This is a genomic window from Anaeromicrobium sediminis (genome assembly GCF_002270055.1).
In the GTDB taxonomy this organism is placed as follows: Bacteria; Bacillota; Clostridia; order Peptostreptococcales; family Thermotaleaceae; genus Anaeromicrobium; species Anaeromicrobium sediminis.
Map to the genome: position 1 here is coordinate 115,343 of NZ_NIBG01000004.1, position 57,671 is coordinate 173,013.

The 57,671-nt window shown below is 31.9% G+C and carries 49 protein-coding genes (2 of these 49 running past the window's edge); 11 read left to right on the forward strand and 38 right to left on the reverse strand.

All coding sequences use genetic code 11. The annotated features are described in order from the left end of the window. From glmL to CCE28_RS06815, 3 genes are all read right to left on the reverse strand, one after another. Positions 1–1,007 carry the 5' portion of a methylaspartate mutase accessory protein GlmL gene (gene glmL / locus CCE28_RS06805; protein ID WP_095132293.1) on the reverse strand. Its footprint begins 406 nt before the window's first position, so 1,007 of the gene's 1,413 nt are visible here — the first part of the coding sequence; it begins with the start codon at positions 1,005–1,007; its stop codon lies off the left edge, out of view. Beyond that, entirely contained in the window at positions 985–1,431 is a 447-nt protein-coding gene (glmS, locus tag CCE28_RS06810) for a methylaspartate mutase subunit S (RefSeq protein WP_095132295.1), read from the reverse strand. Before glmS ends, glmL begins: the two co-directional genes overlap by 23 nt. A 323-nt stretch (positions 1,432–1,754) precedes the next feature. Beyond that, positions 1,755–2,714: a GntR family transcriptional regulator gene (locus CCE28_RS06815; RefSeq protein ID WP_242972921.1), complete on the reverse strand. Its 960-nt coding sequence runs from the start codon at positions 2,712–2,714 to the stop codon at positions 1,755–1,757. A gap of 285 nt (positions 2,715–2,999) precedes the next feature. Between CCE28_RS06815 and CCE28_RS06820 the strand changes: the two genes are divergently transcribed. Continuing rightward, positions 3,000–3,401, forward strand: a complete 402-nt coding sequence (locus CCE28_RS06820) for a hypothetical protein (RefSeq protein ID WP_095132297.1) — start codon at positions 3,000–3,002, stop codon at positions 3,399–3,401. A gap of 52 nt (positions 3,402–3,453) precedes the next feature. On the opposite strand, the gene CCE28_RS22850 is transcribed toward CCE28_RS06820, so the two are convergent. The 13 genes from CCE28_RS22850 to CCE28_RS06885 all read right to left on the reverse strand — a co-directional run bounded on the left by CCE28_RS22850 (position 3,454) and on the right by CCE28_RS06885 (position 20,685). Further along, complete coding sequence (locus CCE28_RS22850; RefSeq protein ID WP_330396824.1) at positions 3,454–4,719, reverse strand: hypothetical protein; 1,266 nt, start codon at positions 4,717–4,719, stop codon at positions 3,454–3,456. A 141-nt stretch (positions 4,720–4,860) separates the two neighbouring features. Beyond that, positions 4,861–5,958 carry an efflux RND transporter periplasmic adaptor subunit gene (locus tag CCE28_RS06830; protein WP_095132299.1) on the reverse strand — a complete coding sequence of 366 codons (1,098 nt, stop codon included), beginning with the start codon at positions 5,956–5,958 and terminating at the stop codon, positions 4,861–4,863. Positions 5,959–6,001: 43 nt separating this feature from the next. Then, entirely contained in the window at positions 6,002–9,313 is a 3,312-nt protein-coding gene (locus CCE28_RS06835) for an efflux RND transporter permease subunit (protein ID WP_095132300.1), read from the reverse strand. A gap of 360 nt (positions 9,314–9,673) precedes the next feature. Next, a complete protein-coding gene (locus tag CCE28_RS06840; RefSeq protein ID WP_095132302.1) occupies positions 9,674–10,099 on the reverse strand; it encodes a DUF2935 domain-containing protein in 426 nt (141 codons plus the stop codon). A gap of 142 nt (positions 10,100–10,241) precedes the next feature. Further along, positions 10,242–11,237 carry an electron transfer flavoprotein subunit alpha/FixB family protein gene (locus CCE28_RS06845; protein ID WP_095132304.1) on the reverse strand — a complete coding sequence of 332 codons (996 nt, stop codon included), beginning with the start codon at positions 11,235–11,237 and terminating at the stop codon, positions 10,242–10,244. A gap of 17 nt (positions 11,238–11,254) precedes the next feature. After that, the gene (locus CCE28_RS06850; RefSeq protein ID WP_095132306.1) at positions 11,255–12,040 is read right to left on the reverse strand and encodes an electron transfer flavoprotein subunit beta/FixA family protein; all 786 of its coding nucleotides are present in this window, start codon (positions 12,038–12,040) and stop codon (positions 11,255–11,257) included. Between the two features lie 18 nt (positions 12,041–12,058). Next, on the reverse strand, positions 12,059–13,492 hold the full coding sequence (locus tag CCE28_RS06855; RefSeq protein WP_095132308.1) for an FAD-binding oxidoreductase: 1,434 nt from the start codon (positions 13,490–13,492) through the stop codon (positions 12,059–12,061). A 55-nt stretch (positions 13,493–13,547) separates the two neighbouring features. Beyond that, complete coding sequence (locus tag CCE28_RS06860; protein ID WP_095132310.1) at positions 13,548–14,507, reverse strand: electron transfer flavoprotein subunit alpha/FixB family protein; 960 nt, start codon at positions 14,505–14,507, stop codon at positions 13,548–13,550. Beyond that, positions 14,504–15,322: an electron transfer flavoprotein subunit beta/FixA family protein gene (locus tag CCE28_RS06865; RefSeq protein ID WP_095132312.1), complete on the reverse strand. Its 819-nt coding sequence runs from the start codon at positions 15,320–15,322 to the stop codon at positions 14,504–14,506. The genes CCE28_RS06860 and CCE28_RS06865 overlap by 4 nt, the downstream gene beginning before the upstream one ends. Further along, positions 15,323–16,768 (reverse strand): FAD-binding oxidoreductase, encoded by a 1,446-nt coding sequence (locus CCE28_RS06870; protein WP_095132314.1) that lies wholly within the window; start codon positions 16,766–16,768, stop codon positions 15,323–15,325. A 27-nt stretch (positions 16,769–16,795) separates the two neighbouring features. After that, positions 16,796–18,229: an FGGY-family carbohydrate kinase gene (locus tag CCE28_RS06875; RefSeq protein ID WP_095132513.1), complete on the reverse strand. Its 1,434-nt coding sequence runs from the start codon at positions 18,227–18,229 to the stop codon at positions 16,796–16,798. 54 nt (positions 18,230–18,283) lie between these two features. Next, on the reverse strand, positions 18,284–19,063 hold the full coding sequence (locus CCE28_RS06880) for an SDR family NAD(P)-dependent oxidoreductase (protein ID WP_242972922.1): 780 nt from the start codon (positions 19,061–19,063) through the stop codon (positions 18,284–18,286). Between the two features lie 65 nt (positions 19,064–19,128). Continuing rightward, entirely contained in the window at positions 19,129–20,685 is a 1,557-nt protein-coding gene (locus tag CCE28_RS06885; RefSeq protein ID WP_095132316.1) for a BCCT family transporter, read from the reverse strand. Positions 20,686–21,271: 586 nt separating this feature from the next. On the opposite strand from CCE28_RS06885, the gene CCE28_RS06890 reads away from it, so the two are divergent. Next, the gene (locus CCE28_RS06890) at positions 21,272–22,876 is read left to right on the forward strand and encodes a BCCT family transporter (protein ID WP_095132318.1); all 1,605 of its coding nucleotides are present in this window, start codon (positions 21,272–21,274) and stop codon (positions 22,874–22,876) included. A gap of 150 nt (positions 22,877–23,026) precedes the next feature. On the opposite strand, the gene CCE28_RS06895 is transcribed toward CCE28_RS06890, so the two are convergent. Then, positions 23,027–23,590, reverse strand: a complete 564-nt coding sequence (locus tag CCE28_RS06895) for a glycerol-3-phosphate responsive antiterminator (RefSeq protein ID WP_095132320.1) — start codon at positions 23,588–23,590, stop codon at positions 23,027–23,029. 493 nt (positions 23,591–24,083) lie between these two features. On the opposite strand from CCE28_RS06895, the gene CCE28_RS06900 reads away from it, so the two are divergent. The 5 genes from CCE28_RS06900 to CCE28_RS06920 all read left to right on the forward strand — a co-directional run bounded on the left by CCE28_RS06900 (position 24,084) and on the right by CCE28_RS06920 (position 30,847). Next, positions 24,084–25,466, forward strand: coding sequence for a sensor histidine kinase (locus CCE28_RS06900; protein WP_176461702.1), 1,383 nt, complete (start codon positions 24,084–24,086; stop codon positions 25,464–25,466). Next, entirely contained in the window at positions 25,441–26,835 is a 1,395-nt protein-coding gene (locus tag CCE28_RS06905) for a sigma-54-dependent transcriptional regulator (RefSeq protein WP_095132324.1), read from the forward strand. The genes CCE28_RS06900 and CCE28_RS06905 overlap by 26 nt, the downstream gene beginning before the upstream one ends. Beyond that, on the forward strand, positions 26,832–28,346 hold the full coding sequence (locus CCE28_RS06910; RefSeq protein WP_095132326.1) for a sodium:solute symporter family transporter: 1,515 nt from the start codon (positions 26,832–26,834) through the stop codon (positions 28,344–28,346). Before CCE28_RS06905 ends, CCE28_RS06910 begins: the two co-directional genes overlap by 4 nt. Before the next feature lie 264 nt (positions 28,347–28,610). Next, the gene (locus tag CCE28_RS06915; protein WP_095132328.1) at positions 28,611–29,423 is read left to right on the forward strand and encodes a nitrilase-related carbon-nitrogen hydrolase; all 813 of its coding nucleotides are present in this window, start codon (positions 28,611–28,613) and stop codon (positions 29,421–29,423) included. Between the two features lie 56 nt (positions 29,424–29,479). Beyond that, the gene (locus CCE28_RS06920; protein ID WP_095132330.1) at positions 29,480–30,847 is read left to right on the forward strand and encodes an alanine/glycine:cation symporter family protein; all 1,368 of its coding nucleotides are present in this window, start codon (positions 29,480–29,482) and stop codon (positions 30,845–30,847) included. A gap of 46 nt (positions 30,848–30,893) precedes the next feature. Here CCE28_RS06920 and CCE28_RS06925 read toward each other — a convergent pair whose 3' ends face one another. The 3 genes from CCE28_RS06925 to CCE28_RS06935 all read right to left on the reverse strand — a co-directional run bounded on the left by CCE28_RS06925 (position 30,894) and on the right by CCE28_RS06935 (position 34,100). Beyond that, the gene (locus CCE28_RS06925) at positions 30,894–31,787 is read right to left on the reverse strand and encodes a DMT family transporter (RefSeq protein ID WP_095132332.1); all 894 of its coding nucleotides are present in this window, start codon (positions 31,785–31,787) and stop codon (positions 30,894–30,896) included. Positions 31,788–31,915: 128 nt separating this feature from the next. After that, complete coding sequence (locus tag CCE28_RS06930) at positions 31,916–32,626, reverse strand: AraC family transcriptional regulator (RefSeq protein ID WP_095132334.1); 711 nt, start codon at positions 32,624–32,626, stop codon at positions 31,916–31,918. Between the two features lie 121 nt (positions 32,627–32,747). Continuing rightward, a complete protein-coding gene (locus tag CCE28_RS06935; protein ID WP_095132336.1) occupies positions 32,748–34,100 on the reverse strand; it encodes an MATE family efflux transporter in 1,353 nt (450 codons plus the stop codon). Between the two features lie 134 nt (positions 34,101–34,234). Here CCE28_RS06935 and CCE28_RS06940 point away from each other — a divergent pair, with 134 nt between their 5' ends. Continuing rightward, positions 34,235–35,020, forward strand: a complete 786-nt coding sequence (locus tag CCE28_RS06940; protein ID WP_176461703.1) for a helix-turn-helix domain-containing protein — start codon at positions 34,235–34,237, stop codon at positions 35,018–35,020. Between the two features lie 51 nt (positions 35,021–35,071). Here CCE28_RS06940 and CCE28_RS06945 read toward each other — a convergent pair whose 3' ends face one another. The 9 genes from CCE28_RS06945 to CCE28_RS06985 form a co-directional block, all read right to left on the reverse strand. Further along, entirely contained in the window at positions 35,072–36,577 is a 1,506-nt protein-coding gene (locus CCE28_RS06945) for a PAS domain-containing sensor histidine kinase (RefSeq protein ID WP_095132339.1), read from the reverse strand. Between the two features lie 305 nt (positions 36,578–36,882). Next, positions 36,883–38,277, reverse strand: a complete 1,395-nt coding sequence (locus CCE28_RS06950; protein ID WP_176461704.1) for a Na+/H+ antiporter NhaC family protein — start codon at positions 38,275–38,277, stop codon at positions 36,883–36,885. Positions 38,278–38,418: 141 nt separating this feature from the next. Next, entirely contained in the window at positions 38,419–39,291 is an 873-nt protein-coding gene (locus CCE28_RS06955; protein ID WP_095132345.1) for a helix-turn-helix domain-containing protein, read from the reverse strand. 176 nt (positions 39,292–39,467) lie between these two features. After that, positions 39,468–40,454, reverse strand: coding sequence for a LysM peptidoglycan-binding domain-containing protein (locus CCE28_RS06960; protein WP_207652864.1), 987 nt, complete (start codon positions 40,452–40,454; stop codon positions 39,468–39,470). Positions 40,455–40,658: 204 nt separating this feature from the next. Beyond that, positions 40,659–40,898, reverse strand: a complete 240-nt coding sequence (locus CCE28_RS06965) for a DUF2798 domain-containing protein (RefSeq protein ID WP_095132346.1) — start codon at positions 40,896–40,898, stop codon at positions 40,659–40,661. A gap of 53 nt (positions 40,899–40,951) precedes the next feature. Continuing rightward, entirely contained in the window at positions 40,952–41,398 is a 447-nt protein-coding gene (locus tag CCE28_RS06970) for a MarR family winged helix-turn-helix transcriptional regulator (RefSeq protein WP_095132348.1), read from the reverse strand. A 203-nt stretch (positions 41,399–41,601) separates the two neighbouring features. Further along, positions 41,602–42,882 (reverse strand): YeeE/YedE family protein, encoded by a 1,281-nt coding sequence (locus tag CCE28_RS06975; protein ID WP_095132349.1) that lies wholly within the window; start codon positions 42,880–42,882, stop codon positions 41,602–41,604. A 69-nt stretch (positions 42,883–42,951) separates the two neighbouring features. After that, positions 42,952–44,652, reverse strand: coding sequence for an FAD-dependent oxidoreductase (locus CCE28_RS06980; RefSeq protein ID WP_095132351.1), 1,701 nt, complete (start codon positions 44,650–44,652; stop codon positions 42,952–42,954). Continuing rightward, the gene (locus tag CCE28_RS06985; RefSeq protein WP_242972923.1) at positions 44,645–46,003 is read right to left on the reverse strand and encodes an alanine:cation symporter family protein; all 1,359 of its coding nucleotides are present in this window, start codon (positions 46,001–46,003) and stop codon (positions 44,645–44,647) included. Before CCE28_RS06985 ends, CCE28_RS06980 begins: the two co-directional genes overlap by 8 nt. A 235-nt stretch (positions 46,004–46,238) precedes the next feature. On the opposite strand from CCE28_RS06985, the gene CCE28_RS06990 reads away from it, so the two are divergent. Next, entirely contained in the window at positions 46,239–47,129 is an 891-nt protein-coding gene (locus CCE28_RS06990) for a LysR family transcriptional regulator (RefSeq protein ID WP_095132353.1), read from the forward strand. Between the two features lie 28 nt (positions 47,130–47,157). Here the strand turns inward: CCE28_RS06990 and CCE28_RS06995 are convergent, their stop codons facing one another. From CCE28_RS06995 to sigZ, 5 genes are all read right to left on the reverse strand, one after another. After that, the gene (locus CCE28_RS06995; RefSeq protein ID WP_330396825.1) at positions 47,158–47,931 is read right to left on the reverse strand and encodes a YeeE/YedE thiosulfate transporter family protein; all 774 of its coding nucleotides are present in this window, start codon (positions 47,929–47,931) and stop codon (positions 47,158–47,160) included. A gap of 13 nt (positions 47,932–47,944) precedes the next feature. Next, entirely contained in the window at positions 47,945–48,619 is a 675-nt protein-coding gene (locus CCE28_RS07005) for a YeeE/YedE thiosulfate transporter family protein (protein ID WP_242972924.1), read from the reverse strand. 421 nt (positions 48,620–49,040) lie between these two features. Beyond that, a complete protein-coding gene (locus CCE28_RS07010) occupies positions 49,041–49,520 on the reverse strand; it encodes a hypothetical protein (protein ID WP_176461705.1) in 480 nt (159 codons plus the stop codon). Then, positions 49,489–50,055, reverse strand: a complete 567-nt coding sequence (locus CCE28_RS07015) for a hypothetical protein (RefSeq protein ID WP_095132360.1) — start codon at positions 50,053–50,055, stop codon at positions 49,489–49,491. The genes CCE28_RS07010 and CCE28_RS07015 overlap by 32 nt, the downstream gene beginning before the upstream one ends. A 182-nt stretch (positions 50,056–50,237) precedes the next feature. Then, positions 50,238–50,810, reverse strand: coding sequence for an RNA polymerase sigma factor SigZ (gene sigZ, locus CCE28_RS07020; RefSeq protein ID WP_095132362.1), 573 nt, complete (start codon positions 50,808–50,810; stop codon positions 50,238–50,240). Positions 50,811–51,077: 267 nt separating this feature from the next. Between sigZ and CCE28_RS07025 the strand changes: the two genes are divergently transcribed. Beyond that, entirely contained in the window at positions 51,078–51,758 is a 681-nt protein-coding gene (locus CCE28_RS07025) for a response regulator transcription factor (protein ID WP_095132364.1), read from the forward strand. A 130-nt stretch (positions 51,759–51,888) separates the two neighbouring features. Continuing rightward, positions 51,889–53,196 carry a sensor histidine kinase gene (locus CCE28_RS07030; RefSeq protein WP_176461706.1) on the forward strand — a complete coding sequence of 436 codons (1,308 nt, stop codon included), beginning with the start codon at positions 51,889–51,891 and terminating at the stop codon, positions 53,194–53,196. A 36-nt stretch (positions 53,197–53,232) separates the two neighbouring features. Here the strand turns inward: CCE28_RS07030 and CCE28_RS07035 are convergent, their stop codons facing one another. From CCE28_RS07035 to CCE28_RS07050, 4 genes are all read right to left on the reverse strand, one after another. Further along, positions 53,233–54,606 (reverse strand): flagellin N-terminal helical domain-containing protein, encoded by a 1,374-nt coding sequence (locus tag CCE28_RS07035; protein ID WP_095132368.1) that lies wholly within the window; start codon positions 54,604–54,606, stop codon positions 53,233–53,235. Between the two features lie 273 nt (positions 54,607–54,879). After that, a complete protein-coding gene (locus CCE28_RS07040; protein WP_095132370.1) occupies positions 54,880–55,239 on the reverse strand; it encodes a hypothetical protein in 360 nt (119 codons plus the stop codon). A 9-nt stretch (positions 55,240–55,248) separates the two neighbouring features. Further along, positions 55,249–57,138, reverse strand: a complete 1,890-nt coding sequence (fliD, locus tag CCE28_RS07045; RefSeq protein WP_095132372.1) for a flagellar filament capping protein FliD — start codon at positions 57,136–57,138, stop codon at positions 55,249–55,251. 25 nt (positions 57,139–57,163) lie between these two features. Then, positions 57,164–57,671, reverse strand: the 3' portion of a protein-coding gene (locus CCE28_RS07050; RefSeq protein WP_095132374.1) for a response regulator transcription factor. 167 nt of this gene lie beyond the right edge of the window; the window shows 508 of its 675 coding nt (coding positions 168–675); its start codon lies beyond the right edge, outside the window; the stop codon is at positions 57,164–57,166.

Below are 57,671 nucleotides of genomic sequence, written 5' to 3' on the forward strand. Positions count from 1 at the left end.
TCTGGATTTATTGTTAGTTCTCTACACTTTTCTTTTATGTAATTTTCATCCTTTGATCCTTCTTCAATTAATGCTCCTAAAGCACTAGGACCTACCGTTTCTAATAAGGATAAGGCACTAACTCGCATACCTAAATCACCCTCAACAGTACGCTTTAAATATGGCTCCTTTAAACCTGTTAGGGTAGCACCAACCTTAGTTGGCCCACCATCACAAGCAGAATGAATATCCGTTGTTGCTCCACCAATATCCACAACTGCCACATCTGCTTTATTATTTGCTTTTGCATATAATTCAACAGCCCTTTGAACTGCTAAAGGTGTAGGAATAACTTCCTCATTAAGGTTTTCTTGAATATTTTTAAGACCCTTAGCTTCAACTATTTTTTCCATAAAGATTTCTCTAATGGCTTCTCTAGCCGAATCAATATGAATAGTATTAAGCTCAGGCATTATATTATCTGTTAACTTATAATGTATTCCTTCTCTTTCTAAAATTTCTTCAATTTCATAATGAGAATCTTCGTTTCCTGCGATAACTAGTGGTATATCTTTCATATGGGTACTTATGATTTTTGCATTATGGACAATACAGGATACATTTCCTCCATTAGTCCCACCTGCCAAAAGAATCATATCTGGATTTTGTTCAATGATCTTTTGTATCTTTCTCTTTGAAAGTTTTTGATCATATACATCTAGTACTTTTGCTCCTGCTCCTAGTACTGTCATCTTAGCTGCCTTGGTAGTTAAATCCTTTACTAGTCCTGATGCTACCATATTAAGTCCACCAGCCGCACTACTACAAACTAAAATATCTATAATTTCTGGGTTATTTAAATCTACACTATCATCTAATATAGATTTAGCCTCATAATAACCCTCCATAATATTTGTTTTTACAGTTGTTGGCGCCTTTGACGTTCCAATGATTACATTATTATGAATATCTACTAATGTTAATTTTGTAAAGGTGCTGCCAAAATCAACTAATTGAACGCATTTCATATTGTTCTCCTAAATCTTCAATGCCTAAATCTTCTCTTATATGTCTAATAGTTACCTCTGGTTTTGTTCCTGGAGGATAAACTCTGTCAAATCCCATTTCTTTAAATCTTTGTTCTACAGGTTCCCACTCTTGTTTACCAACTACTAAATTCCCACCAACATATAACTTTACATCTTCTAATCCTGCTTCAATACATTTTTCTTTAAAACCTCTACAGTCCAGTTCTCCGTGACCATATAAAGATGAAACAACAATCATATTAGCATTTGTTTCTATTGCAGCGTTAATAAATTCTTCTTGTGAACTTAAAACACCAATATTTGTAACTTTAAACCCTTCTTGACTAAATGCATAATCTAATATTTTATTACCTACTGAATGACAATCTGCCCCAATAACTCCAAGTACTATTTTCGCTTCCATGTTCCCTCTCCTTATACAATCATTTTTTGGACCCTTTTAAGAATCCAATTTTTATTTATGATACCACCACAGGGTACCAATCGTCAATATAATCCGCCAAAATAAGTGCCATGAATGTTTTCCTACAAAGATATTGGTATAACTGCATACAAAACTATTGTATACACATGCATTTTATGACTGCAAAGACATAATTCCATACTAATAAGAAAGGGAATTGGCCCCCTTTTATGCACCATTAAAACAATTTACATATAATAACTTTCCTAATAAGCAAAAAAGCCTAAAGGATTATAATCCTTTAGGCTTTTATCTATATAAACTTATTTTTCTTCTATGAGATGAGACATAATTGATTTTACTGATCCCTTGTCTAGTGCATAATCAAAGGGAATAACATCTTTTTCCCCATCAACCAATTGATTAATCTCCATTTGTCTTCCTGGAGATACAATAACAATATCCACTTGATTAATAAAGTTTTTTAATTCAAGTTCATCTCCACTTATAGTTGAAACTATATTAATATTGTTAAGGCCTGCCATACTTAATGCATAATCTACCTTGTGATAAAACTCCTTTGATAAGGAAATGAGTCCAAATTTACTTCCTTCTCCGTACTTGGCAATCTTTACAATGGTCTCTAGGTTTGGATTTATTGCCACTCCAACAATTTTCTTATCATAACCTTCCAACAAGTCTGCAACCTCATTAACATGATTAAAGGTTGGAATTATGATTTTTGCCTTATTTATAATATCTTTAATTTGAAGTGTCATATTATTTAACTCTGCCACTGTTATGGGAATAACTTTAAATCCAGTAATACCACTTAATTGATCAGCAAAACCCCTTGCCTGTTCAATATTACACTCTACAAAAACGGCAGTAGTTTTGTATAACAAGTTTTCCTTTTCTCTGGCTCTAGTTCGCACCATATCAAGAAATTCAATTGTGGATATATCATTTTCAAATGCTGATTCTATGGCTAAATCTATAAACTTATTGACTTTTTCCTTATCTGAATCTTGTTTCCAACTATTTCTGACTTGTGCCACATAGGTACCTCGTCCTTGATGAGAAACTAAAACACCTTCACTTTCTAGTTGTTTATAGGCATGAGAAACGGTTTTTCTACTGATGCCAAGACTTAAAGCAAGATCCCTTTCCGTATCCATCCTATCGCCAATATTATATTCGCCATTCCTTATAGCCCTTAAAATTTCATTTTTAAGTTGTATATAAAGTGGAATCCCACTATTTTTTTCTATGTTTATAGGCATGCTAAACGCTCCTTAAGTTTAATTAACTATAATTATAACATAAGTACTCTACATATGAATCCAAATCCTCACTGTACAAGAAATAGAAGTACCTAAATTCCTGAATAACATCCATATAAAACAATAGATACAATGAAAAATTATTTTTATGCTTCCCCTTACAAATATAATTTTATTTTCTTTAATAATATATGTATTTACTTTTGAATAATTATAGTGTAAAATTACACTATAATTATTCAAAAGTAATATTTCATTGAAACATAGGAAGGGGTTATCACCAACATGGATTTAATAAAAAAAACTGCCTATATAGCCTTGCATGTAATAGAATTATTGGTTCTTGGGTTTTCTCTAATCATTTATACATCTTTGAATAAACAATTACCTTGGTATGAATCATGCGGAACACAATTCTTAGCAATATTCATGCTTAGTATTCCTTCATTAATTTTTATTGGGATTGGGTTTATTATTTTAAATAAAAAGTATGAATTAAAAAAATTAAATATAAAGATACCTTTTTATTCAGCTATAGGACTTGGACTTCCAATTCTTATAGATGGTGGATTATCAAAGATTACAATTACAATTGGAACATTTTTATGTGTTATGTCTATATTAGTGACGATTGCTATCATGTTAGTCCATTTTGGAATAGTGAACTTAAAGAGTGTGAATAAATAGATACTAATTAAAAAAGTTGTATAATAGAAATTTCTACTATACAACTTTTTTATTAGAATGGTATTCCAGGACTTCTTGTTATGTCATCGGCTATAATAGCCACCCCTTCTACTTTTGTACCTGGTTTTAACTTAGGCTGAAGGGATGGATTTTGAGGATATTTTGTCCCATCAAATTTCATTTCCCCACAAAAGGCCTCTATGCCACCACCAGAAACATACATAACCAAATCCTTATATCCATTTGTTTTATTATTACTTACTATAATCGGATTATTTACAAGGGTAAATTTTGAAAGTAATTCATATTCACCATCTACATCTTTAAAAATAGCTGCACTACAGCCACCTGTTCCACAAACTGAAGGTCCTACAAGATATACAAAGGTTTCGGGAACATTATCTCCATCAAGGTCAATTCTATTATAATAATATCTTACTTTATCTTTTCCCTTCTCTAATCCAAATATCTTAGCAAAGGCATCTTCAAGTTTTGGGTCCTTTACTTTTTCAGAATACATGGGTTTAACATTTGAAAAATCTACTCCACACAAATTTTCATCTGTTTGGTTTAATTCTCCTCCAAAAATTCCTACTGTTTGAAAGAAAGGTACGAAGTTTTGGCCATTCCACTCGAGAGAAGTCTGAACATATCCTAACCCGTCTGCATTATATCTTCCAGCAATACGCTGCTGTGCATATAATTCATAAGTACCATCTCTTTGATAATCAATAGGATATAGCCCCCCTAATGGATTTACCCAGCCCTCAATAGGTTCCTTTAGTTTACCATTTTCATAGTAAATTTCTGATAGATAAGACTCTCCCTTGTAAGTAATATCTAGTATATACTTAGTATTAGTTCTTTTACTAATTACCTCTACCTTATAGTTATCTTGGTATTTTACTTCATATTCATAGGCTTCATTGAATTTTTCAAAATCAAAAATAATCTTTGGCTCATTCTTTAGAAATGAATAGATATAATAAAAGGCATATCCACCACTTCCTCCAGAATCTATACTAATCAAAATATCATCTATCTTATCTACTGAAAAATCTCCTAAAAATAAGGTTGGATTATAACCTGCATTTTCTTTTAGTTTAATGATAGTCACAAGATTGGTTTTTCCATCTACAATCTTTAATCTTATCTTATCTCTAAAGGGACTTTCATCTCCATAGGGTTTATCTCCTATTAAATACACATAGTCAATAACTCCATCCCCATTCACATCCCCTTCTTTAAAATCTAATATATAACTAGTTTTGTTATTTGACCCCATAGGCCCTGGAAAATACATGGGATGATAATACATATTATATCTCCTTTCAATTATTAAACTTATTCATATAATATGTAACATCTATGGATTTGCTCACTTAGCCCTTGTAAATCTAATTTAAATCCAGAATAAAGGCATCTACCTTTAGGTAGATGCCCTATAATAAATTCATCTCTATTTTACCTCAACTAATTTACCATCTTCTAAGTCATCATTCCCAACCACAATAACTTTATCATCTTTTTTAACACCTTCTAGGATTTCATAGTATTTATCACTTGAAAAGCCTAGCTTTACTTCTTTTTTAACTGCCTTTTTATTTACCACCAGGAAAACATAATATTTATCCTTTTCTTTTATAACAGCTTTTTTAGGTACTCCTAAAACACCTTTGTGATTATCTAGTATAATTTCTACTGTTGAAAACATGCCAGGTTTTAATTTCCCTTCTGAATTGTTTATCAAAATTTTTCCTGGATAAGTTTTAGTTGGGTCACTAGGCTCGGGTCCTATGTTTGTTATTTTTCCCATAAATACGTCAGAAAATATATCTACTTTCACAATACATTCTTGGCCTTTTTTTATAAAAGGCATATCTTTTTCAGCTATTCCTACTTCTACATACATTTCATCTATATTTACAATTTTAAATAGTTCCGCTCCACTGGATACCATTTGACCCATTAAAACTTTCTTATCACTTACTATTCCTGAAATAGATGCTTTTATGTTCGTATCTTCTATATTTTTCTTTGCCAATGCTAAATCATTTTCTTTAATTACTAGTTCCTCTTTTTGTTTTCTATATTCTTTTTCAATTGCATCAAACTCTGCCTTTGATTTTGCTTTGTTTTCATAAAGAGTCTTTGCTCTTTCATAATCATTTATTAAATTATTGTATTCTATGTTAGCTATTGAAAGATCTTTACTTTTATTTTCATATTCTAATGCATAAGTGGTATCATCTAATTTACAAAGAGAGTCACCTTTATTAACCCGACTTCCCAAATCTCCATGAATTTCTTTTACTTTTCCGTTCACTTCTGCTGTAACTATTGCCTCTTCCTTAGGCTTTAAGTTTCCAGGTAAAAATAATTTATTTGTAAAATCCATAGCTATAACAGGTTCCGTTTGCACATATACAATCTCTTCTTTTTTCTGTACTTCTACATTTTTTCCATCCGTTTCTTTGGCTTTACCTTTTCCACAGCCTGAAAGTAAAAGACTATTTATTACTAATATCCATCCTAGTATGAATAATAACTTTCTCAATACTTTTTCTCCTCCCCATTTCTTTTTTAATAACCCTCATAACCTATACATTTATAATCTTTTTTCTTAATTTTCTATTCTTAAAATATTCCTTCAAGCTCTCTACCAGAGAGTATAGTATGGGTACAATAACTAGTGTTAATATAGTTGCAAAACTTAGTCCAAATATGATTGCATACCCCATAGGTGCGTAAAATTCATTTTTTAATGTAAGGGGAAGAATTCCTCCTACAGTAGTTATTGTAGTTGACATAACTGGTATGAACCTAGTCATGGCAGTTTCTTTTATAGCTTCATTCATCTCATAACCATTTTTTCTTAGATAATTTATATAATCAACTAATACGATGGCATCATTTACTGCTATACCAACTAAAGAAACCATTCCTATTAAGGATGTTAATCCTACATAGCTTCCTACTAATGTAAGTCCTATAAATACTCCAATTACGGCTAAGGGTACTGAAAATAATATGACAAATGGTTGAGATAGGGAATTAAATTGTATTGAAAGTACTAGATATACTAATATCATTGCCATTAGCATGTTTTTTCCCATATTTACAAAATAATCATTAACCTCTTCTTGTTCTCTATCAAAGCCTATAGAATAGCCCCTTGGTATATTGTACTCATTGATTTTTTTCATGAATTTTTCTTGTATAGCCATCTTTTCTTCTTGATTTTTTACATTTGCTCCGACTTTGGCATATCTTTTTTCGCTGTGGTGAAATATTGTTGAACAACCTTCTTCCTCTTTTACAGTAGCCACATATGAAAATGGTATAGGTTGATTATTCATGCCATAAAAATATATATTATTAAAATCTTCCTTATGTTTTAATTTTTCCTTGGTTGTACGTATCATAACGTCTATCTCATCTTGGTCAATTTTAAAGGTAGTTGCCTTTAGACCATGTACTGCATTTCTTATACCCATAGATATGCTTCTATTATCTAGACCTAATAAGGCTGCCTTTTCTTTATTTATTATGATCTGAATTTCATTAAGACCATTTTCAAAGTTATGTCCTGCATCAAAGGTACCATCTATATCCTTTAACATTTGAGTAAAATCACCTGATATAGCTTTTAAAGTATCAAAGTTCTTTCCATAGATCATTATCTCTATATCCTTGTTGCCAAAATCTATTCCCTCTTTAAATTCTCCTACAGTTATTTCAGCCCCAGGAATTCCCTTTATTCGTTTTCTACAATCATCTGCTATTTCCATACTGGTTCTTTTTCTTTTTTCTTTTTCAACTAGTTTAACCTCTATTCTTGCATTTTCAGGGCTTGTAATTCTCGTTGTAAAGCTTTCCATTTCAGGATAATCAAATAGTTTTTTTTCAATTTGTGATGCTATATTTGATGTATTTTCTAACTCCGATCCAACTGGAGTTTTTATATTCACATTAAATTCTTCTGCATCCATATCTCCAAATACTGTAATCTTTAATATGCCTGATATAGGTAGCATTATACTCCCTACTAATAGTACTAAAACTACCCCTAGAACTAGGAATTTTTTCCTTTTGCTTATAATTATGGAATGTAGAATATTTCCGTATCTTTTTATAAATGGGTTATCAAGTGGATTTTCCTTACCCCTAATTAATTTATAAGAAATTGCTCCTGTAAAAATAATGGCAAATGTCCAAGCAAGTGTATTCATATTTATGATTCCTTCTTGCTTATCTTTAAATGCCAGCATAGAAAGAACAAATACAGAAATAATAGATATTACTTTTATGGCCATATCTATTATAGGTTTATTTTTTCTATCTTTTTTTATATGTTCTTTTAAAAATATAGAGCTTAAAGCTGGTGTTACAGTAGTAGCAATAAAAAATGATGAAGCTAATGCAGATATAACGGTTATAGGAATCCATTTAAGCCAATAACCATAAAGTCCTGGTGTTATTGCCATAGGTAAAAATGCAGCTAATGTTGTAAGTGTTGCTGATAGTATTGCTGGCGCTACTTGGTTTGTAGCAGCCTTTGCTGCATCCTTAGGGCTTACCCCCTTCATTTTAAGCCTATCTATGTTTTCCATAACCACAATACCATTATCTACAAGCATCCCTACTGCTAATATCATAGAGAAAAGTACCATATTATTGATTGAAGCCCCTAAGTTTTTAAGTACTATTGTAGATGCTAAAAGTGCTAATGGAATAACTACAGAAACTACCAATGATTCTGATAACCCTATAAATATATATAAAACGATTATAACTAGAAATAATCCTGATTTAGCATTATCAAATACATCTCCAAGGTTCCGCTCTATCATTTCTGCTAAATCCATAGTTATATGTGTCTCCATATTTTTTGGATAAATGCTACCTTTACCATCCTTTAATATACTTCGTACTTCTTGGCCTATCTTTACAGCATCGGATCCTTTTTTTCTCTTTACCACTATAGTTACTGATTTTTTTACAGTAGGATGGTCTGTTCCTATTCCAACGGACATCCTAGCATCAGACTCTATTTCTTTGTATCCATCTATAACTAGGCCTATGTCCTTTATATATAAAGGTCCACTTCCCATATATGAAACAACTACGTTTTCCATATCTTCTACACAGTTAAACTTACCTATGGTTCTTACATTGTATTTTTTATTATCTAGATATATATTTCCTCCTGGTATAGTTGTATTACTAGTCTTAAGTGCATTTCCGATCTCATCTATTTTCATGTTATATGCTGCTAGCTTATGGGGGTCTACTATTACCTTTATCTCCCTCTCTAATCCTCCATATACCTCCACATCAGATACATCCTTAATTTTTTTTATCTCGTCTTTTATTCTGTCTGCAGAATTTTTAAGCTCCACATAATCATCTATTCCTGTTAAATTAAGAATAAGTACATATTTGTTACCCGTTTCCATTTCACTTACATAAGAATCATCTGCATCATCAGGAAGGTTTGATTTTGCCTCTGATATCTTATCCTTCACTTCATTTTTCATCTTTTCCATATCTGCACCCACATCAAAACTTAGATCAATACTTGAATAGCCTAATGCTGATACGGATTTTAAACTCTTTATCCCTTCTATCTCACTGATTTTACTTTCTAATTCATCCGTAACTAAAGTCTCTATTTCCTCTGGAGATGCTCCCGTATATGTGGTGGTTATATTGATATAAGGAAGTCTTATCTCTGGATTGATTTCTTTAGCCATTTGAGAAAAAGAAAGCCATCCTAAATACATAATCAGAATGATTAGAAGAAGCATAATTCTTGGCCTCTCTATGAACAAGCAGGCCCATTTACCGAGAATATTTTTTTCATCATGAAGTTCTGGTATATAACTGGGATGATCCTTTTGATCTTTCATACTTTATCTCCTTTCTAATTTATATCTTGCATAATTTAAAGCATTATTTTCTAAAAGTAATTTTAATGGCAGGATAATTTTACCATATATTTCAATAAAATATGTGCTTTTGCACGTTTTTTAATGTCATTTTAATGTTATGTTTAGAAAATTATGAATATAGCTATGTCTTCCTTAAATCCTAAGGAAAACATAGCTATATTCATAACGGCTCCGAGAGAATTTCAGTGTCACTTTTACCTCCCTTCTTTTCAAAGAAGTTAGTTGTGTCTTTCATTACTCTACTTACTATTCACTTAATATGCAAAATTAAAAACCATTCCCTATTGAATGGTTCTCTATCCCTTGTTTAATTTATTTTTATACATTGCATAGGATTGTTTGTGCTATTCCTATAAAGTACTCACTTTCTCTACGTATATGATTTATTACAGTCACTACTACAGGATTATTAGATAGGCCTTTACTTCTACATAATATTTGTTCTAATAAGCCTATAAATTGTTGACTTTGGTGTATTGCATAGTTAATTAGTTCAATTATTTCCTGATACATCATAGGACTCAATTTACCTTTAGATCTAATCAATGTTTCATTATATTTTATTGCCTTTCCTTCAATTGTATAAAAGCTCTTTTCAAAATTCTCTAATTGTTTCACAAATTCCTCTTCCAAGTTATCTACAATTTTACGGATAACAACAGTATGTTCTGCTTCCTGCCTTTTCCAAAATTCCATTTCGTCTAAAACCCTATTTATATTTCTCTCTCCATAATAAAATCTCATAATATCCCCCTATTTATAAAAGTTTACAATTCATATTATTCTTTATAGGGAGATAAAGTGTGTGTACTTCAGCATTTTTCCTTTTAATACGTCTTTCTTACAATGAAAAGGCACTATTTATATACAGTCTTTATAATTCTCTTTACTTCTTAATAATTTTTATTAATTCTGGAATAATCTCATATAAATCACCACAGATAGGATAATGGGCAATATTAAAAATCTTTGCATCAGGATCTGTGTTTATGGCGATAATGTTATCAGCACCACCTATTCCTGCCATAAACTGAACAGAACCAGAAACACCACAGGTAATTAATAATTTAGGTCTTACACTATGCCCAGAAAGGCCAATTTGTTTATCACTTCTCATCCAACCTTTTTCAACCAATCCTCTTGTGGACCCTAGTTCCCCATCTAAAATACTGGCTAACTCTTCTAACATAACTAAATCTTCTTTTTTCTTCACACCTTTACCCGCTACAACTAGTATGTCTTGCTCTGCAATTCCCTTTGTTTTAGGTATAGGTGAAGCTTCTAAGATGGTGAGCTTACTGTCATTTGGGTGATATTCCTCTCGAACAAATTCAATTTCATCTTGGAAAATTGGTTCTATGGGTTTCATAACATTATATCTTACTGTAGCTAACTGAGGTCTTGCGTCGGGAGTTATAATTTGAGCCATAATATTTCCACCAAAAGCCGGTCTAATCTGAACCAAATTTGTGTCCTCATTTAATATGAGTTCTGTACAATCAGCTGTTAATCCTGTCTTAAACTCTGTTGATATCCTTGGTGACAAGGATCTTCCTTCTGGAGTTCCGCCGATTAATACGACGGAAGGCTTTATCTTTCTAATGGAATTTGAAAATATTTTTTCATATAAATCTGACTTAAAATATTCTTCTTCCGTCTCATATAAAAATACTTTCTTAAGGGGATAATTCCTTAGTTGTTCCTTAGATAAAATCACATTTTTTCCAATGACAATACCATAAATCTTATAACCACTTGATGATGCTAGTTCATATGCCTTTCCAATGAGTTGGTAACTAATTGGATGAACTTTATTATGATGATATTCTATGTATACTAAAATATGTTTCCACTCTTCTTTATTTATTATAATATTATCCATATATCTATACCTTTTCATCACTTATTTATTTTATTAATCACTTCTAATATAGATCTTGCCGCTTCTTTACTGTCCTTTTCTATTATTTCTTGTTGCTTTGTTCTAGTAGGAGGAAATATCTTTTCTACTTTAGTGGCAGAACCAGCTAATCCATAGTTATTCTCGTTTTCATCTTCCATATGGGTCAAGGATAGGACTTTCATTTCTTTTTTCCTTGCTGCTATTTTTAGTTTAAGAGATGGCATTCTTGGTATGAAAATAGAACGTTCCACTGATAATAAACAAGGATATGGTACTTTTACTATAACTATTTCCTCTTCCATCCTCTGACTTACAGTTATACTATCCTTTTGCACATCTATAATCTTATTAACCCAATTTACGTGAGGTACATTTAACCATTTAGCAATTGCCCCACTTACTTGCGCTGTATCCCCATCTGTAGTTTGTTTTCCGCAAAGAATTAAATCATAGTCCTTAGTTGATTTTATTCCTTGCATAAGAGTATAAGAAGTGGCTAGCACATCTGCTCCTGAAAAACTTCTATCACTTAAAAGATATCCTTCATCAGCACCCATGGCATACGCTTCCTTTATAACGGCGGAAGCTTTTGGTGGTCCCATGGTGAATATGTCCACAGTACCTCCCACTTCTTCTTTAATTCTTAGGGCAGTTTCTATGGCTGGTAAATCATATACATTTAAAATAGATTCTAAACCTGATCTTAACATGACACCTGTTTTAGGATCCATGGTACCATCAGAATATGCTGGTACTTGTTTTACACAAACTGCAATTTTCATAATAGAGTACCTCTCCTTTTATTCTTCTATCATATTACCCGGATTGAACATTCTAATAGAATCATAAGTATCCTTTAGCCTTTTTACTGCTTCTATATAATCCTTAGGTGCTGTTTGCAAAAACATAGATTTTTTTAGTTTCCCTACACCATGCTCCGTTACTACTTTTCCTTTTTTTTCTGCTATTTCTTTAGCCCATTTCTCAAATAACTTCCATCCCTTTTTATACTCTTCATGATTTCCTGGCAATATATTTACATGGATATGATTTCCACATGCATGGCCAAAAATACATGCTTTCAGTTCTTCTTTTTCAATATCTGACTCGTATTTTCTAATAACAGACCCAAAATTTTCTCCTTCTAAGCTCATATCCGTTCCTAATTTTGTAATACAGGGTATCTCCTGCCTCATTTTTTCAATAAACAAGTTGGCAGACTCTGCTGCTGCATGACGAAAAACCCTCATTTTTTCAATGTCAGTATCGCCAGATACTGCCCAAGCTCTATCTGGATCACTATTAAAATCCATGGCCATCTCCATTAATATTTCTGCAACTTCTTCAATAGATTCTTCCTTCTTACCATGAATTTCAATATAGATCATAGCAGAGAATTGTGGATCTACATCTGGAAGTTCTTTTAATTTTGTCATAACTTCCTTTCTCTCCTGAATTCTATTAATGGTTGCTCTATCAATATATTCCACTGCAGCAATGCTTGCCCCTTCATCTTCTATATCTTCCTTCATAAGATTATCTACAAAGGCAAATACATCTTCTTTATTTTCAAAGAAAAAACTAATTCCCCATAGGTCCGTAGGCTTTGGTTGTAACTTTAATGTAAGTTCAGTTAGAATTCCAAACATCCCTTCTCCACCTAAATATATATCAATCAAGTCCTTTTCACGCCCATTAAAAGGAATTGTAGTCTCTCCTCGTTTTATTTCTTTTACTGTTCCATCTGACCCAATTACTCTAATTCCTTCTATATACTTCCCAGAATCTCCGTACAAATAAGAGCAGATTCCCTTTGCTCCGCAAGATGCAATACCACCTATTGTTGCTGAAGATTCTGTAGGATCTGGTGGCCAAAATAATTCCTCTTTATTTTTTAATCTTCTTATTGCTTTTTTAAGTTCTAACAATGTAACGCCTGGCTCTACTTTTAATAAAGTGTCCCCCATATCATTTTTTATGAATTCTTTTACTTGATTCATGTTAGAAAGATTAAGAATATGTCCTTTTGAAGGAACTGCACATGCAGAAATTCCAGTTTTACCGCCTTGAACTGTTATTGGCATGTTCCTTTCCTTCATCTTAACAATGATTTCTAATATTTCCTCTTCATTTATGGGAAATGATATGCTATCAGCTTTTCCCACCATCTTAGATTCATCCATTAAATATTCTTCATACTTTTCTTCCATTGGATATATTAATTGTCTTTCCATAAGAATCTCCCTTCATAAACTATACGTAAAAGTCTGTCCATCTTATTTCATTTGTCTATTTTGATTCCTTTATTATTTTGGATAATTCTTCCATAACATTTTCATAGTCATCTATAATAGCAACATCTGAAGATTTAACAATAGGCGCCCTTTTATCCTTATTAATAGCAATAACATACTTGCTCTTCTCAATGCCTGCAAAGAAAGCAGCTGCACCTGACACTCCTGCTGTAATACATAAATCAGGTTTCGTCATAGCACCAGATACTCCTATTAAATGATTCATAGGAGTCCAAGCATTCATTGCAATGGGACGACTTACTCCTAACTCGGCTCCCATGTCCTTTGCAATTCTTTCAAGCCTTTCTACTTTTTCCTTAGTTCTTACACCCCTACCTGCTACTAACATAAATTTGGCATGCTCCAGTCCACTAATAGCTTCTTCTTTCCTAAACTCATATTCCCTTATAAAACCATGGTCTTTTATATTACTCATATCAATTTCTGATATTATATGATGAGAGGTTTCTAATATAGGTTTATTATCTGAGGAACCCTTTCCTATTGATATACAATAAGGCTTTTTGTGTAACGCAAATTGTCCTTCCATATGATTAGAATAAACTGGTTTATAGCAGATTAACTGTTCTTCCTGTAACTCTATTTTATTTACAGATACTAGAGAAGTTCCTTCCATACGATAAGCAAATCTTACAGATAATTCATTTCCTGCAAAATCACTTGGAAATAAATATAGGTCTGTATCTTTATTTAACTCATGCTCTTTTAATGTATCTAGAATATTTTCAGGTTGGTATCTTGCCACTTTTATCAGCTTAAGATAAACAGTAGGAGAATTTCTAATGAGCTCCGACTTCTTGTCATCTTCACTATAGAATATAATTGTATTTCCTTTTATATTCTTTTCTAAGTTACTAGAGATAAATCCATTTATCTCTTCTGCTTGAGATATAAAATTGCTAGCGCATCCATTTAATATGGCTGTATATTTCATAGCTTTTCTAACCTTTCTTTCAAATAAGAATCATATAGAATTTGGGCCTTTTCCTCTGGAGTTGCTCCAGCTATTATAATTCCTTCCCGTTCATTACTTATTTTTTTTAACCCTTTTAGTTCACAATTAGAAGAATATAGCTTTATCAAACCTTCTATATTAAATTCTTCTATGTCTAAAACATCTATTGGAGTTTTTCCATATTTCATTTTATCCTTTAGTGTTGGAACTCTCATGTAAGAATTCGGGGCATTGCCTACAGATAACACACACGGTGTCTTTATAATCTGTGTCAATATTCCTCCATCGACCATACTTGTCACCTTTAAACTATGTTTTTTATGTGGCTCAATATTAATTACCTGTGTAATACAGGGCCATCTTAGGGTCTCCGCCACTAACAAAGGAGTCTTGCCGTTATCTCCTTCTCCACTTTGTCTTCCTAATATAATTACATCTTGGTTATTTATATCTTTTACATATTTTGAAATTACAGTTGCAACTACTTCTGGTAAAAATCTAATATCCTCATTATTTTCAATCCTTATGGCTTTTTCAAATCTTAATGCATATAAAGTCTTTAAATAGGTATCTAACTTCTTATTTCCTATGGTTAATGCAGTAAGATTAAACACATTAAAGCCTTCTGAATGATCAGAAAGCTTTAATGCCATTTCTAAAGCACTTTCATCAAAGCAGTTGAGCATGTTTTTCACAAAACTCACATCAATATTTAGATCTGAATCAGCTATCCAATCTTCATGGGATAGCATCTCCAAATCTGGAACTACTTTGAAGCAAACTAGTATTTTCATTTATTTTTTAATAGGGATAATAGTTCCCATGTTCATAATGCCATTTGGATCAAATGCTTTCTTTAATGTTTCAAGCATGTAATATGAGGATTCATATTCTTCTTTTATGAAATGTGTTCTATGTTTTCCTACACCATGATGATGGCACATAGACCCGCCAGCTTTTAGAGTTTCTTCAACAATTATATCCTGAATTGGATCATGATATTTCGAAATTTCTTCTTCTGGTTTAATATCAACAAGGTTATAGTAGTATACGAAGTACATATTGGTTCCATTTATGTAACTATGAGATGAATGTCCACCTACTAATGTAATATCTGGGATTTCATTACGAATTCTTTCAACGCAAACTTCATAGATATCATTAATAATATCCCAGTTTCCCGAAACCTCTGTCGTAAATCCAAGATTTTGTGTTTCTGCGATTTCAACCCTTTCTTCAGCAACTTTTGCTGGGTCCCAATTCAAATTGTCAAACCATCTTTTAATTAATTTAGTATCAACCCTCTTACACTCATCGTATCTTCCTACTATTTCTTCTATTGCAGATCCAGTGGCTTCTGCTACACCCTTTGGCCCCTCAGCCATAAATATTAATACACATTTGCCATCTGAAAAATGTGAAAAATGATATGCCCCATCTTCCGGGTCATATAAACGAGCAACTGATGGTTTGTAACCTTGAACCATTACTTCACGAAGAATTTCAAAACCTGTCTTCATGTTTTCTAATGTATATCCATATAATAAATTATTTTCAGGCATATATTTAAATATTTTCACTGTAACTTCTGTTATATAACAAAGTGCACCTTCGTTCCCCATAATAATATGTCTGATATCTGGTCCAGCTGCTCTTCTAGGTACATTTTTGATTCTAGTAATTTTACCATTAGGGAATACAGCTTCTACACCTACTAGCATATCTTCAATTCCACCATATAGTGTTGAAAATTGCCCAATACTTCTTGTTGCAACTAATCCACCCATTTGAGCAAGTGGTTTTGATTGAGGAGAATGACCTGTTGTATATCCTTGTTCACGTAGGTTGTTTTCAAGTTCTTCTAGTGAAACACCACACTGGGCAGTTGCTTGCATATTATATATATCAACTTTAATTATTTTGTTCATTCCTGAACCATCAACTACAATTGAATTTTCTACCGCAGTTTCTAATCCCCCTTCTGTTGCTGAACGGCCAGTTCTTGGCACTACATTAATAATGTTTTCATTAGCAAATTTTAAAACTTTTGATACTTCTTCTGTACTTTCAACATTTACTACTGCTGCGGGAATAGGCTGTGTATATACACCACAGATATCTTCATATTTTCTATAACGGTCAATACTACTCTCTTTTAATACCTGCTCGTCTGTAATGACCTTCTCTGGTCCTAAGATGTTAACTATCCCCTCTACAATTTGTTCTCTATTTAATGGCATAACCCTAATCTCCTTTCAATAACTTTTTTAGTTAAATATTGGATATGATTTCTTTAAAATTTCGTCAGTATACTTAGTAATATCTTTAAAGACTTCATCATTCATTCTCTTATATAAATGAGTATTTTCTTCCTTTGGCTGAAATCCATCTCTGATTTTCACCATTTTTTCAATGGCTCTTTCATAACTATCATATTCTCCCACTGCAACAGCTACACATATGGCTGAACCTAAACTAGCAGAACCGTTCACTACATTCCTCCTGGCTGGGAGACCAAATACATCAGTGAATATTTGCATAAATAATTCACTATTTGATCCACCACCTGAAATAATTATATTTTCAAGTTCAATATTTAATTCAGAGCACATTTCATCAACACGATTTTTCATAGTTAGTGCTATGGCCTCTAAAATAGATCTATACATATGAGCTCCTGTATGTCGTCCATCAAAACCTATCATTAACCCCTTTTTATAAGGCTCATTTGCAGGCGCTAACCAGTCTAAAACCGTCATTAAACCATCACTACCAGCAGGAACTTCTTTTGCTTGCCTATTTAGATATTCTTCTGGAGAAATGCCTAGAACTTCAGCTTTATATACAATATCCTCACCTAAAATATCTTTAAACCAACTTACTGTCCACATACCTCTACGAATTCCATTGCTTTCATATAGGTAATTATTAGGAGTTGATGCAAAATTGGTCCAAAAATGAGTAGTTCCCTTTGGATTTTCGTGACCTGGTACCATGGATGCAATATATGTACCTAGAGAAATAAGTGCAGTATTTTCACCTAATAAACCAGCCCCTAATGCTTCAACTGCTTTATCATTGGCAGTTGCAACTACAGGGATACCCATGGGAATACCTGTTGCCTCAGCTGCTTCTTCTGTTACATAGCCTAAAATAGTTCCAGGCATCTGTAAATTAAATAACATTTCCCTAGGAATGTTAAACTGGTTAAATTCATCTTCATCTTCAATCCATTGCCATGTATCTGTATTCATAGGCCACATACCTTGATAATTTGCAGCTGTATCATTAAATTCCCCACTAAATCTGTGAGTAATATACCCTGACGTAGTGGTAACATACTTAACAGAAGGATTTACATGTTCATAAGGCCTGGATACTCTCCTATCCATCCAGCTCATTGCCGGTTGTGCTAATGTACCATCTTCTTTTAATAAAACACGACAAAAACGAATTGTACATAATCCCATGCCTATAATATCTTCAACCTCTCCAGTAAAAGAATCCATGGCCTTCTTACTAGCCACTACAATAGAATCCCATAAATCATCCTCAGGATGTTCTACTATTCCTGGCTCGGGTAAGCTCATTGGTTTTAAAGGTTCTTTCCCTTCACAAATGATATTTCCTTCAAGATCAAAGATTACAACCTTTGAACTTTGAGATCCACCATCAACACCTATAATATACTTCTTCTTCATTTCTATCACATCGCCTCTTCTTTTATTTTCAAGTTTGGAAACTAAAAGCCCTCATTATCTTACTAAGTATCCACCATCTACCGCTAATATATGTCCATTTACATAGTCAGAAGCTTTACTGGCTAAGAAAACTGTAGTTCCCATTAAATCTAAAGTCTCGCCCCAACGGTTTGCAGGAATATGATCAAGTACTCTTTTGTTTGTTTCAGGATTACTTCTTGTTTGAGTTGTAATTTCAGTTGCATAATAACCTGGTGCAATACCATTTACTTGAATATTATATTGTGCAAGTTCGTCACAATAAGCCTTTGTAAATCCAGCTAATCCATGTTTTGTTGCTGCATAAGCTGGTGACCACTGACCTCCTAAGAATGAAAACATTGAGCATATATTGATAATTTTACCACTCCTTTGTGGAATCATTATTTTTGCTGCTTCATAACTTAATTCAAAGGCTGCAGTTAAGTTAATATTAATCATTGGATCCCATTCTTTTCTTCCAAATTCCTGTACTTCAGCAATTTTACAAATACCTGCACTATTGACTAAAATATCTACAGAACCAAGAACTTCCACACAACCATCAATAACTTTTTTAGCTGATCCTTCTTTAGTAATATCTATTTTCATAAATTCCATTTTTACGCCTTCATTTTCGATTAACTCTCTTGTTGTGCCGTCATCTTCCATAATACTCGGGATAAATAGATTGGCACCACCCTTTGCCAGTGCTAAAGCAAATGCTCTCCCCAGTCCAGTATTTCCACCTGTTACAATGGCATTCTTACCCCTTAATGAAAAATAATCCATTGAAAAATCTGTAATACTACTCATATTTATTTCCTCCTTTTTTTATGACCCCTTTGAACCTCTAATAGTGCACAAGGAGATTGTTCATTCTATAAACATTGATTTTCATTTTCTTCATTAGAAACAACATCAAATTTTTCTGGTCTCTTCATAATGAATACTAATGAAATCAAACTAAGAACGCCTAAAACAAGGGCTGGGAATCCACCAAGATAAGATAACATCTTAATTCCATCTACTCCAAATGTTCCTAAGAATATTACAGCCATTGTACCAACAATTGCACCCCAAAGAACTTTCAAATATAGCGGTGCTTCTTGGTCAGCTTCTGTAATTCCTGTTGTACATATACTAGCCATTGCATTAGTTGTGGAATCTGTTGCTGTTGCAAAAGTCACAACTACCGCAACAAGATAAATTATCATTAATAACCCAGCAAATGGTAACTCATTAAGTACAGCATAACCAGCTGCGCCAGAGCCTTGCTCATTCATTACTGCTAAAAGGTCTACCCTTCCAGTCATTTGGAAATTGATCGCAGTTCCACCTACAATTGTCATCCACAGTGCACCAAAACCTGCTGGGATGAAGAAATTCATCATGATAACTTCTTTCATTTTGTATCCATATGAAATCCTTGCTAAAAATACTGCAGTAACAGGCGCCCATGCCATCCAATTGGTCCAGTAAAAAGTAGTCCAACCTGTTGCCCATGAATCTGATGCAGCGGCACCAGTGAACAATGCTTTGTCAAAGATACCTGATAAGAAGCCACCAAATGCTTCGGTTCCTAGACTAAATATATATACTGTTGGCCCTAAAATTACTAGTGCTGCGATAATAGTGTAGTATAGATACACATTGAATTTTGCTAAAAATTTAATACCTTTAAACAATCCACTACCTGAAGCAAGAGTAAATAACGCTGTCGTAGCAACTGTAACAATAATCCATACAGTTTTATCATTATTTATGCCCGTTAATGCATTAATTCCACCACCCATGTTCATAACAGATGTGGCAAATGAAGATGCAATTCCAGTCCCTATTGCAAAAAGGATTATAGCATCTACCCATTTATCAACTTTTCCTTGATCAATATTTCCAAGAATAGGAGATATTTGTGATCCTACACTGAAAGGCTTCTTCATGTTGTAATAGGCAAAGGCAAATACAATTGTAGGAACCGTATAGAATGCATAAGGAACAAATGTCCAATGAAGAAATAAAGTCTCCATAGCAAATTTAGCCGCTGCTGCGGACATAGGTTCAATACCCTTTGGAGGATATGCAATATGCCAAATAGGTTCAGCGGTACCCCAAAACATAATTCCAGATGCAATTGTCGTTGTTAATGTAACAGCAAACCAAGACCCTTTATTTAATAGTGGTTCTGCCTTAGAACCCCCTACCCTAATCTCGCCTAACGGTGAAAAATATGCTAAAACAACAGCCATCAAACATGCAACTCCAGCTAAACTGAACATCCATCCACACTGCACTGTCATAAAGTTTTTTGCAGCTGTAGTTACTCTTAGAAAAGCTTCTGGATTGGCAAAATTCAAAAAGATTGCTAATATCAATAAAAGGAATGCTGGGAAAAATACCAAAGATCTAATTTTATTGGTTTTTGATTCTGTAATCATATTACAACCTCCTAAAATTCTAAATAATTTAGTTTTCACATATCTTACTTATGGAAAAGGATTATACTTGTATATTTCACAGTCCAATTCATATGTCTTCATAATGTCTTAGGTCCTTCTCATAATCTTTTCAATAAAACATAACAAAAGCCGGCATAATCATGTTTTATCTATAAACTATGTGAAATGGCTGGACTTAGAAATCCATTTCTTAACTTTCTATTATTTTTCATCTAATATCTTTAGTAAATTGTAAGATCATTATATTTAATAATAGGTACAAAAAAAGAGAGAAAAGCGCACTTCCATACGGAAATTACTTTTCTCTCCACTCTAGTAATTATATTATGAATATACAAAAATTTTTAACAAGTGTCAATAATTTTTTAATAATTTCTGAAAAATCATTTTTCTTTAATTAATCCTAGAAATCACATTATGATTTTAACTTTTGTTAACATATACTAAATATTTCTTTGCACATTGACTTAGGTGGTTTGGTAATATATAATTAAATTAGATTTCTACCAGAGAGTGAGAGAAAGGTAGCTTCGTAACAGAAGTTATCTTTCTCTTTTTTGTTTTTATGAAATCGTTTGTAGTACTAAATTACTTAATCAAAGGGGGTATTATTATAAGAAAGTCAGAAGGGAATCGTATCAAACCTATTGTTTTTTTCCCGGCATTTATATTGCTGGTCATATCAGTTGTTCTTAGTTTTGTAAACTATGAGTCTTTCTTGAAAGTGACAACCATAGCTAAAAATTTCATGACAATTCAGTGTGGATGGATGTTTAGTTTAGCTGGAGTTGCATGTTTAGTCGTCGTTACTCTAGCATATTTTTCACCATTGGCGAATGTGAAAATAGGTGGACCTGATGCAAAACCTTTACTAAAAAAATCATCCTGGTTTTCTATAACCTTGTGTACAACTATTGCAGCAGGAATTCTATTTTGGGGAACAGCTGAACCTATTTGGCATATTGCATATCCTCCAAAGGGTATTGAACCCATGTCTCCTGCATCAGCCAAATTTGCTATGGAAACCCTATTTCTTCATTGGACATTCATACCTTACGCATTTTATGCTGTTCCTACTATTGTATTTGCCTTTGCTTATTATAATATGAACAGGTCATTTAGTGTAGGTTCTGAAATGTCACCTATCATTCCAAAGCATCACCAACATAAATTTAATACCATGGTAGATGCAATTATTTTATTTGCAGTTGCAGCTGCTATTTCTGCATCTTTTGGCACTTCTGTTATGAATATGGGTGGTGGAATCAATGCCTTATTTGGTATTGATAATAATAAAGCCCTATGGATTGTTATAACACTAATTGGAACTACTGCATTTATCATATCTTCAGGTACAGGCCTTTTCAAAGGAATTAAGATATTATCAGATTTAAATGTATATCTATACTATATAATAATTGCAGCAATTGTATTTCTTGGTCCCACAGTATATATGTTTAGTCTAGGGACGGAATCATTTGGTGGCTTCTTATCAGGCTTCTTTGACAAAGCATTATTTACAGGAGCTGCTGCCAATGATACATGGGCAACAGGATGGACTACTTTTTATTGGTCAAACTGGATGGCATGGGCACCTGTTACTGCAGTATTTTTAGCAAGGATTTCCTACGGATACACCGTAAAAGAAGTAATAACAATGAATTTCATAATTCCTAGCGCTTTCAGCGCAATTTGGATGACAGTTTTAGGAGGTACATCTATTAACTTGCAAATGTCAGGAAAAGTAGACATCCTTGCAATTATGAACGATCAAGGGTCTGCAGCAGCAGGATATGCCGTATTGGGTAGTTTACCATTTTCTGAATTATTAATAGGAATTTATTTAATTGCCGTAATTATTTCATTTACAACGGCAACTGACTCCACCACCAATGCCATGGCAAGTATTTGTACAAGTGGTATAACAGAAGGTGCACAGGAAGCACCCCTATATATTAAGGTTACTTGGGGAGTTATCGTGGGTGCAGTGGCGTTGATTTTCATTGCAACCCTTGGAATAGATGGAATCAAGATGCTTTCATATTTAGGAGGATTCCCAGCCCTATTCTTAGGAGTTTTAAGTATTATTTCCTTGATTCACATTATGGGCAAGCCCGAAAAATTTAATGTCCATGGACAAATAGATAAAGAATGTAATCACAATAACTAGAACTTATTGAATCAATCAAAATTATACATAAATACACATGGAAAAATAAAGGAGCTCCCTGAAAAGGAAGCTCCTTGTTTTTACGTATCTAGGATCAAAACATGCTATTATGTATTAATGATAGGATTAATCTTGAAAATATGCCAAACCCTACATTGACCATACGCCTACATTAGTGGAAGAAATGGCAGTAGCACCAGCTTTTAGTGCAGCAATAACATCGTCTTTATCACAAACTAATCCACCAGCAATTATAGGCATATGACTTTTCTCAGCAACCCAAGAAATTACCTTTGGCCAACCAGGTAAAATCTCTATACAATCTGGCTTAGAAATTTCAACTTGCCTATCAAGATTATGAAAAGACATTGAATCAATTAAAAACAATCTATGGATTGTAAAAAATCCCTGAGCCTTAGCTGCCTTTAGCATAGATGCTTTACCACTCAAAATACCATCTGCCTCAGTATGTTTCTTCAAGTACTGAATAACGATTTCCCTATGTGAAACGCCTTCAAGTAGGTCCACATTTACAAATGCCATTTTCCCACTATCTTTTATCTTCTTCACAATCTCACCAATATTTAATATATTACCATATAGTATAAAAACAATTTTGCAGTCGGAAGTTAATACTGACTCTAGACCTGGATCATCTTTCACGCCAGGAATTATAGGATTATCTTCTAATATTTCATATAAGTTATTACTCATAAAAACCTCCAGGATTATATGGATTTTCAGTGTATAAAGCACTTATATCCTAATATACATCTTAATTATTTAACTAATTGAAAAATTCTTACTTTTACATCATCATTATACATTATATTATAGCATTTTTAAAGTCGCTGAGGGCTTAACGTACTAATTCTTCTAATAATTTTAGCTATCTTTATATAATATATTTAAAGTTAAAATTAATAAATACTTATAATGTAAAGGAATTTTTTTCTTTTCTCCACATCTAATCAATAAAAAGAATTTATAATCCATATTAGTTATTTTTAATTATTACGCATTAATTTGCGCAGTCTACGCAAATTAATGCGTAATAATTAAAAAAATCACATCTTCCATTTGATGAAAGGCTACATTTTCATTTGTTTTATCATTTAATTAGTGGCATATTTATTGCATCATATCCATATGGGACTATGATAAAATAGTCCATATGGAATATGTGAAGAAAGGATCTAGAAATAGAATGAATATAAATAAAAACCATAAAGGTATAAATAAAGAATTTTCCAATCAAATATTATTAGGTATGATTAGTATTTTACTTATTCCTATATTATTGATTATCCTTTTAATGACTCAGCAAATGTCTTATCACAAAAAAATGGAAAGTTTCATAAGTAACTATGGAAAAGAAATAACTGATGTTGTGGCTAACAATATTAATTATTTTATTTCCAATGATGAAAGTAATAAGTTTTCTATAAAAGATATTGATTGGGATAAGCTTATCCCTGATGATACAGATAATATTTACATTATTGTGGATATTAAAAGAAACCTTATATATAGGTCAAAGGGTTTTGAGTTAGACTCTAATCATATTAAACAAATACTCAACTCTCATAATTATGCTATTAAAAATAATGGGTATAATGATGATCAGTTTATATTTGTAACATCTGAAATTTCTAAAGATGGACAAGTTTTAGGTACTTTAATCATCCTTTCTAAGGATGTTAATTTAAGTTCTAATTACAAGCAGTTTCAACTTTTTTCAATTTTAGGTTTACTTATCGGAGTTATTATCTCTTTTAAGTTGTTGTATAAGGTATCTGATTCCATTATTTCTCGGTATGTTTCCATTAATGACAGCTATAAAAAGGTTAATCATGAAAAGGAAATATATTTAGAAAAATATTTGCGTTCTGAGAAATTAGTTACCATGGGAAGATTTGCATCTGGTATTGCCCATGAAATTGGTAATCCGCTATCCTCTATTATTAGCTCTACACAAATATTGAAAAAGTATGAATTAAGTGAAGAAGAAAAAACTGATTATTATGACAAGATACTAAATGATTCTAAGAAAATTGATCTGCTAATTAAAGAGTTCTTAGATTTTAGAAAATACAAAGATGAAGCTAAGATAAAAGTAAATATTAATGATATTATATGTGAGTCTATTGATAACATTTCTGATAATAAAAAAAATCATAAGGTGGAATTAATTATGGATTTATCAAAGAGTTTACCCCATATAATTGCTGATAAAAGCCGAATTAGTATGGCTTTTACAAATATTATCCAAAATGCTTATCAGTCTATTCATGATAAGGGTTTCATTCATATTAGAACTTTAAAGTTTGAAGATGGTATACGCATTCGAATTAGAGATTCGGGCCATGGTATCAAAGAAGAAGATATGAAAAAAATATTTGATCCTTTCTTTACTACTAAAGATGTGGGTAAGGGATTTGGTCTAGGATTATTTATATGTATGCAAATTATTCATTCTCATAATGGTACTATTTCAGTTCATAGTAACTATGGAGAAGGGACAATTTTTACCATTGATCTAAACTTAGATAAGGAGGGATCTGGTGAAAAGGAGAATACTAATTGTTGAAGATGAAATGAATTTAAAACAAAATTTATCATTTATTTTTGAAAAAGAAGGATTTGAAGTAACCTCTGCAAGTGATGGATCTGTGGCTAAGGAACTAATTACTAGTAATATTTATGAAATCATTTTATGTGATATAAGATTACCTAATGTTAATGGTCTTGAATTAATAAGGCTTAAAAAAGAAATTGATTATGATGGCAAGTTCATCATTATGACAGCCTATGGAACTATTGAGTCTGCTGTTGAAGCAATAAAACTTGGGGCTGAGGAATACATAACAAAACCCTTCGTCAACGATGATATTATTAGAATTGTTAATCGCTTATTACACATCCAGAGATTAGAAAATGAAAATGAGAAATTTAAAACCAAGATAAAGAAGAGATATGAATTAAAGAAAAATATTATTGGTTCTAGTTGTGCTATGCAGGAAGTCTTTAATAAGGTGAATAAAGTTTCAAAGGTACATACTTCTGTTTTAATAACTGGTGAAAATGGTACGGGAAAAGAATTGATTGCAAGGGCTATCCATTCTTACAGTGATAGAGCATCTGAGCCTTTTCTTCCTGTTAATTGTGCTGCCATTCCTGAAAATTTATTTGAATCGGAATTTTTCGGCCATGAAAAAGGAGCATTTACTGGAGCCACGGAAGAAAAAAAAGGCATGTTTCAAATTGCTGATGGAGGTACTATTTTCTTAGATGAAATTAGTGAAATACCCCTACATATGCAGGTTAAACTTCTTAGAGTTTTACAAGAAAATGTGGTAAGGCGAGTAGGTGGATCAAATTTGTATCCCTTTAGTACTCGTATTATTTCATCCTCTAATCGGAATCTAGAACAAATGGTTGAAGATGGTCTATTTAGACAGGATTTATATTACAGAATTAAAATTGTTGAAATCAAATTACCCCCTCTTAGAAAACGACAAAATGACATTTTGTTGTTGATTGATCACTTTATAGAAAAGTATGCAAAATTATTTAAACGTAATATCAATACTATTACGGAGGAAGCCATTGAATTTTTACGCAGTTATAGTTGGCCTGGAAATGTTAGGGAGTTAGAACATGTTGTACAGTCTGCTATTGTATTAGCTGATGATGAAACTCTAAGAATAAATGACTTTATAAATATGTTTAATGAAACAAAGAGCAAAATCAAAATTGCTATTCCTGATGATACCTTTGACCTTAAGAATGTTCTATCTCAAGTAAAGATGCAAGCTGAAAAGGAAATGATTGAACGTGCCTTAACTAAAGCTAATGGTAATCGAACTAAAGCTGCTCAAATATTAGGTATCAGCCATAGAAATATTTTATATAAACTCCAAGAATATAATATTGTTTGTAAGGAAGATGATTTATGATCAATAAATTTATGATTATGGGATTTTCCCTTTTCTATTTTACTATTACTATAATTATTGGAATTATCGCTTCTGTTAGACCTCAAAATATTGAAATGTATTTTTTGGGCGGTAGGAAAACAAATGCCTTTATTCTTGCTCTTGCATTTACTGCCACTTCCATGAGTGGTCTTTTATTTCTTGGATTTTCAGGGATGATATATGAGGAAGGCCTTCAGAGTCTATGGATAATAATCCCTAGCTCCATTGTTGGAATTGTTTTATGTTATAAAATCGTAAGTAGGAGAGTTAGAGTTTATTCAGAGTATACTGGAGCCCTCACTGTAATTGAAATTCTAAAAAAAAGATATGTGGACAACAATAATCTTTTAACTTATATTACTGGGTTTATGATTCTTAGTGCCACATTAATGTATGTCAGTGGTCAGTTGATTGCTGCTGGAAAGCTAATTAATGTGACTATTGGATTACCCTATGATTATTCCATTATTATATTTGCCACAATTATGATTACCTATATTGTTATTGGAGGATTTAATGCAGTATGCTGGACAGATGTATTTCAAGGGATTTCTATGATAATGGGAAGTTTTTTAGCTGGAGTGGTGGTTCTAAAAATTAGTAAAGGACTTTCTTTTATTTGGGCTGATATGAAGTATGTTAATAGCATACACCCTAAATTCTATTTATCTCCCATAGATAGTACCACTAATATTATCCTTGGTATTACTACCTTTATTGGCGATGGCATAATGAACTGGCTTGGTCAACCTACTCTCATGACAAAATATATGTCTGTTAGAAATACAGATAAACTGAAGAGTGCTGGTTTAATGAGTGTATCCTTCCAAATCATTTTATTTGGCGGAGTTCTTATTACTTCCTTATATATGAGGACTCAATTTGAAAATCCCGTATCTCTTCCATTAAGTGGAGATACTGAAACTGTTTTTATTCAATTCTTCATGTATATGATGAATCCCTTTTGGAGTGGTGTTGTTTTAGCTGGCATCATTGCGGCTATCATGTCTACTGCTGATTCCTTGATTATGCTAACAAGTTCCATTTTAGTTAATGATATTTACTATGTTAAGAGACCCCAATCTTCTCCAAGGCATTTAATTATCGTAAGCAGATTAATAACTATTTTTCTAGGTACTACTATTATTTTTATTGCTTTTAGTATCAAATCTGTTTTGACAACGGCCTGGATTGGGTGGTCTATCCTTGGTCTTGTGGGTGTACCCGTATTAATGGGATTATATTGGGAAAAAGCAACTTTATCTGGTGCCATATGGGCTCAAATTACTGGATTTCTTGTGTTAATCATATGGATTGTCTTTGATTTAACATCAAAGTTACATATTTTTTATGCCTTTGCAGCAGGCATTACATCATATTTAACCCTATTTCTAGTAAGTATATTTTCTAAAAAATCTCCCATGTATATTAGAAAAGAAATCATTGAGTTAAATAATGATTTTAAATATAAGGGTCATATAGAAATATAGATGTTATAGTATTCTATAAACATACTTTTACGCAAAGGGATGCGTATCTTAAGAAAAGTATTGCGTAATTGAATAATTTTTTTCACTCAGCATAAATATAAAATGGCTTGTTTACTAAGTTCTATAGTAAACAGGCCTCTTTTTATTTTTGGCATAGTTTATGCTTTAAAAATATTAGAACAGGCTGAAAATTTCGAAAAAGGAGGCATTAAAATAAGTAAACACTCATACTTAAATAACAAAATACATAAGGAGGCTATTATTATGGGCAGAGACAGAAAAATTAAAATTGCAGTGGTTCAAATGAAATCTGAACAAGGAAATACTAAGATTAATTTAGAAAGGGGAGTTGCCTTTATAGAAGATGCAGCAAAAAATGGTGCGGATATTGTATGTCTGCCGGAATTATTTTATTCAGGATATCATCTTGAATCAAATGAACTTCAAAAACTTGCAGAGCCTATTGATGGGCCCATGGTTCAAACATTACGTGAGGTTGCTAAAAGAACGGGAGTATATATTATAGCTGGATATGCTGAATCTGTAGCTATTCTTGGTAGAATGTATAACTCAGCAGTATTTATTAGTGATAAGGGTGAAACTATTGGAAATATGAGAAAAGTAAATGCCTGGGGACAAGAAAAGCTAAAATTCAGAGAAGGTAAAGAATTTCCTGTTTATGATACTCCACTAGGAAAAATCGGAATTATGATTTGTTATGATGTTGAATTCCCAGAGCCATCTAGAATAATGGCATTAAAGGGAGCTGAAATTGTATTTGTTCCAGCTGTTTGGAGTATTCCTGCTGAAGATAGATGGCACATTGATTTGTCTGGTAACGCACTCTTTAATTTATTTTTTATGGTTGGGGCTAACCCAGTTGGAGATGGTTCCTGCGGTTGCTCTAAAGTTGTACATCCTTCAGGTAAAGTATTATCACAGGCAAGTAATGAAGATGAAGAAATATTATATTGTAATATTGACCTAGATGATGTGGTAAAGGAAAGATCTAGATTACCTTACCTAAATGACTTTAAAGAAGACACATTCAGTATGGATGCAGTAAATAAATACTAGAAAATACACAAAGAACTTATTTCCTAATAAACTAAAAGATTAAGGAGAGGTGTAATATGGATACGATTACAAACATTGTTGTAAGTATTAGTAGTTGGTTGTGGGGCCCTCCTATGCTCCTTTTGCTAGTTGGTGGAGGACTATGGATGACTATAGCTTTGGATTTTGTACAATTTAAGCATTTTCCATTTATTATGAGAGAAACTTTAGGGAAGCTTATTAAACCCGAAAAAAGTGGAGATGGAACAATAACGGCATTTCAAGCAACTACCTCTGCACTAGCCAATACTGTTGGAGCATCCAATATTATTGGTGTACCAGTGGCCATTGCACTAGGAGGCCCAGGGGCCATATTCTGGATGTGGGTAAGTGGAGTATTAGGTCTAGCTATTAAATGGGCTGAGATTGCTTTAAGTATTGAATATAGAGAAAAAGATGAAGTAGACGGTACCTTTGTAGGTGGGCCTATGTATTATCTTTCCAAGGGTTTAAATGCCAAGTGGTTAGGTACTTTATTTGCATTTGTTCTTATGTTAGAACTTATTCCTTCTGTAGGATCTCAAGCTGTTGCAGTATCTGCAAATGCAGCTGCTGTAGGAATTCCTAAAATCGTATCAGGTGTTGTAGTTGCCATATTTGCAGGATTAGTTGTATTTGGCGGAATACAAAGAATCGGTAAAGTTACAGAAAAATTAATACCTGGAATGGTTATTCTTTATTTAATCGTAGCATGGATTATAATAGCATTAAACATTCAACATTTACCTGGATCAATATTATTAATCTTTAAGTCAGCATTCACTCCTGTAGCTGCAACTGGTGGATTTGCAGGTGCCGGAATTGCTGCTGCTGCTCGCTGGGGTGTTGCCAGAGGCGTATACTCAAACGAAGCTGGTATGGGTCAAGCTGGTATAGCACATGCGGCTGCCATAACAGATCACCCTGGACGTCAAGGCATGTGGGCAATGTTTGAAGTTGTTGTTGATACTTTCTTCGTATGTAGTACTACTGCATTTCTAACTCTTACAACTGGTCTTTGGACTACAATGGGAGCTGACGCTGCTGCTACAATTCCAGCAGTTGCAATAGGAGATATAATAGGGGCAACTTTTGCTCAATACTTTGTTACATTCTGTTTAATATTCTTCGTTGTTTCAACTGTTATCGGTAACTGTTTCTATGGCGAACAAATGGCAAGATACCTTTTCGGTAATAAATTTGCTAAATTCATGTTAGGCAGTTATATTGCCATTGTTGTAATTGCATCCACAAGCGATTTGGCTACAATATATAACTACTTGGATATATTACTTGCACTTGTTGTTATCCCTAACGTAATTGGGGTTGTTTTAATGACTAAGAAGTGTAGAGAAATTAAGAAGGACTTCTTTGATAATAAAGATTATGTTCCTGCAAAGAAGTAAATTAAATAAGGTATATGTCACAATAGAAACGTGACATATACCCTTTCTATTTAATATTAAAGTATTGAGATAAGACTCCAAATATAATGACTATAAGCCCCACTATTGAACTAATCAATATCTTTTCATCTAAAAATATTGATATATAGACTAAAGATACAAAGGGTGTTAAATATAATAAATTTGAAATCACATGTGTTTCCCCATTTTCTAAAGCTTTGAACCAAAATATATAAGATATTCCATTTACAAATACTCCATTATATATTATCCATATTAGAACTTTGGAACTTGGCAAAACAAATTTAGAAAAAATAGCAACAGTTGGTATCAAGAATATTAAAGCAGAAAGAAAATAAATAAACACACTTATGGTTTTATCAAAGTTATATTTTTTTCCTAAGACTGAAAATAACGCAAATACAAAGGCTCCAGTAATTGCTAATATATCTCCAGACAAGCTTGTTAGGTTAAAGTCTATTATATCTCCCTTAGTCGTTATTATGATTATGCCAATGAAGCTAATAAAAACTCCTACTATTTTCTTTGCAGTAACCTTTTCTTTAAGTATTATAAAGGACAATACTAAAACTAGCATAGGCCATGTATATGCCAAAATAAATCCTTCAGAAGCAGTAGTTCTCTCTAGTGCTCCATATAAAAGGACATAGTATAGATAGTTTCCCAAAAAACCAAGTGAAAACATTTTAGTATATTCATTTTTATTATATTTCTTTAAATCTTTAGTCTTCTTCTGCAATATTAGGAGTATACCTAATACTAGTGTTGATAAAATAGTTGAATAAAATAATGTCTGTAAGTTATCTAACTCTACTAGAATCTTTTTCGTTGCCACAGGTATTGATGCCCATAATAAAATACATAGAGCTAAATTAAAATAAGCACTAAATCTTTTACTTTTAAATAGTGAATTATCCATAATCATACCTCCTTAAAAATTTAAAAAAATAAAGAACTATTTTAAAATAGTCCTTTATAAAATCTCTTATATATTATTGTAATTTATTTCTGAAATAAATCTTTTCCTAAATCAAGTTCTTTTTTAGCTTATTTTCGTATTCTTTTTCTATAATCAGCTGGTGTTACTTTTTCTAAATCTTTAAATATCCTAGTTAAGGATGAATTATGGTTATATCCTACCATTTGAGCAATCTGTAATATTGTAAAATCTGAGTTCATAAGAAGTTTTTTTGCCTTCTTAACTCTTAATTTTTGTATATATTCCTTAGGAGAAACATTCATATTCTTTTTAAACCATTCACTATAATAGTTTATATTATAATGTTCAATCTCAGCTAAAGTCTTTAAATCTATATCTTCAGTAAAATGCTCATTAATATATTTTACAGAATCGGATATATTGTCATTAGCAATAAAGTCATAGAAGTAATTAAATAAGTTATTAATTGAACTGGAACTTTTTTTATTATCAATTTCATTTAATAATAAAAATCTTACAGCCTTCCATTTATCATCAAATACAAACTTACTACCACCTGCCATCTTATCCATGTGATTTTTAATGACCATATGATCAGGTATATCTAAAACCAAAAACTCATTGCTCTTATGAGCCTTGAAAGTGTGTTCAGAATCAGGAGGCACTAAAAATAGATGGTCTTCATCTAACATAAGCTCTTTATACTTAGTTTCTATATAAAGCATTCCTTCAAGAGGTAAAATTAATTGAGCAAATGAATGGGAGTGTGTATTAAGTTTATCAGTATATATCCTACGTTCACAATTTATACCCTTCAAAATAATTCACCTCTTTGTTTTTTTATATTATAACATACCCCATGTTGAACACATACTAAGAAACCTCATGGCATATTGGCACCATGAGGTTTGAAAGTATATGAATCTTAATATTTTTTAATTAATCTATTAAATTTTCTTTCAAGTCTCCAAATGGATATTTTCTCATACATACAATCCCCACAATAATTGTAGCAACTTCAGCAAATATTACCGCCATCCAAATACCTTCATTACCAAATATCAGTGGCAATATTATTAAGCCTATGATAAGTCCTATAAGACTTCGTGATGCCGTGATTACTGCCGATAATATTGGTGAATTTACAGCAGTGTAATAGGTACCTAAAGTTATATTTACTCCACTTAATATAAATGCAAATGCATAAAAATCTAGTATATATGCAGCTATCTGAATAGTCCCTTTCTCCTTAATAAAAATACTAGCCATACTTTCACCAAGCATTAATGAAGCTACGCATAGAACCACACCTGAAGCTAAATTTGCATATATGGACATACTTCTTAACTTCTTTACTCTCTCAAGTTTATGAGCGCCTAGATTAAAACTCACAGCAGATTGAATAGCCTCTGCAAATCCATAAAATACTGATGTGGAAATGGTGGTTATCTGTAGTGCTACAGCATATGCTGCCACACCTTCCATTCCGATTTTTTTTATTATTATCACATTGTATATAAACCCAGCAATAGATGCCGCTGCCATACTCAATAATTCGGATGATCCATTAAATAACATGGACCATATTTCTTTTTTTCTAAAAATAGGAACTGAAAATTTCCATGATGATTTGTATTTAATCATATACAGCATTAATAGCCATGGAATCAATTGTGACATTCCCGTTGCAAGAGCAGCCCCTTTCATCTCCCATCCTAAAACTCCAACCAATAGATAATCTAATGATATATTTATTACTGTACCAATTAATACAGCCAAAACTACCACAACAGGTTTTCCATCTAATTTCAAGAAAAACGAGAAGGCGAAGGTCAATATAAATGGTAACAGAAACAGGGATAATGTTCTTATATAGTCTATCATATACTCTGCTATCTTCTCTTCAGCACCTAATAGATTGGGAAATTTACTACTTAGTCCAATCAAGATAATAGTAGCTGCCACTGCTATCATACTCAAAAGCACTATCGTAACATTGAAATAATTATTACTTTTTTCTAATTCCTCTTTCCCTTTATGAATACCTGCAAGTGTAGTTCCTCCAATAGCCACCATTATGGCTATCCCTGCAAGTAACATTACAAAGGGCATTATTAGAGTAATTGCAGATAACCCTTTAGATCCAACATATCGTCCAATAAATGCTGAATCCACTAGCCCAGCTGTACTCTGCGCTAACATGGCAAGTATAGATGGAATGGCATAGTGCCAAAAAATCTTTGAAATTTTGTCATTTCCTAAGTCAACATGACCTTTTTGGGGTAAATTCATTTACGCTTACATCCTTCCTTATTATTTATCTAATTCATCTTTAAATCATCTATTTTCATAACTTGTAATAACAGTCCTATCTCTATATAATAAACCTTAAAGTAGGTTTAATGTCAATAAGGAGGTTTTACATATTGCGTAAATATTTGACTATTGGTGAACTTGCAGATTTAATGAAAATCTCAACATCAAATATTAGGTACTATGAAAAAGAAGGATTATTATCCCCTTGTAAAATTCATGATAATGGATATAGACTTTATGATTTCAATGAATTAGATACATTAGAAACAATTCTATTACTTAGAAAATTAGATGTTCCATTAAAGCAACTAAAAACTATAATGAAAAACTACTCTATTGACGATTACATAAAAATCTTAAACTCCTCCCTGTCATCCATAGATTCAAGGATAGATGAGTTACACAGTAAAAGAAGACATGTTACAAGAAAATTAAACTATGTTGAAAATTTTAAAAAAGTAAAAAGACATTATCATATTACACACATACCAGAGAGAGTGCTTTATTGCCTTCATACAGGAAAAATATTTGAATATACTATTAAAGAGACCTATGAGCTTATAAAGTCTCAAAATCTTGATTATTTAGATACGTACCAAGATAGCTATATAATACCTTTAGATTATGATACTTTTAGTTTTTGTATACTTAAAATCCCTGGTATGGAAGCCTTTGAACGTTTCCCTGAGATAACTCTTCCTGGAGGTTCCTACTTAAGTTATGGTATTTTTGTTCAGGACTATGATGAAATTCATATCGAAGTAGATAAATTCTATGATTATATGAAAAAGAATTCCCTTTCTCCTATAGGTAAACTCATTATAATTGAAAATACAAGATGTTCACATTTCCATCTCAACAGCATATATTTAGAGCTACAAATCCTCATAAACTAAAAAAAGCTACAATCAATATCGATTGTAGCTTTATTACAATTATCATATACCTTAGAAATATATATCTGCAAACTCAATTTTAATCCGTTCAATTTGTCCGTTATATTCTAAAGTATTATCTATATCATGTTCTACATCATCTGAATTAACGCATATAGGTAGCTTTACCGTAAAGGTACTTCCTTTTCCAATTTCACTTTCTACACTGACACTTCCGTTGTGTAGTTCAACTAAAGATTTTACAATAGAGAGTCCAATGCCACTGCCTTCTTGATTTCTAGTAAGAGATCTATCTATTTGATTAAACCTTTCAAATATACCACTTAATTTATTCTGTGGAATACCAATTCCTGAATCTTCTACTGTAATATATATATGGTCTTTTATTTCATAAAGTTTTATCTTTATATTTCCCCCTGAATTTGAGAACTTTATAGCATTAGCAATGAGATTTAATATTACTCTTTCGATCATATGTACATCTATAGAAATCATTTTTTTATAGATCCGGGTATGAAAACTTATATTCAAGTCTTTATTGATGGCATAATCTAGTATCGATGTTACAATAGAATCTAAAATTTTGACTATATCATATTTTCTAAGCCTTAACTTCATAAAGCCACAATCTAACTTTGTAATATCTATTAGATTATTCACAAGGCGAAGTAATCTATAGCAGTTTTGCTTCATCCTTTTGATCTTTTTAGGTATATTATCCATAAGATAGTTACTCTCTTGCCCATATAGCTCTAACAATTGTATTGTTCCAAGAATTACATTTAAAGGTGTTTTAAATTCATGTGACATATTGGAAAAAAACTCATTCTTTAACTGGTCATATTCTAATGCTTCCTTTAATTGCCTTTGACTCTCCATAAAATCCTTTGTTAATTTCTCAGTTCTTTTTCTTTCGGAAATATCTCTAATAATTCCTAAAGCATGTATATCATTATCGTATTCAAAAGCTACGCCCCTTGTTTCGATATTAATAATTTCTCCATTTGTCCGTTTCATCTTCTCTGTTGTATCAGTTATAACTACATTCTTTTCAATAATGTCAGATACTTTTTTTTCCATGTTTTCATGATAAGTAGGTAATAAAAAGTCTTTAGCAGATTTGCCTATTAGGTCTTCAGCTTTCTCTACTCCCACTAACCTGGCTGCAGCTTCATTACAAAGGGTTACTATATCACCTTTCTGAACTACAATAGCATCCGGTGACAATTGAAACAGTTTTTCATATCTATTTTCACTCTTCTTAAGCTTTTCTTGAAAAATTTTGTAGCAACACATGACACGTTTATATCCTTGTCCTTTAATTTCACAAGATAAATCCCTATATTCATCGCACCCCTTACAGTCAACGCTTGTTTCATCTGAATCTGTCATCTCTACAAATTCAGGAATGTCATTTAATATTTTCTTATAGCATGCATGTGTTTTCATAAGGGTATCTTCTTTTTCCTTCAATAATTCTTTTGTTTCTTTTAACTCTATTTTAAGTACTTCAATTTCTTTAATTAATTTATCTTCTACTGTATGACAACCATCCAAGAGTATATACCTCCTATTATTATAAGGTTCTTTTTTATAAACAATTTAATAATTTCCATATAATTCCTAAATGCTTAAAATTTCTATAAAAAGATGATTTTTCCTTCATATTTCGTTAGCATGTTTCGACATAATACTTATACAAGTTTTAGATAGCTATCACAACCAATTAAATAGATCTATATATTATCAAAAGAATAAATCTCTTATATTTATTTTTATATGCAAAAAAACTCCTAGTTTTTTTTAACTAGAAGTTCTTTTTTTGTTATCCCTTTACTAGAGAGTTAAACTATTTATATTGCTTATCCAATTAATCCAAGTACAAGGAATCCTACACTAGCCAATGCAGCAGAAGTCAACGCATATGGCATTTGAGTTTTAACATGATTCATTACATTTACTTCAGCAATCATAGATGATAAAATTGTTGAGTCCGATATGGGAGAACAGTGATCTCCAAATACTCCTCCCGAAATAATTGCACCAATGGTCATTGGTATACTTGCACCTATAGCAACTGCCATTGGAATTCCAATAGGAATCAATACTGCCACTGTGCCACCACTAGTTCCTGTGGCAAATGACATGAATGCCCCCACAATAAAAATCATGAAAGGAACAAAGGCTGGATTAATACCACTGCTAATCCTCGCTATAAATGCACCTGTTCCTAATTGGCTAACTAAATTGCTGAAAGCAAAAGCTAAGGTTAAAATCATGGTCACTTCCAAATAATTGCCCATACCTTTGAACACCCATTTTAAATAGGTTTCTATCTTCGTTATTCTTTGAAGCACATAATAAATTCCTGTTAAAATCAAGGTAAGGATAGCACCAATGTAAATCCCTGCAGATCCATCACTTTTTAATATATTTCCTTCACCAGTAATACACATAATGCCAAAGATACTCCCCACTAATAGAACCAATGGAACAATCATGTTTTTAGCTTTTGGTACAATATCTCCTTGAAAAATCTGTTGAGAAGAGTAAGCTTCTGATTGCTCTTCCTCTGTATTTCCAGTTGACCATTGACCTTGTATATTTGTATGATTATCCATCAAAATTACTACAGCAACTATTAATATGGAGAATATTCCATAAAGTTGAAATGGTATTGCTGAAATTATAATAGTCATTGGGTCTACTTCTATAATACCAGCTGAAACTTGACCTCCAACCATGGCCATTAAGAAGGCTCCAGCCCCATTGAATGGTATGAACCATGCAATTGGAGAAGATGTAGAATCTGTTATATAAGCCAGTTTCTCTCTTGATACATTAAAGCGATCAAACAAGGGTCTTGAAGCAACTCCCGAAATTACTATGGAGCTGGTACCATCAATAAACAAGAAAATTCCAAGTAAATAAGCCAATAGCTGTGCACCTACTTTGGATTTCACCAATTTTCTTTTTTCAGTCAAATACTCTACCATGCCATGAACCCCACCTGATGCTTCAATTACATACACAAAGGCACCAATCATCAAACAAAACAGTATGGATTTTGCTGCCCAATCGTCTTGAAAAACTTTATAAATACTATCTAAACTTGTAAAAATTGTTCCTGTCTTCATATCCAAAATAATACCCGCTACAATAATTCCTGATAAAAGAGCAATAAATACATTCTTAGCTACAAAAGCCAGAATAATTGCTAGTAAAACGGGTACAATTGATAACCAACTTAATTCCACAATCATCACCCCATCATTTTTTTATATAATTCCATAAACAAATATCTTAAATATACATCCATTATAATCACTATAGGACCTTATTAGAATGTAATAACTTCACCAAAAACTATAAAAACGATACCTTCCTATAGGTATCGTTTAATTACCAAAATATTCTGTTCTAAATTCCTTTGGCGAAACTCCTTCATAGCGTTTAAAGAACTTGGTCAAATTAGAAGGTTCATCAAATCCCATCAAATCTGAAATTTCATTTATTGTGAGCTCTCCCTGACTTAAGTACCTCTTGATTTCTAACAATATTCGGTCAATGATAAATTGCTTAGCCGATAAATCTACTACCGTTCTAGTTGCTTGATTAATTGTTTTTTGGGAGACTAACATGATCTTTGCATATTCCCCAACAGTTTTCTTTTCCTTAAAGTGGATGTCCACAAGATTTTTAAATTCCACAAATCGCTTATAAACACCAGAGGTTTCCCTTTGTTCATCTATTTTCTTAAATCTACGGATTGTTAGCATGAAACTTCTAAAAAGAGATTTTAGCAATTGTGCCTTTACTGTACTATGAGCTGCTTTATACTCTTTATATATTAAATCAATGAGTACTCGATTGGAGGCCTCTTCACTAACATCTGTTTCAATAATTGGATTGTATAAAGGCATATTGAAGTGATCTAAAAAATCATGGATATTCATCTCTGAATTAGTATATAGATAGTCTTCAGTAAACATAATAATATAACCAGTGGCTTCAGTATCTGGAAAAAAACGATGAACTTGATTTTGTGCAATAAATATCATATCTCCTGTCTTAAAATCATATACTTTAAAATCTATTTCATGTGCCCCTTTTCCGGATGTTATATACGATATACTATAAAAGTTCAATCGAAATGCTTTTGAAATATGTTTAGTTGGACGTGTCTTTAAAAACTCTTGTAAGCCCACTATTTCAAAATCAAATGACTTATGTTCAGGCCTTTTAAAGTTAATTCTTTTAATGGTATCCATTTGTAAATCCTCCAGTAGCTAATCTAAATTTCATATAATTGTTAGATCGACTGCTCTTAACCTATACACTTTTTATCCTTTAAAATTTGCAGCTCATTACTATATTTTTTCAAAAAATATAATAATTTATTATAACATAAAGCCAATGATACTAAATGTATCATTGGCTTTATTGACTAAAATTTACCGTTATTATTTTTCCACTCTTCTTTATTCGGGATATTTTCAATTACATCCCAATGTTCTGCTATTTTTCCATTTTCAATTCTGAATAAATCATAGTAAGCTACTTTCTGTCCTCCAAAAGTTCCTTCACTTACTGCTAAAACAAAATTCCCTTGGCCTAATATCATATGGTTTTCTTCGTACACCATATTAATTCCTTGCTCTGCCATGGCTGCCATAGCTTTTCCTAATCCTGATAATCCATCTCCAATTTGAGTATTATGTTGAATATAATTGTCACCATCAAAATATTGTGCCATTATTTCATAGTTACCTTCTACTAATACTTTATCCACAAACGCTTTAGCAACTGCTTTATTTTCATTTGTTCTATCTAAATCAACAACTTTAGTTTCTCCATCAAGTTGTGTTCTTCCACTTGGATTAGGCTCTGTACTCTTCTCAGCTAAATTATCCCAATGCTCTACAATTAGACCATCTTCAAATCTAAAAATATCAAATCCAACTTTTGGTCCAAAGAAATTATAATCTGTCTGAGTTACAACGTAATCCCCATCTTCAAAAACTCTAACTACATCTACTGATGCACTTCCTTTAGGAAGCATACTCAGCAATTCTCCAAAACCTGCTAATCCATCTCCAGCAGATAAGTTATGTTGAATATACTTCTCTGGATTAATATATGCAATTGCTGATGAGTCCCCTGTTTCAATACTATTTAGTACTGCTACTACTTTTTGTGAATTTGTCATTTCTTCATTGCTACTGACCTTTATTTTTTGACCTGGAAAAATAAAATGAGGATTTTTAAGTTTATTTAACTCTGCTAACTTCTCCCATGTTATTCCATGACTTTCTGCAATTTTCCAAAGTACATCTTCACTCTTAACTGTATAATATTCTTCTGTTGCATACGCACTAATAGATAAACTAAATAACATCATAAGTGCTAAAATTAAGGTTATTATTTTTTTCATAATTATTGCCTCCCTTAGAATATTTATCATGTATAAAAACTATAATTGGTCTTTGTTACCAATTGCTTACCCTTATTCTATATTCATAGACATTGTAAAACCATATAAAAAAGAACCCAAAAAAGGTAATAATGACACCTTTTTGAGTTCATATAATATTCTATGCCCTTGTGAAATCTCTTCACCAATAATTTTTCACATTAGTTAAACGCCTGCTTCTTCTTGTATTATCTCCTTAACTAACTTTGAAATAAATGGTGGAAGTATTAACGAAACGGGTAAAGCAATAGTAAATCCAATACCCCAACTTTTCATCCATATTTTCAAAAACACATGATTTATTCCAACATTTATTAAAGTCATAGCAAATGACATAAAAAGTGACATTCCCAATGCCATAAAAAATCCAAATACTAATGATTCATATTTTTTATCAATCTTCATATATATCACTCCTATTATTTTTTACTTTATTAAGGCCCTTACCCTTCTTAAGATTATTCATCACAATTTATTTCATTTTTCACATTATGCATATTTTTAAGTATTTTCTTTAATGAGTTAAGTATATGAATATATTCTTCTTCTGAAAATCCATTTCCATAAATCGCTATCATCTCTTCAAATGTCAAGTTTATTGTGGGAACAATCTCTTTTCCCTTGTCTGTTAAATATAATCTATAAAAACGCTTATCATCCATATTCTTTTCTCTTTTTATATAACCACTTTTTAATAAATTCTTAACAGCTTTTGCTGTTGTTCCTTTCCCAATGTTTAATAAATTACTTAGTTCCTTTTGACTTATACCTTCATTGTTGGAAATAACATATAAAAAATCATGTTGTCCACTTCCTATATGATAATCTTCAAGTTTTTTATTAATAATACTTTGAGAATTTCTATGAATAGCAGCTATATATTTGCCCAGGGACTCCTTTTTCAAGATGACACCTCCTAAAGTAATATAGTTTCCTTTGAAACTAATTATATTATATCACGAATTAGTTTTAAAGGAAACTATATTGTAATCTCTAGAAACTCTTTTAAATGCAATAAGGAGAGGTAGTTTTAAATAACCACCTCTCCTTATATATATAATTTACTGTTTAAACTTAATCATATGATTAAATTTTAATTTTAAGTTTTTTAACTTGATTGTATTTCACAACTATCATTTGCTATTAACTTTTTATAAATTACATTACCTATGATTCCACCTACAACTAAAGCTACTAAGAAAATCCATCCAGATAATGAGAAGTTAGCAATTGGTGTATAAAGTGCTCCTACATTACAACCGTTTGAAAATCTTGTTCCAAGTCCCATTGTAATACCACCTATAGCATATATTAATATTTCTTTGAAGCTAATAGCTAGTCCTTCTTTGAATGTTTTTGTAAGGTTTCCAGCTAAAAGTAACGCAATAGCTGTTCCTAATAGAATACCAAAGTTTTGTACATTGATTTGATGGTTGAAAAATGGCATTGTAAATATTTCTACTGGCTTGTGTGAAAAAGCCGCTACCCTTTCAGGAGCAACTCCAAATAATATAAGTACTTTACCAAACCAGAATCCATAAGGAGTAGATGCTCCCCATCCTGCCTTAGTTACACCCATTAAAAGTATACTTATACTTCCAAGTACAACTGAACCCATGCCAAGTGTCCATGGTCTTACAAATAATTTTTCGTAAGTATTATTGCTAAATAATTTAAAAGGCCCTTTGTCTTCATAAGTTTTCTCTTGAGCAAATTCTGTATCTACTCCTGTGTACATATTTTGTGCTTTTCTATTATCTTCATATACTTTACAAATCCAAATTACTACTGCTGCAAGAACAATAGTTAAAATACTTGCTCCTAAATATCCACCTAGTCCGTCACCTTTAAATAAATCTGGTAAAAATACGCCATTTGCGAATGTTTCAGTTGATACAATTGTATCAGTAATCCAAGGAGCAGAACTTTGAAGTGGGAATCCTAAATATACTCCCATACCAAAGAATATAAGTGTTATAATAGCACGTGGTAGACCTGTTATTACATCAGTAAGAACTCCTGATGCACAACAACTAGAAAATGCCATACCAACTCCAAATAGTATACCCCCTAGTACAAGCCCTAAGTTAATAGGATTAACCCATAAATCATATTGAGTTGCATCCTGACCTATAAAAAAGCAAACATTTACTATTGCTGTTCCAACAAACATAATCATTAATGCTCTCATTAATTTTGTAGAACCCGTTCTGTACGTTCTATTCACACTACCTGCAAATCCAAAATAAGATCTTGTAAGTGCATATCCTAGCCCTAATCCTGCGATTAGTCTAAAGAATAACATGGGACTGCTAAGCCCTGATTTTCCTAATACTAAAGTGGCAATAAGTAATATAAAGCCAGTAATATATTCAACATTTTTTTTCACAAATATTACCTCCATAATGTTTTTATAGTTCTAAATTTTTCTATTTGTAGGGGCTAAATGCCCCCTATCTTATTCAAAATTGTAATCAGTTATAATCATTTCTCTATCAGTTGTTTGATCATTGAAATACTCATAGAAAGATAATCCTAAGAATCCACCTGATACATTATAAACATTTTCAAATCCTAAGTTTTGTAATGCTAATACTGCATTGTAACTTCTTTGTCCACTTCTACAATGTAAATAAATTGGCTGATCCCTAGGGATTTCATCTAATCTATCTCTAATCTCACTAAGTGGTAAGTTCATAGCTCCTATTATATGACTTTGCTCATATTCATCTTTCTCTCTTACATCTATTATGCAAGCACCACTTTCTAATAAACTTCTTACTTCTGTTTCACGTACTTGTCTAAATGCATCATGTAATAAGTTAGAAGCCACATATCCTGCAAAATTAACTACATCTTTAGCTGTTCCAAATGGTGGAGCATAACATAGTTCTAAATCTCTTAAGTGCTCTACAGTTGCACCAAACTTAATAGCTGTAGCAATTATATCTACTCTCTTATCTACATTTCCTTTACCAATTGCCTGAGCACCTAATACTCTACCTGTTGGAACTTCATATATTAATTTAAAATGAACTTGTTCACATTCAGGCATTAATCCTACTTTATCTCCTGGAATCACTTTCACTACGTCGTATTTAATATTTAAGTTAAGTGCTTTAATTAATCCTTCATTTAAACCTGTAGAAGCTCCATTGTAATCAAATACCTTAATTACAGATGATCCAATGAATCCTGTGTTTGATATGACCTTTCCATGGATATGGTCTGCTACTGCTCTAGCTTGCTTTTGTGCAGGTCCTGCTAAAGGTAGTTTAGTCATTGAATTAGTTAGTGCATGATATACTTCTATAGCATCTCCTACAGCATATATATCTTTATCATTAGTTCTGTAATTTTGATCTGTTTTTATTGCACCCGTTTCTCCCAATTCTAATCCTGCTTCTTGAGCTAATTCAGTTTCTGGAACTACTCCAATTGCCATAACCACTGCCTGTGCATCTACTTTCTTACCTGATTCTAAAATAACTGTATTTGGTTCAAAAGCCTTTACTTTATCTCCTACTATTAGATTTACACCATGATCATGTAACTCTTTATGTAGAATTTGTACCATATCGTAATCAAATGGTTTCATGATTTGAGGCATAGCTTCAATTAAGGTTACATTATAACCTGCTTCCTTTAAGTTTTCAGCAGCTTCAACTCCAATAAATCCTCCACCGATTACTGTTACATTTTTAGTTTCTATAGATTTCACGAACTTATTTAATTTATCAATGTCCACAACATTTCTAATTGAAAATATATTTACATCTTCTATTCCTGGAATTGGTGGAACTATTGGTCTTGCTCCTGGAGATAATATTAATTTATCGTATGATTCATTGTACTCTTCTCCAGTCACTACATTTCTAACTACTACTTCTTTGTTTTCCCTATCAATGAATACTACCTCATTGTTTACTCTAGCCTCTATTCTGTATTGCTTTAAAAACTTTTCAGGTTCCATTAGAACTAGGCTATCACTATCTTCTACTGTTCCACTTAAGTGATAAGGCAAACAACAATTTGAAAATGATACATGTGGCCCTCTTTCAAACATGATTACTTGATCATCTTCACTAAGTCTTCTTAATCTAGCAGCTGTAGATGCGCCACCAGCAACTCCACCAACTATTAAAAATTTCCTACCCATTTGTATTCCTCCACTCTCTTCGTTTAAATTTATTTATATTTTTAATTACAAAGATAAACATTGCCATTAGATTTATTGAACCTACTATAAACATCAATAAATCTGCTGCGTCGAATATAATATCAAAATTTGAAATACTAAGTACTCCTGATAATGTTATTAAGCTTATATAAAATATAATTTTTTCATTTTCACCTATATGCATAGTCCTATTAAGAAAATGAAATGACCCGAGTACTGTTGTTAATCCTGATAGAATAAAGAAAATTATTACAATTCCCAAACCCAAATTTCCCGTTACAGAGGCTACACTAAATAGATAACCTACGATTCTTTCAAATCCATTTTCACTTAAATTTATATTAGGCACATTATACCTTCCATAAGTAAATACATATGATGTGATTACAACGGCTATAAATATGGTAATAATTGTTGATATTGTTTGTAATAGTGCTTCTCTTCTTGGAGAATTCTCTGCGTCAGAACTTGCTAATGCACTAGTTCCTAAAGAAGTTTCACTTATTTGAATAATTCTTTGAAACCCTATAATAAGGCCTATTGGTATTCCAACAAAAGCTGATTTTAAATTCATAAAGTCTTCCCAAATCAAAGATATATACTGGGGAATAAACTCTATGGTTAAAAGGACAAAAGATATAAAAAACACAGAATAAAATAAAATTATTAAAGATACCATAGAGCCTAATGCATTTATAAAAATCTTATAATTTTTTGTTATGACTATTATGGTTACTGCTAAGATAAGAGGTATTATTATATAAAATAACAACCCACTTTGAGTAAATTCATAGTTAAAATTCTGTCTAAAAAATATCTTCACAACACTCTGAATTCCCGTTAATTGAAAACCTACAAAACCAAATGAATATAATGTTACTAAAGAAATCATATATACAAATCCTGCTTTTTTGTTTATGTTATAATCAATGAAATCTCTAGGAGTTTTCATAGTTATTTGACAAAACAGTACTTCTGAATAGGTTATGGGAACTAAAAAAAACATACCTATAATAACCCATAAAACTATACTTTCTCCCCTCATACCACTATTGGATATTTTCCACATGGCTGTTAAGACTCCAATAATAGCACCTGTTCCAACTTTAGATGATAGTGATATGGAAAGAGAACTTTTTATTTTTGAAAATTTCCATTTGGTTTTATCCCTTTTACTCACACTATTAAGAAGAGTTACTGTTCTATATGTTATAACCCCTCCCACCATAATTAGAAGTGGTAAAAACAAATTCCATAAATAATTATTGAGTAAGTTAATTATTCCGCCTACTATTTCAATTATAAAATCAGCTCCTATCTGTTTTTTCAATTTATGATTTGTTAATTTTATCTCAATCTAATTATCTTATACTTTTCACCTTTTTCATAATAAATAAGCTTTATGCACTATAATAGATTGTTATATTGAATGGGATTATTGAAAGATAAGTTTATATACTATGTAAAATAAGGATTGGTAATGCATATAAAACCTATTTATTTTCACAAACTATAGTGATAGAATAAACTTATAATTATTTTTACTATTTTGAGGATGTGGCAATGTGAATCTTGAATATCTGAAATCATTTTATATGACGGTGAAATGCAATAGTATATCCAAAGCAGCTAAAGCTCTCCATCTTACTCAACCAGGTTTAAGCATGCAACTTCGCAATTTGGAAAAGGAGCTGGGTGCAGATCTTTTGATACGAAGTAATAAAGGAGTTAAATTAACAGAAGAAGGTACAGTAGTGTTTGATTATGCACATACATTACTTTCAATTCAAGGGAATATAGAAAGAGACCTGAAAAATCTCCAGGAAGATACACCTAAATTAATTATAGGTTCTTGCAAAAGTGTAGGAGAGTATGCGCTTCCTTGTAGCATATATACATTCAAGCAACTTCACAAAGAAGTGGATATTCATATGGAAGTGGACAACACTGCTACAGTTATTGAAAAACTGCGTAAGCATACTATTAATATCGGACTAATTCAATACGATCCGAAAGCTGATGATATTCTTACCCAAACCATTATTTCTGATCAACTACATTTAGTAGGAAATTGTTGTGATTCTCCAAAAGAAATTTCAATTGAAGATCTAAAAGAAATTCCTTTGATTTTACGTGAAAAAGATTCTGGAACAAGATACTTAATTGAAAAAGCATTACAAGAAAAGGGAATTAGTATTAAAGATTTAAATGTAGTTTATGATTTAAATTCTCCAGAAGCTATTAAATCTTCTATTCTTTCTGGAAAAGGGTTCTCTTTTTTACCTAAATTATCTATAGAGCAGGAGTTAAAGAAGGGATTGGTTCAACCAATTAAAGTTGATGATCTAGAAATTTCTTTTAATTATTATATAGCCTCTAGAGAAAAATACAATTTTACAGACTACGAAAAAATGTTTGTAGATTTCGTTATTTCCAGCAAAAGAGGATTCTGTTAAACAAAAAACAGGGCATAGGCCCTGTTTATCACATTAAAAATCTAATTACTATCTTACACCCTACCCATGCTCCTAATATGGCAAATAGTCCAAAGACATACGCATGTAGAGAAAATGATGGTATTCCACTAAAAAAGGCACCAATATTGCACCCAATGGCAAGTCTTGTTCCGTAGCCCATCATAATCCCACCTAGGAGGGCAAATATAAACTGCTTTTTACTTTTTATTCTTTTCCATTTAAATTGAGATGCTAGCAAAGTTGCTACTAAAGATCCTACAATTACACCTATATTCAAAATGGTATATTTATTAATAAAGACATTTTTATTTATCATTACAGACTTATAATAGTATTGAAAATAACTAAAATATTCCCAATTGAGAGGTTCTAATCCAAACCATTGTAAAATACCCACTCCCCATAGTAAAAAACCACTGGTTATTTGCCAGCTAATACCATTTACAGCTAGTAGAATCACATTCAATAACCCTAGTAAAATTCCTCCTACCCAATAGGGCCATGGCTTTTGTAACCATTTTACAATAGGAGCTATTATATTACTTTCATGTTTTGCTCCTGGTTTTTCAATATATATTTTCCACTCTCCATCCTTTACTTCAACCACATTTACAGGATATTCATTTTTTTGTCCCCATTCTTGAACATTAATCCCCACACAACTATGATCGGAATGTAGCACCACAATATCTCCAGGATCCATTGTTTTTAATTCCTTCATTGCTTTAAGTATGGGAATTGGACATAATTCACTTAAACAGTCTACTTCTCTTACCGCCATGTACTTCCCTCCATCATATACCCTTCCAATACTTCTCTTCATACCATATAACTAATCTATACAAGATTATCAATACTCCTATTTGAAGTACTACAACAATTTTAAAATCTAAATATTCGGGGAAATAAATAGTCTTTGATTTACCAATAATTCGATCATACCAAAAGGAATAATCTTTTGCTCCTAAAACAGTTCCAATCAAGAACCCTAAAAAGACAACCCAATGAAGTGCATGTCCTTCACCAATTCTCATCAACACACTTGAGCTACATCCTCCTGCAATGACCATTCCAATTCCAAATACAAAGGCTCCAATCATCACATGAACACCTACTGAAGTTACGGCTCCAGGAATTAAGTCATAATTAATAGGATTCTCATTAATATAACCTGATTGTATAATAGCAAATCCAACGGTACTTACCATCATTGCTAAGAGCATGGCCCTTAGTAATTTTGTATTACCAACAAGAAAAGGATCTCTAAATGCTGATGCAAAACAAAACCGAGAATACCTAAGTACAATTCCAATTCCAATTCCCAAACTCCAAGATGCGGCATAGGTATGTTGTTTCTTCCATAGTACTACAGACAAAATTAATGCTATTAAAAGTGCTCCTATTCCGTAGGGCATCTGACTTTTTTTCTTCTTTTCCTCTTGCTGCCCCTCTTTCATTAATGTAGCCATTTTATTTGATAACATAATACCTTCTTTCTTTTAAATCACTATATTTATTCTGCCATAATTTTTTTTAATTTCCTGTACAATGAACATGTATTAATTGCTTATGAATAATTTTACTTTAAATAATTATATATCATACTATATCGTGAATCAACAATATACAACTATTGGATTATGTTAACAATCATATAAATCAAACAAATTAATTTTTTCATAAAAGTAAAACCCTTACCTATTGTAATAATATAGTAAGAGAATATATTCATTTTCTTTTAAATTACATAAAAATAAAACCCTAGAAAACCTTATTGTTAGCTTTCTAGGGTTGATTTGAATTTTATAACATTTAGTGTATTTACTATGGTTGATTATACTTCTTTGGAATATTTGTTGCCACAAAATCCTTAATAACTTTACTCTTACATTAACAACAACCTGACTTGGTTGGTATTTTCTTTCCTGTCATAATAGCATTATAAAGTTGTTCTTCATCAGGATAATTTTTTACTGAAATTACGTTTCCGTTCACTGCGATTAACGGCGTCACTTTTGATAGTACAAAATCTAAATTTGCTTCACTAACTACAAGTCTTTCACCGCTATCTAAGAACACTTTATTCAGTCTTAAGATAAACTCTTTTTTGTTCTCCCCTGTTAATTTGTATATCTTAATTTTCCCGACAGAATCATATTTTTTATAAAATCTCTCTACTAATTCACCCATTGTTAATGATTGGACTGAGCCACAACCACAGCCAGAACTACAGCAACCTCCACCCATAGATGATTTATTATTTGACGTTTCTTTTAACATAAAAATTTCAATTATTTTTTTATCCATATTATCCTCACCTTTCATACTTATTTTTGTATTAAACAGGGCAAATATTTCTGCATTTACCACATGCACACTTACTAAGGTCTCCTTTTCCATATGGAACATCTCTTATTGGGCATACTTTTAGACATTTCATACATTTAATACAAAGACCTGAAACTGTTTTATCAGGTACTAAGGGAGCATCTGTAATAATTGCACCTAAGCTTGTTGTTAAGCCAAATCCCTTGACTAACAGAGAATTTACAGGGCTTAATTCACCCACACCTGCTTCAACTCCCATCCTCACAAGAGATACATCTCTACTAGTTCCTTCTACTATTACAGCTTTATATCCTAATAAATTTAAATAACTTATTACTTCACTTTGAGCTGCAATTGTACCTAAATAGTCACTGAATCCTCCCATTTCATCACTACTATCTTCCTTTTTTCCTTCAGCAAAAACTATTGCCGATTCAAACCCTTCTAATAAACTCTTAGGATGATACTCCTCTGGCGTATTTTCAAATCTTTCCTTTGTTCCTACACCAACTTTATCAAATATATTAAGCATAGCTTTTATCTTGTCTGTCATTTCTTTATTATTTAACTGTGTCATTCTTAACCTCCTTACTGTAAGTTTTAATAAAAGTACTTCGTTAGTAAAGACGATGTAATGAAAAAATGGTCACAGATTTTCTTACTTTTTTTTAAAAAATTATAATAAACTTCATTAAAATAAAAAACTTCTACTGTCTATTTAGATAAAATAGACAGTAGAAGTTTTTAAATAGTGAAATCTTACTCACACTTATTACCACATTTTTGGCAATTAGTTTTTTTCTGTTTATAATCAATAATATTGCCATATGTATCTATCTCAAAATCACAACATTCAAGCAATATATCCTTTAACTTAGCTTTTGCCCTCTGAACCCTCATTTTTGAACATGACATTGTAACATGAAGTTTTTCTGAAATTTCCTTATGTTTCATCCCTTTCATATCATATAACTCAATAACTTCTTGATATTTCTTAGGAAGTTCAAAAATCATTTTCTCTAAGCATTTACTTATTTCTTCATTCATGTTATCTGAGTTATTGTCTTCTTCTAAACCTTTTTCAAGTTTCTCAATATCAACTGTTATATCCTTTTTCTTTCTATAATAATCGATAATCGTATTTTTAGTTATTTTATAAATCCAAGATTTAAGCTTTGATTGTTTATCTACTTTATCAATATTTTTATAAATCTTCACAAAAATATCTTGAAGAATATCTTCTGCATCACATTTATTTTTCACTTTCCCATTAATGTACTTATAAAGTTCACTGCTAAATTCATTCCAAATATATTTGACTTTATCATCCATTCTAATCCTCCAATTGAAAATGAAATATATTTATTATTATATAGTATTGTATCTAAAACTTCATATGCTATGTAAAGTATAATTTGTATTAAAAACCTGTTATTTATAGTGAAGTTTACCTTATTATGTGCATACGCACACAACTTTTCCCTCCATGTTCTATTGATATTTATGGATATTTTTGCTAAGATTTTTTAAGAGGGTAAGTTTTATAGTATCTAAACTTACACTTTAATACATAACTAAATATTTACAGGAGAGGGTCTAATGAAAAAAAGAATTCTTGTCGTTGATGATGAATCAAAGTTTCGCGACATTATAAGAATATTCTTGGAAAACGAAGGATATTCTGTTGACGAAGCGACAAGTGGCACGGATGCCCTCAATAAGCTTTATGAGCACAATTATTCTCTTGTACTTTTGGATGTAACCATGCCGGAAATGGATGGCTGGCATGTGTGTAGAAGAATAAAGGATGATTCTTCTATTCCAGTAATAATGATTACTGCAAGAGAAACGGAATACGAAAAGCTCTTCGGATTCCAACTGGGAATAGACGACTATATAACCAAGCCTTTTAGTCCCAGTGAAATGGTTGCAAGGGTAAAGGTAGTTCTTAGAAGAATATGCAATACTCCCAACCATGAAAAAAATACTTTAAAAATAGGAGGTCTGAAAATAAACAACCTATCAAAGAAAGTATATCTTGAAGATAATGAGCTAGTAATTACACCAAAGGAATTTAACCTTTTGATGTTTTTCGCTCAGAATCCCAATATTGCCTATTCAAGGGATCAGATTCTAAACAAAGTCTGGGGATATGACTTTATAGGTGATTTAAGAACAGTTGATACCCATATTAAACAACTCAGGTCAAAACTAGGAAAATCAAAGAACTATATATCCACCATTTGGGGATATGGATACAAATTTAATGCAGAAAGCTGAATTTAAAAGTATCCGGATAAAACTTTGGCTGAGTATCACATCTTTAATATTGTTAATACTAGTTCTTATATGGCTTTTTCAGACAGTTTTTCTCAAAGAATTTTATATACAGAAAAGAACAAATACTCTTTTGAGAGAGGGCCGAAAAATCGTTTCTCTTTTCATAGAAAGTGAAGATGATAAAGGCATTCCTCAAAGTGTAATAGATGAAGTGAATAATTTCTCTTCTTCACCAATTGATACAAACATATTACTATTTGATTCAAATAGTAATATAATACATTCAAATCTTTTTAGAATGCCTCAAGTTTTAAGGAAAATTATTGAAAAATCTCTTTCGGATTTCAATAAAAAATTGAATATACAGTCAGAGATTATAGTAGATGAGGCTCTCATTCTAAGAAAAACGCCTAAAGCTACTATCGTATCAAAAACTTTTATAGTTGTAGGAGTACCTATTGAAAAAGATGGAAAATTTATAGGAAATATTCTTCTTATTTCTCCTAGAGAAAAGATTGAAGAAATAGTTTCAATACTTAAGGAACAACTTTCCATAATAGGCCTTTCATCTCTTTTTATTGCCACAATTATTGCTCTTTTATTTTCGAAGTTTTTGACAATTCCTATACTTAAAATCACCAAGGCTTCAAAAAAAATTGCTGAAGGAGACTTAAATGTAGATTTAAATATTGACTCAAAGGATGAACTAGGTACCCTTGGACATGCCATAAATAACATGGCATTCAAACTCAGCCAAATAGAAAAACTAAGAGAAGAAGTAATGGCCAATACATCCCATGAACTGAAAACACCTATAGGTATCATACGTTCTTATGCAGAACTTATACAAGTAATGGATATAGACAAAACCAAAAGAAATGAATATTTGGGAATAATCATTGATGAGTCAAAAAGACTTAATAATATGATAGGAGACATACTCTGTCTCTCAGAAATGAAAGCTGGTTATATAACACCTTTCTATTCCAAATTTAATTTATGTAAAGTAATAGACAATGTATTATCTAAACTTTCTTTTCTGGCTTCAGAAAAGAATTTAAAGCTAATAGCTCAATTGGATGATCCATATGTCTTTGTTGAAGGAGATATGGATAAAATCTATCAAGTAATATATAATCTAGTAAACAATGCCATAAACCATTCCTTTGAAAATAAGTCTATTAAAGTAAAGACAATAACTACTGAACAAAAGGTAATACTTTATATAATAGACCAGGGTAAAGGAATCCCACAGGAAGATTTACCATATATATGGGACCGCTTTTATAAGGGCGATGCCATAGGTAAAACAAAAGGTACAGGCCTTGGCATGTCCATAGTAAAAAATATACTTGAACTCCACAACTTTAAATACGGAATAGAAAGTAAAGTAAACAAAGGTACTACCCTATGGATAGAATTAAATAAAATATCATAACAAAGACTCTGGAATTACCTCCAGAGTCTTTTATATTTATCCTAACAACTGAAGCACTTGTTGTGGTTGCTGATTTGCTTGAGATAACATTGATTGAGCAGACTGTTGTAGTACATTGTACTTTGTAAACTCCATCATTTCCTTTGCCATATCTACATCTTTTATTCTTGATTCTGCAGCAGTTAAGTTTTCTGAAGATGTATTTAAATTATTAATAGTATGTTCTAATCTATTTTGGTAAGCTCCAAGCTTTGCCCTTTCATTAGATACTGATTTTATGGCATCATCTAATGATGTAATAGCTTTTTCTGCTCCTTCTGCAGTAGTAATGTCTAAATCACTAACTCCTAAAGCATCAGAAGACATATCATTTATATTCATATCTATTGTTTGACCTGCATTAGCACCAATTTGCATTGTTAAAGCATTATTTGTAATAGTAATATCTGTAGCACCAACACCACTATCTGTTAAATCAGCGTTAAAATCAACTTCTATTCCTGCAATTTCTACTTCTGATTTATTATAATCAGTTACAGTTTCCGTAGCAACTGTATTGCCTGAACTGTCCTTTAATGTAAATGTATGATCTCCTTCCACATCGAAAGAAACTGTTCCATTGCCTGCTACAGCAGTATTGTCAATATCAAGACCGTTTAAAGTAGTAGTACCTGCTGCAGTATCCACATTATTTTGCGAAGCTACTTCTTCTCCTGTACTAGCATCAATTAAAGTAAGAGTCTTCATACCCGCATTATCATCATCATCTTCTACTTTTAATTGATAGCTTCCATAAGAAGCATCTGCAGCAGTACCTATTGTTATATCACCTGCCGTTAGTCCAGTTCCGGCATCTAATAGGTCCGCAACTTCTTGATTAGCAGTACCACTAACTTCTAAAGTATATACTCCTGTATCTAAATTTGTATTTTCAACCTGAGCACTATCAATGTTAGCAGTATTAGTTCCTCCAACAGTTGCAGTAGCTCCAACACTTCCATTTAAAAGTTTTTTTGTATTGAATTCAGTAGTATCTGAAATTCTATTTATTTCTTCGCTAAGCTGATCTATTTCTTCTTGCATAGCTTCTCTATCATCTGCTGTATTAGTGTCATTTGATGCTTGAACTGATAATTCTCTCATTCTTTGAAGTATAGCTTCCGTTTCACTTAGAGCACCTTCAGCCGTTTGAACAAGAGAGATACCATCCTGAGCATTTCTTGAAGCTTGATCAAGACCTCTTATTTGTGCACTCATCTTTTCTGATATTGCAAGGCCTGCAGCATCATCAGCAGCACTATTTATTCTAGATCCTGAAGATAATTTTTCTATTGACTTAGATGCCATATTGTTATTCGTCGTATACTGGTTATATGTATTAAGTGCCATCATATTTGTATTTATTCTCATGTAAATCCCTCCATAATGATATATGTTTTTTAGAATATATTCTTAATAAATGTGCTTTTTCAAATAGGCATTATCCCGGGAAAACATACTGCCATTTACATACAATAAATAATTCTTATATTTAGGATAAGTTATAATATTGGAATAATTATGATAATGTCGTGTTTAATCTTGATAAATTGTATTAAATTGTGTAATAGATTTTTGGACAAAAAAATAAAAGCTTCAGTATGTTAATTGAAGCTTTCTGTTCATATTTATAATATTTTATTGTTAATATCTATAACCTTTTCCCACCCGTTTATCTACAAAATATCCATGAGACTGTTCTTGTCTCTTTAAATATCCGTTAAATATGGCTTTCTTACCTAGGTTTATCTTTCTTATGGAATATCCAATTTTTTCTTGTAAGCTTTTACTCTTACGATAGTTTTCATCATATATTTTATGTATATCTTTTATTCTAGATTTAATAGATTCATCACAACTTATGTCCATCTTTTTAATTTCATCTACTAAAGCCTTACTGTTCTTTAGAAGTTCTATTAATTCATTAGTATCCCCATCTTCTATACTCTTTTTTTGTAATAATAGGTTTTCATAAAGTGCTTCAACACAATCTGTTTTTTTCAATAAAATCACCTACTCTGAAAACATGGACATTATAGATTCAAGCTGTGAATTCATCTCTTGCAGATAAACTTCCATAGCAGCAAACTGTTCATAATAGTAATTTTCCTTATCTAGCATCTTTTCTTCTAATTCTTCTATTTCTTCTTCATAATCTTCAATTCTACTATAATAAATATTATCGTATTCTGATGAATCTCCAATCATACCTACCTTTTCAAGAAGTGTGCCCTTGCTCCCATTGGCATTTCTATATATGGATACATTGTCTTCCATAATGTCATATAATCTATAGGCAAGACCTTCTTCTTCATATCTAACTTCTCTTTCATCGCCATCTAAATTTCTAGCTGTATTAGTTCCTGGGTGTGAAGAGGATTCTTTACAAAATAAATTCATTACTCCTTGAGGATTATCTTCTATAGATTCTTTTAATTTATCTTCATCTACAACTAACTTTCCGTACTCATCATAAGACCCTGTGGTTATTCCTATATCTGCAAGAGTTAGAGATACACCATCTACAGGGTCATATAAAGCCACTCTCATATCCCTAAGGATATCTTCTATTATGGGATCACTACTAAGAAGACCTGTTTTAGCCTGCTCCTCCCATAATTCTATCTCCTCATCAGACATTTGACTTTTTTCTTCATTGGTAAGAGGGGGATAATCTCTATCATACTCCTCTGACACAGTATCATGAAGAGAGTCTATAAGTTCATTATATGCATCTACAAAACTCATTATATTTTCATACACAGAATCTACATCTAAGGATATAGACATGTTAACAGGCTCTGTAGTCTCTGCTAAAACAGTATAAGTTATCCCAGATACACTAAATGTATTATCACTCCTTGTAAGTGTTTCTCCATCTAAAATAACTTGAGCATCTTCCCCTGATGTATAATCATCTATTTTAGCACTTGCCATAAAATTACTTCCTGACTCTGTTATATTAATACTATTTCCAGCTCCCGTTTGAGTAGCTGTAAATTTGAACTCATCTGAAATCTCATCATATGTAAAATATACTCCAGCCGCTGAATTTGTATTAATTTCATTCATCATTTTATCTAGGGTAGTGCTTTTATGAAACTCAAATTCTTCTCCATTTATAGTAAAAGACACATTTCCCTCTGAATCGAAAGTAAAAGGTGTCTCCATATTCAAAGATACTTCTTCTAGAGTATCTGATGTATCTATTCTATTATTTAAAATAGCCCCACTGCCAAAACCTAAATCTTCAAGGGCATCATCTGATTTACTTACTAATTCTATATTATGTATACCACTATCGGCTACTGGCTCAAAGGTCAAAGCTCCACTAGGGTTGGTACTAACCTCTATTTTACCTGCTCCATATGCATCATCTATAGCTGCCTGCATATCTACCACATCATTTATAGAACTATCTATATTAATAGTCTTTGTAGTACCATCCACACTCATTTCAAAGCTCTTTCCATGGGCTGCAGTAAAATCAGGGACAGATATACCTTCAATTCCTTTACTTATGCCCGAATTACTTTCAAGACTTGCAGATGTGGCCACATTTAAAACTTCCATTGTATGATTACCCTCTACTGATTCTGACCCTGCTGACACTTTCACAGCACTTTCATTGCTACAAACCGTGTCATATATAATATAAGTAGATGATGATAACATATTGTTTGAAGAATTTAAGTAATTAAAATAACTATCTTCAAACTCTTTAATTTCCATAGTCACATCTCTATAGGCATCCATTGTCCACTCTGTAAGCTGCTTGTCTTGATATGCTTTATCAAGGGGCTGTTTTTCAACTTCCATTAAATCCTTTACCATTTGGTCAGTATCCATTCCCGATACCATTCCCGTTACACGTGATGAACTGGTAGCACCTGCTATATACATAATACTCACCGTCCTTTATATTCTATTATCCACAAGCTCTGTAACCATAACCATATATGGTTTCTATTCTTAAATTGGGAAGTTTTCTTCTCAATCGTCTTATGAGGTCATCTACAACTCTATCATTTACATAACTGTTTACTCCCCATATACAATTTATTATTTGTTCACGAGAAAAAGCCTGTCCTGTATTTTTAGCTAAAAGCTTTAAAAAATCAAATTCTTTTGATGTAAGCTCTATAGGCATGTTGTTTTTAAACACAGCCCTTTGAGTTTCATCTATTATATAGTCACGAAACTTAACAGTATTTACATTGTCAGTTATGGAAGTTCTTCTATACCTTGTCTCAATAATTCTATTTGCACGTATTATTAACTCCCTTGGAGAAAATGGTTTTTGAACAAAATCACTTCCTCCTATTTCAAGGCCCAACACCCTTTCGGAAGTTGAAGAATTTCCAGACATAAATAGTACAGGTGTATCCTTACTATGTTTCTTAATTTTATGCATAAGTTCATATCCATTCATATCA

Excerpts from the sequence above, each read along its gene's own strand:
- glmS (WP_095132295.1), bottom strand. The coding sequence starts at position 1,431 with ATGGAAGCGAAAATAGTACTTGGAGTTATTGGGGCAGATTGTCATTCA.
- CCE28_RS06815 (WP_242972921.1), bottom strand. The coding sequence starts at position 2,714 with ATGCCTATAAACATAGAAAAAAATAGTGGGATTCCACTTTATATACAA.
- CCE28_RS06820 (WP_095132297.1), top strand. The coding sequence starts at position 3,000 with ATGGATTTAATAAAAAAAACTGCCTATATAGCCTTGCATGTAATAGAA.
- CCE28_RS22850 (WP_330396824.1), bottom strand. The coding sequence starts at position 4,719 with ATGTATTATCATCCCATGTATTTTCCAGGGCCTATGGGGTCAAATAAC.
- CCE28_RS06835 (WP_095132300.1), bottom strand. The coding sequence starts at position 9,313 with ATGAAAGATCAAAAGGATCATCCCAGTTATATACCAGAACTTCATGAT.
- CCE28_RS06840 (WP_095132302.1), bottom strand. The coding sequence starts at position 10,099 with ATGAGATTTTATTATGGAGAGAGAAATATAAATAGGGTTTTAGACGAA.
- CCE28_RS06845 (WP_095132304.1), bottom strand. The coding sequence starts at position 11,237 with ATGGATAATATTATAATAAATAAAGAAGAGTGGAAACATATTTTAGTA.
- CCE28_RS06850 (WP_095132306.1), bottom strand. The coding sequence starts at position 12,040 with ATGAAAATTGCAGTTTGTGTAAAACAAGTACCAGCATATTCTGATGGT.
- CCE28_RS06855 (WP_095132308.1), bottom strand. The coding sequence starts at position 13,492 with ATGGAAAGACAATTAATATATCCAATGGAAGAAAAGTATGAAGAATAT.
- CCE28_RS06860 (WP_095132310.1), bottom strand. The coding sequence starts at position 14,507 with ATGAAATATACAGCCATATTAAATGGATGCGCTAGCAATTTTATATCT.
- CCE28_RS06865 (WP_095132312.1), bottom strand. The coding sequence starts at position 15,322 with ATGAAAATACTAGTTTGCTTCAAAGTAGTTCCAGATTTGGAGATGCTA.
- CCE28_RS06870 (WP_095132314.1), bottom strand. The coding sequence starts at position 16,768 with ATGCCATTAAATAGAGAACAAATTGTAGAGGGGATAGTTAACATCTTA.
- CCE28_RS06875 (WP_095132513.1), bottom strand. The coding sequence starts at position 18,229 with ATGAAGAAGAAGTATATTATAGGTGTTGATGGTGGATCTCAAAGTTCA.
- CCE28_RS06880 (WP_242972922.1), bottom strand. The coding sequence starts at position 19,063 with ATGAGTAGTATTACAGATTTTTCAATGGATTATTTTTCATTAAGGGGT.
- CCE28_RS06885 (WP_095132316.1), bottom strand. The coding sequence starts at position 20,685 with ATGATTACAGAATCAAAAACCAATAAAATTAGATCTTTGGTATTTTTC.
- CCE28_RS06890 (WP_095132318.1), top strand. The coding sequence starts at position 21,272 with ATGAAATCGTTTGTAGTACTAAATTACTTAATCAAAGGGGGTATTATT.
- CCE28_RS06895 (WP_095132320.1), bottom strand. The coding sequence starts at position 23,590 with ATGAGTAATAACTTATATGAAATATTAGAAGATAATCCTATAATTCCT.
- CCE28_RS06900 (WP_176461702.1), top strand. The coding sequence starts at position 24,084 with ATGAATATAAATAAAAACCATAAAGGTATAAATAAAGAATTTTCCAAT.
- CCE28_RS06910 (WP_095132326.1), top strand. The coding sequence starts at position 26,832 with ATGATCAATAAATTTATGATTATGGGATTTTCCCTTTTCTATTTTACT.
- CCE28_RS06915 (WP_095132328.1), top strand. The coding sequence starts at position 28,611 with ATGGGCAGAGACAGAAAAATTAAAATTGCAGTGGTTCAAATGAAATCT.
- CCE28_RS06920 (WP_095132330.1), top strand. The coding sequence starts at position 29,480 with ATGGATACGATTACAAACATTGTTGTAAGTATTAGTAGTTGGTTGTGG.
- CCE28_RS06925 (WP_095132332.1), bottom strand. The coding sequence starts at position 31,787 with ATGGATAATTCACTATTTAAAAGTAAAAGATTTAGTGCTTATTTTAAT.
- CCE28_RS06935 (WP_095132336.1), bottom strand. The coding sequence starts at position 34,100 with ATGAATTTACCCCAAAAAGGTCATGTTGACTTAGGAAATGACAAAATT.
- CCE28_RS06955 (WP_095132345.1), bottom strand. The coding sequence starts at position 39,291 with ATGGATACCATTAAAAGAATTAACTTTAAAAGGCCTGAACATAAGTCA.
- CCE28_RS06960 (WP_207652864.1), bottom strand. The coding sequence starts at position 40,454 with ATGAAAAAAATAATAACCTTAATTTTAGCACTTATGATGTTATTTAGT.
- CCE28_RS06965 (WP_095132346.1), bottom strand. The coding sequence starts at position 40,898 with ATGAAGATTGATAAAAAATATGAATCATTAGTATTTGGATTTTTTATG.
- CCE28_RS06980 (WP_095132351.1), bottom strand. The coding sequence starts at position 44,652 with ATGGGTAGGAAATTTTTAATAGTTGGTGGAGTTGCTGGTGGCGCATCT.
- CCE28_RS06995 (WP_330396825.1), bottom strand. The coding sequence starts at position 47,931 with ATGGCGGTAAGAGAAGTAGACTGTTTAAGTGAATTATGTCCAATTCCC.
- CCE28_RS07005 (WP_242972924.1), bottom strand. The coding sequence starts at position 48,619 with ATGGCTACATTAATGAAAGAGGGGCAGCAAGAGGAAAAGAAGAAAAAA.
- CCE28_RS07015 (WP_095132360.1), bottom strand. The coding sequence starts at position 50,055 with ATGACACAGTTAAATAATAAAGAAATGACAGACAAGATAAAAGCTATG.
- sigZ (WP_095132362.1), bottom strand. The coding sequence starts at position 50,810 with ATGGATGATAAAGTCAAATATATTTGGAATGAATTTAGCAGTGAACTT.
- CCE28_RS07025 (WP_095132364.1), top strand. The coding sequence starts at position 51,078 with ATGAAAAAAAGAATTCTTGTCGTTGATGATGAATCAAAGTTTCGCGAC.
- CCE28_RS07035 (WP_095132368.1), bottom strand. The coding sequence starts at position 54,606 with ATGAGAATAAATACAAATATGATGGCACTTAATACATATAACCAGTAT.
- fliD (WP_095132372.1), bottom strand. The coding sequence starts at position 57,138 with ATGTATATAGCAGGTGCTACCAGTTCATCACGTGTAACGGGAATGGTA.